The following is a 40,882-nucleotide window of genomic DNA, read 5'->3' as shown; positions in this document are numbered from 1 at the left end:
TGCCTGCGATGGCGTCAGCCCAAGCACTACTGAATCACTTTGGCACGCCGCAGATCGTCTATCCGCTGAACACTGAATCCCAACTCAGCCAGCACTTCATCGCTGTGAGCGCCCACCGCCGCGCCAATGTGCCTGGCCGCCGGCAAACCCTCGGAAAACTTCAGCGGGCAGGCCATTTGCGCCTGGCTGGAACCATCGCCCCGCGGTACCTGGCTGACCAACTCCCGGGCTTTCAACTGTGGGTGCTCGACAGCCTCGCTCAAACTCAACACCGGTTCGACACACGCATCAATCCCGGCAAACAATGCACACAGGTCATCAAAACTGCGTTTCTCGAACTCGACCTGCAATGCCAGCTTGAGGGCTTTCTGCTGCTCAGGCTTGGGCGACAACCCCTGCGCCGCCAACTCTGGGCGCCCAAGCGCTGTACACAACTGCTGCATAAAGGCCGGTTCCAGGCTGCCCACCGACAACCAGCGCCCCTCACGCGAGCGGTAATAGTCATAGAAGCTGCCGCCATTGAGCACCTGGTTCTCCCACGCCGGTTCCACACCGCAGGCCAGGTAACCCGCACCCGCCATGGCATTCAGGCTGAAGGCGCAATCGGTCATGCTCACGTCCAGGTACTGCCCCACTCCACTCTGCTGCCGGGCGATCACCGCCGCCAGCAAGCCGATCACCGCGTGCAACGAGCCGCCGCCCACGTCTGCCAACTGCACGCCAAGGGGCAACGGCCCGCTGTCCTGGCGCCCGGTGTAGCTGGCGATACCGGCCAGGGCCAGGTAGTTGATGTCATGGCCGGCGCGGTCCTTGTAGGGGCCGGTCTGGCCGTAGCCGGTGATGGAGACATAGATCAGCTTCGGGTTGATCGCCTTCAACGCCTCGTAGCCCAGGCCCAGGCGCTCCATGACCCCAGGGCGAAACTGCTCCAGGACGATGTCGTAGTCCGCCACCAGTTGCCGCACGATCGCCACGGCCTCGGCCTGCTTGAGGTCCAGGGCCAGGCTGCGCTTGTTGCGGCTGAGATAGGCATGGCTGGCCGACACGCCCTGGTCGTGTGGCGGCAATACCCGCAGCAGGTCCATGCGGGTGGGGGATTCGATGCGCAGCACCTCGGCGCCCATGTCGGCCAGCAGCAACGAGGCGAACGGCCCCGGCAGCAAGGTGGAGAAATCCAGTACTTTGAGGGACGCCAAGGGACCTGACATGAAGACTCCGATTCCGGTTCGATAGCTCACAGAGTAGGCAAACCTGAGCCCAAGCGGCAATCACATAAACCATCATCGGGAGTGACCGTTGTGGTTTTGCACAGGCATAAAAAAACCCATCCGAAGATGGGTTTTTCACAAACGGTGCAGCCTTACTTGACGGCGGTTGGGGTCGGGCCTTCGGCCACGCCCAGGTCGTCTTCTTCACGGGTCTCGGAGATACCGCGACCACCGGAAGCCAGTTCGACTTGCAGCTTGTCTTCGTCCAGTTCCTTCACCCACTTGGCCACAACCAGAGTGGCAACGGCGTTGCCGACCAGGTTGGTCAGTGCGCGGGCTTCGGACATGAAGCGGTCGATACCCAGGATCAGCGCCAGGCCGGCAACCGGCAGGTGGCCGACAGCCGACAGGGTCGCGGCCAGTACGATGAAGCCCGAACCGGTGACGCCAGCCGCGCCCTTGGAGGACAGCAGCAGAACCAGCAACAGGGTGATCTGGTGGGTGATGTCCATGTGGGTGTCAGTCGCCTGGGCGATGAACACGGCAGCCATGGTCAGGTAGATCGAAGTACCGTCCAGGTTGAAGGAGTAGCCAGTCGGGATAACCAGACCCACTACCGACTTCTTGGCGCCCAGGCGTTCCATCTTGATCAGCATGCGTGGCAGTGCGGATTCGGACGAGGAAGTACCCAGTACGATCAACAGTTCTTCACGGATGTAGCGGATCAGTTTCAGGACGCTGAAGCCGTGAGCGCGGCAGATGCCACCCAGCACGATCAACACGAACAGGATGCAGGTGATGTAGAAGCAGATCATCAGCTGACCCAGCTGCACCAGCGAACCTACGCCGTAGGCACCGATGGTGAACGCCATGGCGCCCAGGGCACCCAGTGGCGCGAGCTTCATGATCATGTTGATGATGTTGAACATCACGTGGGCGAAGCGATCGATGAAGTCCAGCACCGGCTTGCCGTAGGCACCCAGGCGATGCAGGGCGAAACCGAAGATCACCGAGAACATCAGCACTTGCAGGATGTCACCGGTGGCGAATGCGCCGACGATGGTGTTCGGGATCACGTTCAGCAGGAAGCCAACGATGCTCTGGTCGGCACCGGCAGTCACGTAGGCAGCGACTTTAGAGGCGTCCAGGGTAGCCACGTCGATGTGCATGCCGGCGCCCGGTTGCACAACGTTGACCACGACCAGGCCGATCAGCAGGGCGATGGTGGAAACGATTTCGAAGTACAGCAGCGCGTAGCCGCCGGTTTTGCCGACCGATTTCATGCTTTGCATGCCAGCGATGCCGCTGACAACGGTGCAGAAGATGATCGGGGCGATGACCATTTTGATCAGCTTGATAAAGCCGTCACCCAGTGGCTTGAGGGCCACGCCGGTCTGCGGGTAGAAGTGACCGAGCAAAATACCGATAACGATTGCAACGATCACCTGGAAATACAGGGATTTGTACAGTGGCTGACGAGTCGTCATTGCAAAGTTCCTCAATCGTCCCGTGTGGCAAATATCCGCCATTGCCCACGACACTTGAATTGCGAACCCTCCTGCACTGGAGGGATTTGTTTTTTGCGAGCTGCGCACGGCAGATCTGCGTCTCCTATCGCAAGCGTCGTGCCACTTTCCTTGAAAACCGCTGAAGGCCTTTAGACATCAGCGCTCGGGGTATTTTCAGCTTCAGGCTCCACCTGCAGGCAGTGGCGGATTTCCGCCTGGCTGCCCAATCCCGTCCTACAATTTGGCGGATATCCGCCTTGTTGCACTCGCCCGGTGTGGCTAACATCCGCCACTCAATGGACGAGGCCTCTATGCGTGAACGTACCATCGCCAGTCACTACGCCCGGGCCGCGCTCGGCGGTGCACGCCGGGCCGGCTATGACTATTCGGGCCTGCTGCAGCAAGTGGGCATTACCCCGGAACTACTGAGCGAACCCCGCGCCCGCATCGCCCCGGAGCAATTCACGCGTTTGCTGCAGATGCTGTGGCTGGCGCTGGATGACGAATACCTGGGTTTCGCCGAAGGCCCGAGCAAGCGCGGCACCTTCGCCATGATGTGCCACGCGCTGATCCATTGCCGCACCCTGGAGAAGGCTCTGGAACGCGGCTTATTATTTTATAGCCTATTCCCGCAGGGTCCGCGCTGGCGCCTGACGCGTGAAGGCGAAATGGCCCGCTTGAGCCTGGATGATTCGCAGCTCTGGGACCCGGATCACTTCCTCAGCGAATGCCTGCTGGTGATCTGGCATCGCCTCGGCAGTTGGCTGATTGGCCAGCGCATCCGCCTGGACCAGGCCACGTTCAGCTACCCGATGCCGCCCCATGCCACCGAATACGACCTGCTGTTCCCCTGCCCGCAGATATTTGCAGCGCCCACCAGCAGCCTGGTGTTTCCCAGCCGCTACCTGAGCCTGCCGCTGTTGCAGGACGAGCGCACCCTCAAGCACTTCCTTGAGCGTTCACCGGCCGACCTGCTGTCGCGGCCGGATGAAGGCGACAGCTTGAGCAGCCAATTGCGGCGTCTATTGAGCCGCGACCGCACGCCCTGGCCCGACCTGGAAGCTGTCGCCCAGCACCTGCATATCAGCCCGCAGACCTTGCGTCGGCACTTGCGGGAGGAAGGCACCAGCTTTCAGGCACTCAAGGATGAGTTGCGCCGGGACATTGCGATTTATCATTTGGGACGGGCGGATTTGTCGTTGCAGGAAATCGCCGAGCAGTTGGGGTTTTCCGAACCGTCGGCGTTTCATCGGGCGTTCAAGAAGTGGACCGGGCTGACGCCGGGGGCCTATAGAGCACAGGAAACCTGAAGGCGAATGCAAAATGTGTGGCGAGGGAGCTTGCTCCCGTTGGTCTGCGCAGCAGACCCAAAGCAGCCAACGGTGTATTCCTGTGAGAACTGGGTGGCAGGTTTGAGGGCCGCTTCGCGCCCCAACGGGAGCAAGCTCCCTCGCCACAGGAAGCTCACTGAGCCTGGATGCATTCAAGCAGCCGGAAAGTGAATCTTGAACGCCGCGCCACCCAAGGGTGAATCCCCAAGGGTCAGCCGTGCGCTGTAGCTTTCAATGATGTCCTTGACCACCGCCAGGCCAATCCCCTGCCCCGGATGCTGGCGGTCGAGCCGCTCGCCCCTTTGCAGGATTCGCGCACGCTGGTCCGGTGGCACGCCGGGGCCGTCGTCTTCGATGCACAGCTCGGTGCCTTCCAGGCTTTCCTGCAAGCTGATGCGCACTTCGCTCAGGCACAGGCGGTAGGCGTTTTCCAGCAGGTTGCCGAGCAGTTCCAGCAAAGCGCCCTTCTCGATCGGCACGTCGCACTCTTCCGGCAAATCAAAAGCCACCTTCACGCCTTTGTCGCGGTAGACCTTGTCCAGGGTGTCGCACAGGCTTTGCAGCACGGGCTCCAGCCGTACCTGGTGACGCACCAGGCCGCTTTTACGCAGGCTGGCACGTTGCAACTGGTAGCTGATCTGCTGGCTCATGCGCTCGATCTGCGATTGCAGCACCCAGGCCTGGTCCCGGTCTTCGGGGCGCTGGGCCATGTCTTCGCTCACGCCCTGCAGCACCGCCAACGGGGTTTTCAGGCTGTGGGCCAGGTCGTCCAGGGAATCGCGGTAACGGGTGCGTTGCTCACGCTCGCTGTGGAGCAAGCGGTTGAGGGAACCGGTCAGGCGCAGCAGTTCGCGGGGGTGTTGCTCGCTGAGGCTTTCCCGGGTGCCGCCTTCGATCTCATCCAGTTCCTGGCTCAGCCGGCGCAGCGCTTGCAGGCCCCAGGTCAGGCCCAGCCACAACAGGGTGAGCAACACCAGCAAGGCGGCGCCGAAACCCAGGTAGAGGTTTTCCCGCAGGCCTTCGAGGGTCAGTTGGTATTCGCGCACCGGTTGCAGGGCCACGATACTGAACGCCGCGCTCTTGCCGCCCAGCAGCTTGACCTCGACGTCATAGACAAAAAACTCCTGGCCGTTGGCCTCGCGAATCCGTGCGAACTCGTTGCCGCGCCCGTCATAGCGCGGCTTGTAGTTGATGTTTTCTTCCTGGGTGGCACGAGAACGCCAGACCAGATGGCCTTCGCGGTCATAGATGTAGCCCAGCAGGCGGCTGTCGGTGAGGTTGAAGCGCTCATCCGGCAGTTGTGCGGGCATCAGCAGGCGATTGTTTTCGACCCGGGCAGCCGAAATCAGCGTCGTGACATCCGACGCCAGGCGCTGCTCGATGGAGTCCTGCAGGGCCAGGCTGAAGGCGCCCTGCATGGCCGGCAACAAGGCCAGCATAAACAGCACGGCCAGGGTGGTGGCCGCGAGCATCAACCGTACACGTAACGAGCGAATCAACGGCAGCGCTCATTAAACAGGTAGCCCAGGCCACGCACGGTGTCGATCGGCTTGAACCCGGCCGGGCCTTCCAGCTTGCGGCGCAGGCGGCCCACCAGCACTTCGATGACGTTCGGATCACGCTCGTCGTCATCGGGGTAGAGCTGTTCCATCAGGCGGTCCTTGGCGACCACTTGCTGATGGTGACGCATCAGGTATTCGAGGATGCGGTATTCGTACGCCGTGAGCGCCAGAGGCTGTTCGTCGAGGGACGCCTGCTTGCGATTGAGGTCCAGCAGCAACGGCCCGGCGACGATGGTCGACTGGGTAAACCCGCTGGAGCGGCGCAGCAATGCGTTCATCCGCGCTTCCAGCTCTTCGAACTGGAACGGCTTGACCACGTAGTCGTCGGCACCGGCGGCCAGGCCTTCGACCTTGTCCTGCCAGTTGCCGCGGGCGGTCAGGATCAGGATCGGAAACGTTTTGGCCTGGGCGCGCAATTGGCGGATCAGGTCCAGGCCGCCCATGCCGGGCAGGCCGAGGTCGATGATCGCCAGGTCGTGGTTGAATTGCCCGGTCTGGTACAGCGCCTCTTCGGCGTTGGCAACGGCCTCGACCACGTGACCGCTGTCGGTAAGGCGGGTCAACAGGTGATGACGCAGCAACGCCTCATCTTCGACAACCAGCAATTTCATAAAGCTCTCCAAGGCAAATCAACTTTCCGACTGGGGTATATCATAGCGGCCTTGCAGGTCTTGCTGGCGCAGTTTACTGCCGTTGAAGTGACCTGACAGGTTTTGATTGCCCACGCGATAGTCCGAATGCGGGGTGTACTGGCCCAGGGACTGGCCCCAAGGCGCAGCCTGTTCGCCGGCATCTTCGAAGCTCACCCGCTGAAGCAGGCTGTAGGGCTTTTTGCTCTTCTCTTTGGAGAAACCCGCGAAGCTCGCGTCAGAGGCCTGCACGCCAGCAGTGGCACTGAGCATGGTTAACGCCAACATCAGCTTCTTGATCGCAGTCATGGTGCTACCTCACACGCTTTGGCTTTGGGTACAGGGCCAGACTACGCAGCCCCCCCTGAACTCCCCCTGAACACTCTCTGAACCTGGGCTGAACCGAGGCCGGCTACTGTGTAAAGAGTTATTTACGTATCCCCGGGCGCAGGCTATCCAGCGGCCCTCCAACTCGGCAAAATACCCGGCATGAACTCCCTACCCGCTTGCTGCACCCCACTTGATGCCCATTGGCCGCTACCCATTGCCCTCCCTGGTACGGTATTGCTGAGCACCCGGTTTGACCCGGCCCTGCTGGCCATCGGCGACTTCCAGCGCAGCGCCGTGCCGCCGCCCGCGAGCATCCAGCGTTCGGTGGCCAAGCGGCAGGCGGAGTTTCTTGCCGGTCGCGTGTGTGCCCGTGCCGCGCTGCATCAGCTCGACGGGCTGGATTGCGTGCCGGCGATTGGCGAGGACCGCGCGCCGGTCTGGCCGGCCCACATCAGTGGGTCGATCACCCACAGCACCGGCCATGCGGCGGCCATCGTCGCCCACAAAGCCCAATGGCGCGGGCTGGGCATGGACCTGGAAAACCTGCTGAGCCTGGAGCGGGCGGAGCGCCTGGCCGGGGAAATCCTGACACCGGATGAATTGCAGCGCATGGCCGCCGGGCCGCGGGAGCAGATTGCGCAGGTGGTGACGTTGACGTTTTCGGCGAAGGAGAGCCTGTTCAAGGCGCTTTACCCGATCGTGCAGAAGCGCTTTTATTTTGAACATGCCGAGTTGCTGGAATGGTCGGATACCGGCCATGCGCGGCTGCGGTTGCTGACGGACTTGTCCGCCGAGTGGTGCCATGGCAAGGAGCTGGAGGCGCAGTTTGCGGTGGATGGGGGGCAGTTATTGAGTTTGGTGGCCGTCAGCGCCTGATTTTGGGGCTGCTGCGCAGCCCAACGGGAGCAAGCTTCCTCGCCACAAAAAAGCATGTTTGACACGGGGCTTCAGGGTTTCTCCTGGTCTCGCGGCCAACTCAGGCTGAAACACGCGCCACCCAGGTTGTTGCTCTTGCTGATCAACGCCCGACCGCCGTGCCAATAGATGATCCGCCGCACAATCGACAATCCCAACCCATGCCCGCCCGACGCACGGGTGCGGCTGTCGTCCAGGCGCAGGAACGGTGTGAAGATCCGCTCCCAGGCACTTTCCGGCACGCCCGGCCCGTCGTCTTCCACGTCGATGCGGCAACGCACCTGGCCCACCTGGTAACTGATCAGCACCTGCCCCTGGGCATGGCGCATGGCGTTGCTCACCAGGTTTTGCAGGGCACGGTGCAGGTAGCGCGGCTCAGCGTCCACCCAGGCATCGTCCCAATGGGCCGATGACAGGCAGATGCCCCGCGCCACGTTGATCTCCGGGCGCAACGGCGACAGCTCGTCAATCACCTGATCGAGCAAGGCGCTAAGGTCGACCCGCTGAAAATTCAGCGCCGGCGAACCCTGCTCCAGCCGCGCGTAGGTGAGCATTTCGTCCACCAGCCCGTCGAGGTCCTGGATGTCACTGTCCATGCCTTCCATGTACTTGCGCCGTGCTTCAGGGGTGGCCGCGTCACCGATCATCTCCAGGCCGAACCGCAGGCGCGCCACCGGCGTGCGCAGCTCGTGGGACACCGCACGCACCAGTTCGCGCTGGATTGCCAGCAGGCGTTGCAGGTGTTCGGCCATGCCATTAAACGCTGCGGCCAGGCGGCCGACCGAATCGGCGCCCCGGGCCGGCACGCGCACTTCCAGGCTGCCTTTGGCGATGCGTGTGGCGGCGGCTTCCAGGCCGCTCAAGCGCCGCTCCAATTGGCGCACCAATAAATAGACGATCAAGCCAATCAGGGTCAGGCTGATCAGCGCGATCAGGATCAGCCATTGCGCCGGGTACGGGTTCATCTGGTACAGCGGGCCGATTTCCAGGACCCACGGCGTACCGACCATCCCGGCAAACACCCGGATCGAATCACCGCCCTTGCCCAGGGCCATCACCGTATCGCCCTCCGACACGCGCCGGCGCTGGTCGTCATCCATGTCCGCCTGATCGAGCATCATCAGGTGCATCTCGAAACCAAAGCCCTTGGCCTCTTTCAAGTCCGCGAGTTTTTGCGGTTGCTCGGCCACCGGGAAGCGCACCAGTTCATCGGCCAGCAGGTAAATAGTCGCACGGGCCAGTTGTTCGCTGATTTGCTGCACTTCGCCGGTGAGCAACAGTTGCTCCTGGTCGCTGACCAGCCGCAGCACCCTGGCCGCGTGAGGCCCGGTTTGCTCCACCAATACTTGCCCGCGTTGCAGGCGGGTGCGCTGGCTCAGGTCCAGGTGCGCCTCGGCCACCGTCTGCAATTCCAGCGGGATGCCCAGCAAGCGCTCCCACACCGCCAGGGCGCGGCGGCGCTCGATGGCGCTCATGGGTTGCAGGTTGTCGCCCATCAGCGCGAAAGTGCCGTGGGCCAGGCGCTCGCGGTACTGGCCGCTGCGCACTTCATTGAGCAGGTGCAAGGCCAGCACGCCGAGCAACGCCACCAGAATCAGCGCCGCGCACATGCCGCCGTAGATGCGCAGGAAGATCGAGTTCACGGGCGCAGGTCAGCGGCAGCTTCGGGGACGAACAGGTAGCCTTTGCTGCGAATGGTCTTGATCAGGCGCGGGTGGATCGGGTCGTCGCCGATTTTCGGGCGGATCCGCGAGATGCGCACGTCGATGGAGCGGTCCTGGCCGTCATAGCCAATGCCACGCAAGGCGGTAAAGATTTCTTCCCGGGACAGGATCCGCCCGGCATTCGCCACCAGCAGCCACAGCAGGTCGAACTCGGCGCTGGTCAGTTCGATGCCGCCTTCGTGCAGCCAGGCTTCACGCAGGGCGTTGTCCACCACCAGCGGGCCAAATTGCAGGCGCCGCTGTTTTTCGGGGGTGGCTGGTTCGACGCTTTCACTGCGCCGCAGCAGGGCCTGGATCCGCGCCAGCAACAGGCGTGGGCGCACGGGTTTGCACACGTAGTCGTCGGCGCCCATGTCCAGGCCGAGCACCTGGTCCATGTCGTCGGTGCGCGCGGTCAGCATCAGGATCACGCCATCGTAGCGCTCGCGCACCTTGCGGCAGATGCTCAGGCCGTCTTCGCCGGGCAGCATCAGGTCGAGGATCACCAGGTCCGGCTGTTCGGCGATGATCCGCGCTGCCGCGAGGGCGCCGTTGCCTTCCACCGACACCCGCAGGCCGTTGCCCTCCAGGTAGTCACGGGTCAACTCAGCCAGTCGTTCGTCGTCCTCGACAATCAAGACCTGCCAGGCTTCTTGCTCCATGCTTTACCTCGGTTCTCATTATTGTTGGCGTCCTTCGCGCGCAAGATCGCTCCTACAGTTGTCATGTGGAGTGAACAAGCTATCGCGTGACTAAGGGACGATTGTAGCCATGGGTCAGCCCTGTAGCACAAGCGCGCAAATGGGTTCGGAGATGGTGTTTTTTTGTGATAGGGTTCGCGCCCGCAAAAATTCAACCGGATGTTTTTACCTCGGAATATCCGGTGACAAACGGTGCAATGCAGCAGTACTGCGGCCTACACGCCTGTTCCACGTTTCATACACATTTTACCCACAGCGTTATCCACAGGTAGTGCGTTGCCATACCCCCCAAAACGCATTATCTTGTAGGTCGTCGCCAAAAAAACCCTACATGTAGGGTTTTCAGCGAAAAGACCAAACACAAATCAGACAAGAAACTCAAGTCCTTTCTTGCTCCTGTTTGGTTGAACTTAAGCCTTTTTCGCAAGACCAAACCGCGCACGCGGATGGCAGCCGTTTTCAGCCCCGATCAGGCGAAAACGGTACGGGTGTTGCAGTACGAAACTGTCACCCACCAGGAATACGGTAAAGAGCCCCCAGGCTTGTAACCGAAGACTTCGGCATGGAAGCGGCGCGAACAGCTCCCTTCCTCCTGTCCCGAAGTTGTTATGCCAGGCCCAGGCCTGTTGTAAGTGCTTCAGGACGGAACGGTGGGCACCGTGATGGTGCCCAAATAAATATAGAATGTGGAGACAACCCCCCATGCAAACCGACACAACTCGCGAGAACCCGCAAGGCTCCGTGCCGCAGGCCGCTGATTCGAACCTGGATCTGTCCGCCACCGCGCCCGGCCAACTGCGTGTGATCAAGCGTAACGGCACTGTCGTTCCTTACACCGATGACAAAATCACCGTCGCCATCACCAAAGCGTTTCTTGCAGTTGAAGGCGGCACCGCTGCTGCCTCGTCGCGCATCCACGACACTGTTGCGCGCCTGACCGAACAGGTCACCGCCACCTTCAAGCGTCGCATGCCATCGGGCGGCACCATCCACATCGAAGAAATCCAGGACCAGGTCGAACTGGCCCTGATGCGTGCCGGCGAGCAGAAAGTTGCCCGCGACTACGTGATCTACCGTGACTCGCGCGCCAAGGAACGTGCCGTACGCTCCCCGGCCGAAGAAGCCGCCGTACAAGCGCACCCGTCGATCCGCATCACCCTGGCCGACGGTACGTTTGCACCGCTGGACCTGGGCCGCCTGAACACCATCATCACCGAGGCCTGCGAAGGCCTGGAAGAAGTCGATGGTGACCTGATCCAGCGCGAAACCCTGAAGAACCTGTACGACGGCGTGGCCCTGACCGACGTCAACACCGCCCTGGTGATGACCGCCCGTACCCTGGTTGAACGTGAGCCGAACTACTCGTTCGTGACCGCGCGCCTGCTGATGGACACCCTGCGTGCCGAAGGCCTGGGCTTCCTGAACGTCGCCGACAGCGCCACTCACCACGAGATGGCCGACCTGTACGCCAAGGCCCTGCCGGCCTACATCGCCAAGGGTATCGAATTCGAATTGCTGAACCCGGTCCTGGCCACCTTCGACCTGGAAAAACTCGGCAAGGCGATCAACCACGAGCGCGACCAGCAGTTCACCTACCTGGGCCTGCAAACCCTGTACGACCGTTACTTCATCCACAAGGACGGTATCCGCTTCGAACTGCCGCAGGTGTTCTTCATGCGCGTGGCCATGGGCCTGGCGATCGAAGAGAAGCAGAAAGAAGACCGTGCCATCGAGTTCTACAACCTGTTGTCGTCCTTCGACTACATGTCGTCGACCCCGACCCTGTTCAACGCCGGTACCCTGCGTCCACAGCTGTCCAGCTGCTACCTGACCACCGTGCCGGATGACCTGTCGGGCATCTACCACGCGATCCACGACAACGCCATGTTGTCCAAATTCGCCGGCGGCCTGGGTAACGACTGGACGCCGGTGCGTGCACTGGGTTCGTACATCAAGGGCACCAACGGCAAGTCCCAGGGCGTTGTACCGTTCCTGAAAGTAGTGAACGACACCGCCGTTGCAGTTAACCAGGGTGGCAAGCGCAAAGGCGCTGTGTGTGCCTACCTGGAAACCTGGCACATGGACATTGAAGAGTTCATCGAGCTGCGCAAGAACACCGGTGATGACCGTCGTCGTACCCACGACATGAACACCGCCAACTGGATCCCTGACCTGTTCATGAAGCGTGTCTTCGATGACGGCCCGTGGACCCTGTTCTCGCCATCCGAAGTACCGGACCTGCACGACCTGACCGGCAAGGCCTTCGAAGAGCGTTACGAGTACTACGAAGCCCTGTCCCAGTACCCGGGCAAGATCAAGCTGTTCAAGACCATCCAGGCCAAAGACCTGTGGCGCAAAATGCTCTCCATGCTGTTTGAAACCGGCCACCCATGGCTGACCTTCAAAGACCCGTGCAACCTGCGCAGCCCGCAGCAGCACGTGGGCGTGGTCCACAGCTCGAACCTGTGCACCGAGATCACCTTGAACACCAACAAGGACGAGATCGCCGTTTGCAACCTGGGCTCGATCAACCTGCCGAACCACATCGTCAACGGCAAGCTGGACACCGTAAAGCTTGCACGCACCGTGAACACCGCCGTTCGCATGCTCGATAACGTTATCGACATCAACTACTACTCGGTGCCACAAGCGCAGAACTCCAACTTCAAGCACCGTCCGGTTGGCCTGGGCATCATGGGCTTCCAGGACGCTTTGTACCTGCAGCACATTCCTTACGGTTCGGACGCTGCGGTCGAGTTCGCCGACAAGTCCATGGAAGCGGTCAGCTACTACGCGATCCAGGCTTCCTGCGACCTGGCCGACGAGCGCGGTGCCTACGAGACGTTCCAGGGTTCGCTGTGGTCCAAAGGCATCCTGCCGCTGGATTCGCAACAGATCCTGATCGAGCAACGTGGCCAGAAGTACATCGACGTTGACCTGAACGAATCCCTGGACTGGGCGCCGGTACGTGCCCGTGTGCAGAAAGGCATTCGTAACTCCAACATCATGGCCATCGCACCGACCGCCACCATCGCCAACATCACCGGCGTGTCGCAGTCGATCGAACCGACCTACCAGAACCTGTATGTGAAATCGAACCTGTCGGGCGAATTCACCGTGATCAACCCGTACCTGGTTCGCGACCTGAAAGCCCGCGGCCTGTGGGACTCGGTCATGATCAACGACCTGAAGTACTACGACGGTTCGGTGCAGCAGATCGAGCGCATCCCGCAAGAACTCAAAGAGCTCTACGCGACGGCCTTCGAAGTGGACACCAAGTGGATCGTCGACGCCGCCAGCCGTCGCCAGAAGTGGATCGACCAGGCTCAGTCGCTGAACCTGTACATCGCCGGCGCATCGGGCAAGAAGCTGGACGTGACCTACCGCATGGCTTGGTACCGTGGCCTGAAAACCACTTACTACCTCCGTGCCCTGGCCGCCACCAGCACCGAGAAATCGACTATCAACACCGGTAAGCTGAACGCTGTTTCCAGCGGCGGCAACCACGGTGATGATTCGGTTCTCGCCGCACCTGCCGGTCCAGCGCCAGTGCCTAAAGCCTGCGCGATCGACGAGCCGGATTGCGAAGCTTGCCAGTAAGCTGAGCCCACCCTGGGCTTAACCACCCAGGGTTGAAAAACCCCCGATAGGCCCATGGCGTATCGGGGGTTTTCTTTTGCCTAGAACAATACGGTCGCCGTACCCGACTGAGGTACACCGCCGCGCTTGCCCCACAACTCGATCTGGCCATTGATCACGGCCATCGAATGGCCGTTGTATTCCACCGTCCCCACCTTGCTGCTTCTCAGCTCGGCATCGGTCGCTGGCCTGTAGCGCCCCTTCAGGCCCAAGCGGTCCAGGCCCTCGCGTGCGTATTCACCATCGTTGAGGCTGTTCATCGCCGCCTGGAAACTGCCCCCGGCTGTGCCATCGTTGTTTTCAATCTGCGCCCGCTTTGCGCTTGCCGCATACATAAAGTTGGCATCGGTCATCATGGCCGGATCATCACCCTTGAAACGAGCCTGCTTAGCGGCCTGCTGCAATTCGTTCTGCGACACGAACAGCTTGAATCCATCGCGCATGGTGACGTCGAAACCATTGCCGTTCTCCTTCACCTCCTTGAACACGTCTGTAGGCTTCTGGCCGTACTGCATCATGGCGGCCTTTATCGCTGATACCGTGATGCAATTGCCGTCCGGCCCCTGACTGAATCCGCTCCAGATATTGCCCGGCTGGTTTTTCTCGGTACTGGGCTTTTTCCCGGGATTGCTGTTGTCGGGCTTGTAGTTGAAATGGTTAGCCCCTTCGGTGGTGGGTTTGTTGCTCATCGACTCGCCGGGAGGAAAATCATTCCTGTCCACCCTGCCGCCGCCGCCGCCGCGACCGCCTGGCGATGGTGAAGGTGGCTGAGCAGGGGACGGCGGCGTGTCATCTGCGTCCGGGAACAACATCTTCAGCAGTTGCTTGAGAAACTCAAGCCACTGTCCGGAAGCCTCTTCAATCAGCTTATTGAGGATTTCCTTGAATTTCTCATCACCCATCTCCTTTCGCACTTCATTGAGCTTGTCTCGCAGGTCTTGAGCGGTCTGGCTCTTGGAAGTCTTCTCGGCGTCGTCCAGCTCCCTGAGCAGTTTTTTGACTGACTCTTCGTTAGATACACCATTATTTTTCAAATCGCCCGGCCGCTCCGACCGCGCCCCCAGACCTGAGTGACTCACCCCACCAATAGCACCGCTTGAAACCAACACTCGCGCCATGCCCTGCCCCCCCCATTGACGTCGCCCTTCTTGGCTTCGTGGGTGGCAAAAAAGGCGTAGGGCGTTCCACCAAAAACATGTGCTCCAGTGAAAGCCTGGCCAATCGACAGGCAAAAAAAAGCCCCTCGACGAGGGGCTCTTTCAGTATTGCGGGTTAAAGCGACAGCATCAGGTCATCTGGATGATGGTCTGCATGATGGTGCTTTGAGTGGAGATGGTCTTGGCGTTCGCCTGATAGTTGCTCTGGGCCTTGATCAGGTCCACCAGCTCGTTGGTCAGGTTGACGTTGGAGTTCTCCAGGGAGTTGGCCACGATCGAACCCAGGGTGCCGGATTGCGGGCTGTCAAAACCAGGCTGGCCCGAGGCGAAGGTTTCTTTCCAGGTGGTCCCGCCGTTTGGCTGCAGGCCCTGCTCGTTGTTGAAGCTGGCCAGGGAAATCTGGCCGATGGCCTTGCTCTGCTGGTTGCTGAAGGTGGCGAACAACACACCCGTACCGTCGATTTTCAGGCCGGTGATTTGACCGGTGGCGTAACCATCGGTAGTCGGCGGGTTGCGGTAGGTAGCGGAGTTGAATTGAGTGATGTTCGACATATTGACGGCAATACCGTCCGTATTGGCGGCGGCACCGTTAGGCGTCCACACACCATTCACCAGGCCGCCCGGCTTCCAGTCGGAAATGGTCAGGGTGGTATTGGAAGCAGTGGCCGGCGGGGTAACGATCCCCGAGAGTTTGCCGGAGCTGTCAAACGACAGTGTCGACGCCACAGGCGCCTTGACGTCAGGAGTGGTGCCGCTGATCGGCGAGCCGTCAGGGTTGCGTCCGTCGATCAGGGTGTAGGACTTCCAGGTGTTGGAGTCTGTTTTCACCAGGTACTGCACCATCGGATGCGCGTTGCCCTGCGTATCGTAGAGCGTGGTGGAATACTGAGTGGTGAAGCTGTCAGATTTGGTCGGATCAAACGGGTGCGCAGTCTGATCGATCGTCGTCTCGGAGGAGTTCAGGTTACTGGTGGAGTCCACCTTGCTCGACGCCTTCGGCGGCAGGTACGACAGGTTGAGCGCCAGGTCGGTCAAGCCACCCTTCTGGATGTTGCCATCGGCGTCCGCCGCGTAGCCTTGCAGGCGCGCGGTACCGGTGTTGTCGGTGATGAAACCGTCCTTGTCCGCACGGAAGGAACCGTTACGGGTGTACTCCAACGAACCGTCGCTGCCCTTCTGCACGAAGAAGCCGCCGCCCTGGATCGCCATGTCCAGGATACCGCCGCTGTTGTTGACGTCACCCTGAGTGAACTGCTGGGACACTGCCGCCAGGTTCACGCCGTTACCGACGCTGTTCTGGCCGGTGCCCAGCTTGGACGCCGCATAGATATCCGAGAATTCCGCACGGGACGACTTGAAACCGGTGGTCGCGACGTTGGCGATGTTGTTGCCGGTCACGTCCAGCTGTTTGTTGGCCGCATAGAGACCGCTAAGGCCGATATTAAAAGACATTGTTCTCTCCTTTTGCCGTATTAGCCGGCTCTATGTACCGATAGTCTGAATTTGCGACAGCTTGATACTGCCCATGCCGCCCGCCAGATTGAGCACCATTTCGGCGCCGTTCGTGCCCAGGGTCACGCTGGTCACCGTTGCCGGCAGCGAGGTGGCCAGGGCAACCGAGTCACCCGTGTCGCTCTTGGTGGTGGCATTGAAGGTGTAGGTACCGGCCGGTGCCGTCTCACCCGCATCGTTCTTGCCGTCCCAGACAAAGCTGGAATTGCCGGCGCTCTGGGCACCCATGTCGATGGTGCGAACGACGTTGCCATCCTTGTCGGTGATCTTGACGGAGACGTTGCCCGTCGCCGCCGTCACAGCCACGGAACCGGTCATGCTCTTGCTGGTGTCCACCATGGCCTTGTCGGTCTGGGTGATGACCGACCGCCCCACCAGCGACGAAGCCTGCAGCGCCTGTGAGGAGCTGAAGTTGCTGGAAATCGCATTCACCGAGTCATTCAGGTTGTTGATACCTTCCAGGCTGCTGAACTGCGCCAGTTGCGCCACAAACGCGCCGTTGTCCTGAGGCGACAGCGGGTCCTGGTTTTTAAGTTGGGTCACCAGCAATTGCAGGAACGCATCCTTGCCCATCGACTGGTCGCCCGACGCCGCCTTGGCCGCGTCGCCGAGGCTGGTGTTATCTGTCGACGTCTGGACCTTGGCGTTGAAAAGGTCCTGGACCGCCGTGTTGGTCGAACTGGTATCAACAATGGCCATTATTTGGCGCCCCTTATCACTGACCCAGGGTCAGGACTTTCTGCATCATGGTTTTGGCGGTGTTCATCATTTCCGCGTTGGTCTGGAACGAGCGGCTGGCGGAAATCATGTCTGCCATTTCCTCGACCACGTTGACGTTGGGGTAGTACACGTACCCTTTGGCGTCCGCGGCGGGGTGATTCGGCTCGTAACGGGCTTCAAGGTTGCTCTGGTCTTCGACTACACCGAGCACCTGCACACCCTGGCCTGCGGCATCCTGGTTCTGGAACAGCGAATCACCGCTGCCGCTCTGGCCGCCTTGGCCGCCCTGAAACATGGTGGCGAACACCGGGTGCCGGGCACGGTAGGTCTGGTCAATGCTCGAGGACACGGTCTCGGCGTTGGCGATGTTACTGGCGACGGTGTTGAGGCGCGTGGTCTGGGCGCTCATGCCACTACCGGCAATATTGAAAACACTGGCGAGGGACATGGCTTACTCTCCACGCAGGGCTGACATCAGCCCTTTGAATTTGCTGTTGAGCAGGGTGAAGCTGGCCTGGAAGTTCACCGAGTTCTCGGCGTAGGCCGATTGCTCCAGCTGGGCGTCCACGGTGTTCTGGTCGATCGACGGTTGCATCGGCGTGCGATACAGCAGTGACTCGTCACCATTGCCCAGGCCCTGCGCTTCGATATGACGGCTGTTGGTCATGTTCAAGGCGAAGGTGCCGTTCTTGGTCTTGTCTTGCTGGGCGGCGAGCACAGCAGAGAAGTCCAGGTCCCGAGCCTTGTAGTTCGGGGTGTCGGCGTTGGCAATGTTGTTGGCCAGGACTTCGGCACGCTGGGCGCGGAAGCCCAGGGCTTGTTCGTGGATACCGAGCGCTTTATCGAAGCTGATGCTCATGGCGGAAACCTTTAGGGGCTGACCTGCTTTTCGTAACAGGGTTATAGCAATCGGCATGCCAATTCTCTCGAGGCCCGTATTACAAGGGTTTGCGAGGAAATTGCCGGCGGCAATGCCAGAAAAGCGGCAAAGGGTTTCCGCGAAACGCCAGTAAAGCGGCAATGAAGGCTTGCCGCTTTGCGGCCATAAAAAAAGGGAGGCCTGTGCAGGCCTCCCTTTTTGCTCAAGCATTCATCACTTGGCCTGGTAGATGATCCCAGGGCTGCACTGCACCATCTGGTAATGATCCGGCAAACCGTTCAGTGCCTCGGAAGCGCCAAGGAACAGGTAACCGCCGCGCTTGAGGGTGCCATGGATGCGCAACAGAATGTCTTTCTTCACCTCGGCCGAGAAGTAGATCAGCACGTTGCGGCAAAACACCATGTCGAACTTGCCCAGGCTGGCGTAACTGTCCAGCAGGTTGAACGAGCGAAACTCCACCCGGCTCTTGATCGGCGCCTTCACCGCCCAACGCCCCGCACCCTTGGGATCGAAGAAGCGCTGCAAGCGCTCCTGGGACAACCCGCGCCCCAGTGCCAGGCTGTCGTATTCGCCGGTCTTGCAGTTGGTGAGCATGGTGCCGGACAGGTCCGTGGCCACGATTTGCGCCCCGGCCTTCAACTGGCCCATGTTGGTCCGCTCGAACTCGTCGATGGACATCGAAATCGAATACGGTTCCTGCCCCGACGAACAGGCCGCCGACCAGATACGCAGGCGCTGGCCCGGAGCGGCCTTGATCGCCTCCGGCAGTACCTTGTTCTTGAGCACTTCAAACGGATAGGTGTCACGAAACCATAAGGTTTCGTTGGTGGTCATGGCATCGACCACCATCTCCTTGAGCCCGCTGCGTGGCTGGCCCTGGATCCGCTGCACCAGTTCCCCGAGGGACTTGATGCCTTGCTGCTCCATCAGTTTGTTGAGACGGCTGGATACCAGGTACTGCTTGTTTTCACCGAGCAATATGCCACAGGCTTTTTCCAGGAAGACCCGGAACTGTTCGAAATCCAAATTACCCGTAGACAATGATACCGCCTCTTAAATCGTGTGACCGCCAGGGAAAAAGCCCCTAGCCGTGATCTGCTGCCTTGATCCGGTCGACTACCCGGGATGCCAGGTCATCAGGACGGAATTTGGCCAGGAAGTCATCGGCACCGACCTTCTTGACCATCGCCTGATTGAATACACCGGACAACGAAGTATGCAGGATGATATGTAGTTTTTGCATGCGTGGGTCGTTGCGTATCTCGGCCGTGAGGGTGTAGCCGTCCATTTCCGGCATCTCGATGTCGGAGATCATCATCAGGAATTCTTCTTCCGGCTTCTTGCCCTCATCCACCAGCTTGCGCAGGTAATCCAGGGCCTGGCGACCGTCATTGAGCGCCACCACTTCAACGCCGACCGTCTGCAGGCAACGGGACACCTGCTTGCGCGCCACCGAGGAGTCATCCACCGTCAGCACCCGCAGCGAGATCGCCTTGTGCGCGGTCTCGGCGTCTACTACGCCGACCGAAATCGCCTCCGAGGTCGGGGCCACTTCGGCGAGGATTTTCTCCACGTCGATGATTTCCACCAACTGGTTGTCGACCCGCGTCACGGCCGTGAGGTAGTGATCGCGGCCGGTGCCCTTGGGCGGCGGATGAATCTCTTCCCAGTTCATGTTGACGATGCGCTCTACCGAGCGCACCAGGAACCCCTGGGTCTTGGTGTTGTACTCGGTGATGATCACGAATGGACTTTCGCGGTCCTGCAAACCCGCCGAACCGGTGGCCATGGCCAGGTCAAGAATCGGGATGGTCGCGCCACGGATGTTGGCCACACCACATACCACGGGACTGGACTTGGGCATTATTGTCAGCTTGGGACACTGCAGCACTTCCCGAACCTTGAAGACGTTAATCCCGTAAAGCTGCTTGCCGTCCAGACGGAACAGCAGCAACTCCAGGCGATTCTGCCCTACCAGCTGTGTGCGCTGGTTTACTGAATCCATTACACCGGCCATGCCCAGACTCCTACGCTAAAACTTTAGGGGTACGACGCGTACCCAACACTAAACGGCACGAGCTTTGCTTTTTTATTGGCCATGGACATCAAAACGACAGTTTCCCGACGCCTCCGATCCCCACAGTACCGCAGATTGCTCTGCGTCTCGATGGCGTTGCTTGCCTTGGCGGCGGGCCAACCGGCCCGTGCCGATAACGTCACCTTGCCTGATCTGCTTATCGGCGTCACTCAAGGCTTTCTTGAGTTCACTGTAGAAGATTATCTGGCCACCACACAGACGCCCGGGCGCTATGAAATCCAGGTCAACCAACTGGATCCGCGCCTGCGCATGCCCATGTGCGACAGGGAATTGACGGCATCCCTGGAAAGCCCGGCCCAACCCATCGGGCGCGTGACCGTGAAGGTGCGCTGTGAAGGCGCCTCGCCCTGGACGGTGTATGTGCCGGCCCAGGTCAAACTGTTCCGCGACGTAGTCGTAGTTACCCGGCCACTGAAACGCACTGGAATCATTGGTTATGAGGACGTTGCGATGCGTGAACGGGACATCAGCCTGATCACCCAGAGCTACCTCACGTCCGTCGACCAGGCCATCGGGCAGAAACTTACCCGACCAATGGTCACCGATCAGGTGATTACCCTGGTCAATCTTGAACAGGCCGAAGTGGTGCGCAAAGGTGACCAGGTGGTGATTTCCGCCAGCAGCGGCGGCCTGAACGTAAAAATGCCGGGGGAAGCCTTGTCCAACGGCGGCATGAGTGAACAGATTCGCGTCAAGAACCTCAATTCCAACCGCGTGATCAAGGCCCGGGTGACTGCACCGGGGCAGGTTGAGGTGGCTTTATAGATCGCTGGCATAGGACGCCAGCTTTTCCTACACTGTGCCCACAGCAGCATCGTGCCTAGGTTTATTGTCAATCGAGCCTAAAGTTTGTCCGGGTATGGCCGAAAACATGGCAAGCGTCCAAATACCCAGAGGTTTTTTTAACATGGTCATCGATTTCAGTCGTTTGAATAACGCCCTGCCAACGCCCGGCTCTTCGCGCACCAGCGGTGCCAAAGACGGCGTTGAAGCCAAGTCCCAGCCTCTGCCTGCCAAGACAGAACAGGCCGGTGCCAGCCAAAGCGGGGAATCGGTACACCTGAGCAATGAGGCTCAACAGTTGCAGAAGGTCACTGACTCGCTGAGCGATCAGCCGGTTGTCAATAAAGCCCGCGTGGCCGAATTGAAGCAGGCGATTGCCGATGGCAGCTATAAGGTCGACAGCAACCGTGTAGCCAGCAAGCTGCTTAACTTCGAAGCCGAGCGCTAGGCAAAGGCCTGCGCCAGGCTTTTGGACGCTTAAACCCCAAGGCCAGCCATGCACGACGAAAACTTGCTACAACTGATCATTGAAGATTTGGCTCCCGCACAGCAGTTGCTGGAGTTACTTCGGGAAGAATCCCTGGCCCTGTTCGGCCGCGACATGCGCATGCTGGAAGAAATTCTGGCGCGCAAGCAATCGCTGATCGTCCTGCTGGAACAACACGGCAAGAAACGCAGCCAGATTCTCGTCAGCCTGGGCCTGCCTGCCGACCACAAAGGCCTGGAGCAACTCGCCAGCCACTCCACGGTCGGCGACCAGTTGCTGGCCCAGAGCAAAGAACTCAACCAGTTGCTGACCCTGTGCCAGGAGACCAATACCGTCAACGGCCAGGCGATCCAGCTTCAACAAGCCACGACCGCCAATCAGTTGCGTATCCTCCACGGCGGCGAGCCTCCGGCCCTCTACAACGCTCAAGGCTCCACCTCACGCCTGGCCAAGCCAAGCACCCGCAGCCAAGCCTGAAACCAGTTTGAGTGCGCCCTATCCAAGGCGCGCCACATGCTGGCAAAATGACAGCACTTGCGTGTAGTCGTATTTTGTCTGGAGATGGAAGAACCGTGTTCAACACCCTTAACGCGGAAGATGCTCCGCAGCCACCCAAGGTACTCACCACGCCGCTGGAAATCGCGGGCACCTTGCGGATGCTGCAAGAGAGCCACGACCCGCTGATCATCACCTTCCACGAACGCAACCAGCGCTTTCAAAGCTACCTGGTCGAGGTCGACCGGGACAGCAAGTCGCTGGCCCTGGACGAAATGATCCCGCGTGACGGCGAACGCTACCTTGAGAATGGCGAAGCTTTCCGTATCGAAGGTTTTCACGATGGCGTGCGGGTGGCCTGGGAAAGCAACGGCACCCTGACCCTTGACGAAGCCGGCGGCCACCGCATTTACCGCGGCAGCATGCCCGACGAAGTGATCTACCATCAGCGCCGCAATGCATTCCGCGCCGCCCTGAAGCTGGCTCAACTGGTAGGCGTCGAGCTGGGTGGCGATAAACTCAAGGCGCCCATCAGCGGCAAGCTGCTGGATATTTCCGCCACCGGCTGCAAATTGCGCTTCGAAGGGGATATTTCCGAGCGCCTGCAACTGGGCCAGGTCTACGACCGTTTCATCGCGGCGCTGCCGTTTGGCAGCATGACCACGTCGGTGGAACTGCGTTACCTGCACTTTGAAGAAAGGATCAACACCACGTTCGCCGGCGTGCGCTTTCACAACATGAGCGGTCTGGTGCAGCGTCAGGTCGAGCGGTTTGTTTACCAACTGCAGCGTGAAGCGCGCCGGTTTGACAAGGACGACGATCTTTAAGCAGTAAAGGTCGCGACAAAAAAACGGGCAGTTCCTCAAGGGAACTGCCCGTTTTTGCGTTCAGGGGCGCGCCCTGCTCAGGTCATGGGGGTGATCATCCGGGTCGGGATGCTCCGGCGGTTCGGTGACCGGTGCCGGCTCATCCTCCACCGGCTCGGGACCTGCCTCGGGCCCAGGGTCTGGAACGGCGGTCTGCATCTGCTCCTGCACCACCTGCTCGTCCACACGTGGGTCGAGGCACGCCACCAGCGGCGAGCTGGACATGCTGTCGGGCATCGCCACGTGATGCAGCGGTGCGTCGTCCACCTGATGCAGGTTGGTGACCGCCTTGGGCCGAATGCGCCAGACCAGGATCAACGCACACAGGCTGAAAAACGCGTACAGCATATGGCTGCCAAACAGCTTCATCACCACACCGGCCAACAGCGGGCCGATACTGGCGCCAACACCGTAAGTGACCAGCAGCATGGCCGTGAGCGACACCCGGCGATCACCCTCGACGTGGTCGTTGGAAAACGCCACGGCCAACGGATACAGGCAGAACTGCACCAGGGAACACAGAAAGCCGGCAACAAACAGCACTTCCAGCGGCACCTGGCTCATGATCGCCAACGGCAACGCGGCCACCGCCAGGCACAGGGCGAAGCAGCGAATCAACAGCGCGCGGTCATAGCGGTCAGACAACCAGCCCAGTGGCCACTGCACCAGCAGCCCGGCGAAAATGCAGCTACCCATGAACAGACCGACCTGCTCGGTGGTCAGCCCCTGCTGGGACGCGTAGAGCGGCGCCAGACCATAGAACGAACCCACGATCAGCCCGGCGCCCAACACGGTACTGAGGGACTGCGGCACCCGCTTGATAAAGAAGCGCGGCTCCATCGGCGCCGGATGCAAGGGCGCCGGGTGAATGCGACGAGTCATCGCCACCGGCACCAGGCACAGCGCAAAACACAGCGCGACCAGCATCAGCAACTCAAGCCCCAACTGCGGGTGCATCACAAGGATCAACTGGCCCAGCACCAGGCCCAGGTAGGAGGCGATCATATAACCGCTGAACACCACGCCCCGCTGCTTGGCGTCTGCCTGCTCGTTAAGCCAGCTCTCGATCACCATGTACTGGCACATCATGCCGAGGCCGACGATCATCCGCAGCACGATCCAGGCCGGCAGCCAATTGATCAGGCCATGCCCGAGCACGGCCGCGCCGACGATCCCGGCGCAGGTGGCATAGGCGCGGATATGCCCGACCCGGGCAATCAGGCGGTGACCGATCTTGCCCCCCAATACCAGGCCAAAATAGTTGGCAGCCATCAACGCACCGACCCACAGGCTGTCGACGTGGTCTGCCGCCAGGCGCAAGGCCAGGTAAGTACTGAGCAGGCCGGAGCCAATCAGCATCATCAGGGAAGCAAAATAAAGGGCTCGAAAAGATTTCCAGATCTGGCGCATCGGCGTTCCGAGCGGCTCCTTGCAGTGGGGGTTCAGGGCTACCGGAATGATAGTCCCGCGTCGTCAGGTCCGGACAGCCAAAACATGCGCTTGCCGGGGATTATTTTGCTCATGCCAATTGGCTACGTGTCAGACGCTCCGCAATGACCTGCGAGGTACACGATGCAGACGAATACTTGCGCCGCCCCGCTCTTGCCTCCCGTGTGAACCTGAAACGCCGGCAAGGTTCGGTTGGTGTTTGAAAAGACGGGTGCGCGCTGGGGCTCGGCCACAAAAAAGCCCCGCCAGATAAATCTGATCGGGGCTTTCTGACGTTTCGGCCGCGAGGCAGCAACGGTTATTTGGTGTCCCAGGGCCGGTTCGAACGGCCAACCTTCCCCTTAGGAGGGTCAAACAAAGCCCAATGAATACGGGCTGAAGCCCGCATATACTGGGGCTTATCGTGTGGTTGTGTATTCCAAAACTGGCTGGTACTGTGCATTCTGCTGGTAGCCTGCTGGTACTGACATGAAAGCCAAGATCACTCAGAAACTCATCAACAGTCTCCAGCCCCAGGAGAAGCATTATCGTGTCTTCGATACGGACCAGCCAGGCCTGTTTATCAGGGTGCAGCCGAGCGGGCACATGGCGTATATGGTTTCCTGGGCACGCAACCGCGAGCGGTCCCTGGGTCGCGTTGGCACTCTGACGCTCGCCCAGGCCAGAACAGAGGCCGCCCGCTACCTGGCAGACGCGCACGAACACGGCGAGCCCCTGGCGGTCACTCAGAACCGCCGCAACGCGAACACCCCTACCCTGCGTGAATTCCTCGACGACACCTATTTGCCGTGGTTCAAGGCCCACCACAAGGGCTACGACAAAACGCTGCACACCCTGGACAACAACTTTTCCTCGATCATGGCTCGCCGGCTCAACGAAATAACCGGGCGCGACCTCGAGCTGGTGCGCACGTCCTGGCTCACCGGCGGGAACAAGCCGGCGACCGCAAATCGCAAGATGGGGACCATCAGCGGCGTATTCAGTCGTGCCGCTGAGTGGGGGCTGATCAGCGAACACCCGCTGGAGCGGCTGAAACAACTCAAGGTCGATTCAAAGGGCCAGGTCCGGTATCTGTCGCCGGCTGAGGCTGAGCGCCTGCGCGGCGCCCTGGACGCTCGCCAGGAACAGATGCGCGCCGAGAGGGACAGCGCGAACAAGTGGCGCAAGGATCGCGATCGGCAGCCGCTGGAGGATCTGCGCGCAGTTACGTTCACCGATCACCTCAAGCCGATGATCCTGCTGGCGCTAAACACTGGCGTTCGCCGCGGGGAGCTGTTCAGTCTCAAGTGGTCGGACGTGAACTTCGCCACCAAGACGATCACCGTGGTGGGCGCCACCGCCAAGACCAGCGAAACGCGCCACATACCCACCAACAAAGAAGCCCTCACCACGCTGCAGGAATGGCAAAAACAGGGTGATGGCGTGGGTTACGTGTTCGCCGGACAGGGCGGCGGGCGTATGGAGGACGTGAAAAGCGCCTGGCTCAAGCTGCTTGAGCGCGCCGAGGTCCAGGGCTTTCGCTGGCACGATATGCGCCACGACTTCGCATCACGCCTTGTGATGGCCGGTGTGCCCCTGAACACCGTGCGCGACCTGCTGGGCCACTCAGACATCAAGATGACCCTTCGCTATGCGCACCTGGCCCCTGGCACGAAGGCGGCGGCCGTAGACCTGATCGGGTAGTTAAACCAGCATTATCTTTTCTGGGTAACTACCATGATCAAGTGCGTAATCAATCGCATCGTTTAGAGTTTGCCAGTTACGCCTAAGAGCCTTTAAATCAAGAGGCTGATGATATCTGCAATACTCTTTAGTCAGCTCGGAGAGCAATTCCTCGTGACCGATATTTAATGAAAAATAATTAGGGGCATCACCAAAAAGTTGCTCCTCATCATAGGCAAGATCAAGCAAGGCAATCTCGCGCTGCGTCAAGGTTCTCGGGAGTAGAACGGCTGTCCGCATCAGTCTTGTGGGCGCATCAATTGAATAAATTATCGCCATAAGTTCAGAAAAACAAACTTCCTCGAACCGGCCATTATTCTCTACCGTGCCTGTCCCCAAATAACTTACGTCCACCATTGTTCTGTCGAAAAGTTCCCCTAGCGCCTTCTCGACTTCGGTTGTCAAAGAGCGCTCTTCCAGCCGAGAAAGCAACTCCAAGCCTAACTTTAAGTTTGGCGATATGCGCAACGAAAGAGTTTCAGCTTTAGCTCTGTTGGGGGCTGGCTTTGCCATCAGGTTTCTCGGTGGTTAGGTATGGAGTTGAACGGAGGATGTCACAGCGTCAACATTTGTCAATGTGTCTCGCCACGTGTCGATACATGTAAGAAAAATATGGACACGAGATTTTCTAGTCAGTTATGGTGGCCACATCTGGCAATACACCATAGCCAGCAGGAGAGAAACGTGGACCAGAACGCGACCAAAACAGAAAACCCGCAAGCGCCAATCATGGTGGTTGGGCCCGATGAAGCGGCCAAGATGACAGCGCACAGCCGAAGCGCCATTTACAAGGCAATCGCCGCTGGTGATCTGCAGTCTTTCAAGACTGGCAAGCGGCGGCTAATCCTGATCCGCGAGCTCGAAATCTGGATTAACCGAGTAGCAAGGGAGAACGCGAGATGAGCAGATTAGCGTCACTGACGAGCAATCAGATAACAAGCGAACTGATGGAGGATGCCGCCGTGTTCATCACGACTGTATCCAGGTTAGTGGTAGATGACTTGGTGGAGCAGGAGGACGAGGCGGGGAAAAGAGCCCTGGATGGCTTTCGCATTGATGGGCTTATGCGGGGTCTGGCAATAGTGGCAGAAGAACTATCCAGACGAGGGGCGTGGCTGAAAAGCGAAGTGGAATTGGAAGGTGAAGCTCTGACGGCGTTGGCGCGCCGCCAGGGTAAAGCAACATTGGATGGCACCAACGTGAGGACACAATCGTGACAGATTCAAAATCCCGTGACAAGAAACACATCACGCCTCCATTCAGCGCCGAGGCCAGCGAGGCAGTCGATAACCTTCGGGTTGCGCTTGAATACACGGCCTGGTTCGGCGCCTTGGGTTGCGCTATCAGCAATTCGATAAAAACAGGCCATCAGCAGCGGGCGGAGCGCCTCGCCGGTCTAGCGCAGTACTTGGCAGACGATTACCTGTCGATGCTAGAGCACGACGTTAAGAGCCTGGATGACCGCCTGACCGCTCTCGAGGAAGGGGCATCTACATGAAAAATTGCCAGACTTGCCCGGCCCAGGCCACGGACGCACACACCTCGGGCGCCCAGGCGGAGCGTTTAGTAAGAGCCCTGCGCGTGGGCCCCATATCAACAATTGCTGCCACCCAGGAACTGGACATTGTCCACCCGCCCAGCACCGTACGATGGCTTAGAGATCGGGGCTACTCAATAAAAACGGAATGGATCTACAAGACCACTGAGCCAGGCCGCCGGCCGCATCGGGTTGGCCTGTACGTCCTGGCCAGCGAGCCGTCCTGATTTGAATAGTGCCAAGGGCTTCCACCGCTGGTGGAAGTCCCGCGGCCAGCCTGTGAGCTGAGTAATGGCCAGAGTCAAAAAACACAAGGTCGACTTCGGCGGCGGACGGGTGCTCGCCCTGCCCTACCGACTGCTTGTGCATCCAGCCTTCGACAACCTGTCGCCCAAAGCGATAGCCGTGCTCATCAAGTTGGGCAGGAACTACAACGGCCGGAACAACGGCGATCTGTCCTGCACAACGTCGACCCTGGCAAAGGGCAAGGGGATGGACGCCAAGACGCTCGCGTCAGCACTTGCTGAACTGATAGAGGCCGGTCTGATCGTTCGCACAAGGGAGAACCAGAAAGGGGGGCGCGAGCACGGAAGAGCGCGCTGCGCACTCTACGCGATCACCTGGGCAGCCATAGACGATTGCCCGGGGAAAGACCTCGAAGTCAGGCCAGGACCACCGACTTTCAAGTTCATCTGATTTCGAATTCTCCGGTGGGGTTTTTTCCGCTTGGTACTGGGAAAAAATCCCAGTCATCACCGGCCAAGCGTCCCGTTGCGTCCGGTTGTGATGGGCGCACCGAGGGGTACTGGGAAAAAATCCCACTATCACTCAATGAAACCGGGGCCTCCAGAGGGGGGGTGTAAACGGAAAAAATCCCACCCTTATTAAATTACCACCACCGGGGTTTATTACATGGCACCACAAACCTACAAACAGATGCGTTGCAGCCATGGTTATGCAGGCCAGTGTAAGCGTGCAGGGGGATACCACTTCCTCGTTGTTGAATGGCTTCCTTGGACATTGATCGGTATGTGCCGACCGTGTGCAGAAGAGGTTCGAAAGGATCTGATCTACGTAGCAGAGAGAGCGCCATTCAAGAGGGTTGAGAGTCAGCTTGAAGTGATGGCTGCGAGCAGCTCAGTTCTGAGCCAGGTACGGGGTGCAGATCCTGCGGGGGTGGATGCATCCAAAGCTGGATACATCCCGATGCTGGCGCCGGGTAACGGACAAGTAACGCTCGCACCGTTACTTCACTGTTAGTCCTCCGGTGCAGGTGTCCTCAGTTGTGAGGATACCCACCACTTACGCGACCAGATCGTAAAAGCCCGGGGTGTCGTGCCTGTAAACGATACCCCTCGGGACGTGGGTGATGGCGCAGATTTGCGCCATTGCTGGATTGACCCGCTATTGATCCCCGTACAAGCGCTTTTCGCTACAGGCCACGGGGCGTATGGCGTACAGGCCGGGTGAGGATCCACCAGCTGCGAGGACTAGAAGTTAGACAGGAATGCCGTTTGACCAGATCCCGATCAGACGGGCGTTAGATTCCAAGATTCACATATTCCGCTACAGGCCACGGGGTGCGGCGTCTGCACCCCGCATCCACAAATTGTGTTTATGGAGGTTTGAAACGATGAGAGACGACTACGCCAGACCTAAGCACGCGCCCTTCCCCGCTGCGCTGGCCGCCATGATTGCCCGCAAGGCTTCGATCATGGCGGCCAGGCTGGAGGACCAAGCGATACGAGCAATGGTTCGCGATGCCCAGCGCGCACTAGACCGAGGGCTGGCCGTGGCAGATATCGCCCGCGAGATGGAGTTACTGCCCGCCGGCGCCGCGAAAGCAAAAAACACCGAGAAAAATAGTTAAAAACACCCAAATGAGAGCGATTCGCGCTGTAAGGGAGGGGGCGGGCCGAAAGTCTGGGCCTTTCCGCTTCTAGACCGCGCCCGAGACGTTTTATCGCGCAGTCAGTTGGGGAAAACCGTTTTCCGCACCAGGAGATTTTATGAAAAGAGACATACCACAGCGTCGCGCTATGGAGCGCTACCTTCGATCAGCCGGCGTACCTCGATCCCTGTCCATGCAGTTCACCGGACTTGTTCCAGATCACGTAATTCGTCGCCTTCTGCCCTGGCGTCTCCGCTTTCGGCTTGCGCTCACCCGCTGGGCAGATAGAATTGGCTTGTCGGTAAGGCCCGTGGCCACCGACGCGACAACTTTGAAATCATCGACGGCGCGAGGCTGCGCGATGACTGATGAGGCCAGATCCGGAGTGAGTCCGGCGGGACGCGAAAGCAAGCAACAGCGCAAGAGTCACGCACCCAGCGTGGACAAAGCGCGTCCTCCATTCCGGAAATAAAGGTCATCATTATGATTAACGCTATGAGCAACAATGCCCGCCGCGAACTCCGCACCAAAGCCGGTGGGAGCAACGATCAAGCTGGCGAGCTCCTCCTCAAAGAGCTCCAGGACCGCGACGTTGAAATCAAGAATTTCAGCGAGAACGCCGTCAAAGAAATCACCGCCCTGAAAGACCGCCTGCAGGACCTGGAGCAGAAAGGCCAGCGCCGCGGCGGTGATGCCCCCGCGGGTGGCACTGACGCGGTGGGCAAGATGGCTGAGGAGTTCACCAAGTCCGGCCAGTTCGCCGCTTTGAAATCGGGCGGCCCCACCACCGGCCGAGTAACGGTAGACAGCATCAGCATCAAAGCCCTGACCAACGCAGGCCAGGGCATCACCGGCTCCACCAGCTACTCGGCTACGGCCCAGCGCCAACCCGGCCTGCACAACGATCCACGCCGGGACCTATCCCTGCTGGACTACCTGCCATCGCTCCCGGCAACCTCCAGCACCTTCGAGTACATGCAGCTCAAGGATTACACCAACAACGCGACGGAGCAGGAGGAGGAAGGCCAGCAGAAGGCACAGAGCAACATCGATGCTGAGCTGGAAACCGCCAACATCGCCACGGTTGCCCACTTCACTAGGGCTTCCAAGCAAGTGCTGGACGACACCCCGGCCCTGGGCCAGCAGATCGGCAACCTGCTGAACTATGGCCTGCTCGAAAAGCTGGAGGCTCGCTTGATCGCCGGCCCAGGCGGCAAAGGCAAGATCAAAGGTCTGATTGGCTACGCAGTACCCCACGCTGTCGTTGGCACCCTGCTACCGGTCGACGCAATTGGCCAGGCCGTGACGGCCATGAAGACCAGCGGCTGGCAAGCGCGCCTGATCATCATGAACCCTAACGACTGGTTCAACATCTCCAGCGAGAGAGATGCTGATGGCCAATATGTCCTTGGCTCCCCGCGTGATCCGGCGCCACCTGTGTTGTGGGGCGTTCCCCTGATCACCTCCGGCTCGATGCCGGCCGGCACCGTCCTCCTCCTGGACACCTCGCAGGTTGCAATGCTCGACCGCGAACAGCCTACGCTGATGCTCAGCCGCGAGGACGCCAACAACTTCACCAGCAACATGGTCACCCTGCTGGCCGAGCTGCGTGCCGGCCTGGCTGTGTTCTCCACCGGTGCTGTGCGGTCCGTGGATATCACGCCGCCGGCCGGCGGCTGATAGGTCCCGGAACACGGAAAGGCTCGCCCGAACGCTCGGAGCGGGCCTTTTTTACGATCGGGGAGGGGGCGGTACCAAAGTTTGGAGCTTTTCGCTTCTAGACCGCGCCCGAGCCGTTTTTTCGCACCGTCAAAATTAGATTTTGAAAATTGGAGTCGCATATGACCCATCAAGAAAGGTTCGTCGAGGCCTGCAGGGCCACTGATTTCGAAGACCATCCGGGCACTTTGGGCGGTTACAAAGTTTGGGGTGTCAGCGACATCGTGAAAGGCGGCCGGGAGATTTTTGACGGCCCCTATTTCACAGAAGACGAGGCAAGAATTTCCGCCGATCTTTGGAAGGCAACACCCGATCGCAAGTGCGCCCGTGCCGACGCTTCAATCCACTGTGCAGCCTGGAATCCCAACCCAGCTCGCGAGTTAGATATTCGAAGGGACGCGGTAGCCGCTCGCATCATCCTGGCCGAACTGATCGGCGCCGAACCTCCTAAACCCAACGCATTGAGGGCCTGACCATGGCAGCAACAGCAGCGCACTACTCGCCAATGACTCGGATCTACTTGTCCGGCTCTCTGGCGCGCAAATTCTTCCGCTTCAAGGATTACCACCTCGACAGCGGCTGTGCGGCGGAAGGCTTCAAGGCACTCAAAAACACGGTGGATGGCTTCGCCGAGGAAATCGCACGTCTCGGCAGGCTTGGCCTGCGATTTGCCATTTTCCGCAACAGGAAGAACACTGGCGAGGCCGATCTTGGATTGGGCGGCACCCGGGAAATCAGAATTGTCCCGGTGATCGCTGGCGCGAAGCGCGCTGGGGCTATGCAAACCATCCTCGGCGCCGTGCTTCTGGTCGCCTCGTATTGGTTTCCGGTGTTACGCCCCTTCGCAGTAGCTACCCTCGCCGGGGGTGTTGTTCAACTGCTCAGCCCTCAAGCTTCCGGGCTCAAACAAAGCGCCTCACCTGATAACGCGCCGTCCTATGCGTTCGGGAGTGCGAAGAACACCACTGCAAGTGGCAACCCGGTCCCGATCTGCATCGGCCGGCGCCGGTGGGGAGGCATGATTATCTCGGCTTCGATCTACGCTGAGGACAGGGCATAAGAAAAAGTAACCGATACCGATATGAAAATGATCACTCTAGCGGCGTGGGCTTCTTTGAATTTCGACCCGGTACCGAGTATGAACACGGTGAGGAAGTGGGCAAGGGATGGGCGGCTGGTCCCAGCGCCAATTAAGCACGGCCGTAGCTATTACATCGCCCCTGACGCTCGATACTCACCGGTTGATAAATGCCCTGTACCGCGTGGAGATCTCGTAGCAAGAATTCAGGCCGCGAGAGGCCTTTCTGATGGGAATGAATAGGGACACTAGTTTTTGGGGGCAGATTTGGGGGCATACAAAACAATCAAACCGCACAAACCCAATAAAATTAGGGCCAAGGATGGCCAGTTCGATTCTGTCTCTGATCCGCTTTATTACACAGTGGATCTGAAGGCCGCCTCAATGGGGTCAAATGATCCACTACTGCCCAGATGAACTCGCGGAGTTTTTAGAAGGGGCCGCAATATGCCTACGCAAGCGGGTCCAAAAAGTCGAGAATTTCATCTAGCGCACTCTCCACACCCATAGCGCTCCGTCTCGCGCCTTCGTACAAATTTTGCATCTTAGTGAAAGCCATATCCATCACATCTCGTAGGTCGGGGTCGGACACCACCTCGACAATTTCACCAACCTCATTAAGTATTTGCAAAAAATAATCAGGCTGAAAGTTGCTGCTGTTTTCTGGATAGATCCGAATGGAATATCTCGGAAAGGAAGCTTGGAATACTTCAGACTTTTCAGTCTGAGCCCACTGTAAAGTTCCAGCCTCTGTCTGTGACAACAATGTTTCAATCAGCCTAGCAATTTTTGGATAGCTCATGATTCGTCGCCCTTTGTAATCTCAGATTTTATCCTGACCAGAAGTTCCTGTATGGCCTCTGAATGCTTGGATACCAGGGAATTCATCCTGGCAGCAGACACTGCGCTGCTGGTCTCAAGCGCCTTTTCAATTGTTCTCTCAGACGCAGCAAACTGAACAATGGCATCTTGAATAGCCCTTTGGTCGACATCGTCTAGCAACGGATTAGATGATCGTATACTGATCAAAATTCTGCCCAGATGAGAATACCTATCCGGTAGTAAATGAAGAACGGAAGAACGATGCATACGCTTTATCTCATCCATGACAGCAATCGCGCTTGAAAAGTCAGCCACCGTGTCGCCTTTTCTAAGGTCCCCCCTCATGCTTTCCACTGCGGCAGAAGCGTGAGCAGCGGCTGCTCTCGTTTTAAGGGAGGTTCTAATGGTGAAGAAAAAACCGACAAAAGAAATCAGCAGCCCTAGCAGACCTGCATAGTCTCCAATGCGATTAGCTTCTAGAAAAAGATTAACTTGGGCAAAATCCATTAAGTCCCCGTCTTTTTTTCAAGCGCTTGAAGCGCTGACAAATTCGCTCTTTGAAGCAGGATGAGTCTGTGGGTGACGCCTAAAGCGACTGGCTGAATTCGCTATTGATTAATCGGATTTGAGGCAACCAGTAAACCTGACGCTGGTACGCTGCTGGTACAGCCAATCTTAGAAAACTCAAAATCCGTTGAAAGCTAGATAGAAATGGTGTCCCAGGGCCGGTTCGAACGGCCAACCTTCCCCTTAGGAGGGGGATGCTCTATCCAATTGAGCTACTGGGACTAATGACAGCCAACCGGCCATGGGCGCGGCGACGGACGGCGTGCATGTTAACGGCGCAGGTGAATTTTGTCATGTCGTCCGTGGGCTTTTTGAGTGTAGGCCTAAGCCCGTGACACCAGGTCGCATTTCACTCAATGATTGCGGGCAGTTCGCGACCATCGTGCAAAATGCACTCCCCCAAAATGCCATCATTGCAAATTGCAACATCGATGCAACTTGGACAGTATTTAACTATTTGATTTTAAAGGATTTATTATCAAATAAAGACTGGCACGACGCCTGCAATCCTTTATCCTACAAATACAGTCCGGCCCAGCCACCTGCGGAGAACATGCCCATGAACAGCGCACTTCTACTAGCCCTCAATACCGTTGCATTGGCTGCGCTGGTGATGTTCCATTTTCAATCCAGCACCTCTGATGACGCGGCGCAGGTCAGCCAGGCGATCCCCCATCACCTGCAGCAACGCCCGCAACTGGCAGTCATGAAGCCGAACATGCAATCACCGCTGCAACTGACCCAGGGCACCCAAGCTGCCCCTTCGACTGAACACTGGGTTTTCTGAACCGCTTACCGGAGTATTCCATGACCAAGTCTGCCTGGCTGTTTCTGACACTGGCCCTGGCCGCTGCCGGCCTCGGCCTGAACGTAGTGTCGCAAGACGCACAGACCGTCGCCTTCGTCGTCGCCGGCGTGTTTGGCAGCCTGTGGGTACTGGCAATCATCATTGGGCGCCGTATCAAATTCGATCCCGTACTGCGCTGAACCCCTCCGTTCGTCCCCCTCCCCAATAGCTGCCACAGCTTGGTTCACTCGCCTGAACAGCAGACCATATGTCGCTCCGACCTCGTAAATTGGCAATTAGCCACTAATCTTAAAGTTAAGGGCAAAAGGCCATATTGCTATAGGATGTGCGCCCGAAAAGCCTTTTGCGCCTAGGGCCCGCGGCCTTGACCCCCGTTTGGGTGCAACCGTGGAAAAGTTTTCCAACCAGTCCGCAAATTTTGAAATGAGTACTGGCATAAAGCCGGTAGCCGGTTCAATATTTGTCACAGAATTGACGCCAAGGAACTGGCAAATCTGAGGCATGATGCGGCCTCTTTGCAATTCAGGTTGAACATTTGGCAGCAAGTCTTGTCCTAACATGCATCTTGCGGCCAATTCCAAAAACCGCTCCCCTGAACTAACCGGTTAAATATATGCGCCCATTGAAACAGGCAATTTATTCCAGCCGTACGGCTGACAAGTTCGTCGTACGTCTGCCAGACGGAATGCGGGAACGCATTGCCGAGGTGGCTCGCAATCATCACCGCAGCATGAACTCCGAAATCATCGCACGCCTGGAACAAAGCCTGATTCAGGAAGGTGCGCTGGGCGACGAGCTGAGCATGCGCCTCGACAGCCCCGAGCTGTCACTGCACGAACGCGAACTGCTGCAGCGTTTTCGTCAGCTCTCCCACCGCCAGCAAAATGCTCTCGTCTCGCTTATCGCCCACGACGTTGAGGCAGCCGCAGAAGCCAACTGATTGGCAACCGAAAGCTGAAAGCCAGCCACGAGCTGGCTTTTTTTTGCCTGGGATTTGGGAAAGGGACATGGATCAAGGGGCTGACGCCCCTCGATCAGAGGAAAGGATCAAAGCAGGAAGATGGTTGCCAAGCCCAGGAAGATGAAGAAACCACCGCTGTCGGTCATCGCGGTGATCATCACGCTGGCACCCATGGCCGGGTCTCGCCCAAGGCGCACCAAGGTCATTGGAATCAGAACACCCATCAGGGCCGCCAGCAGCAGGTTAAGCGTCATGGCCGCGGTCATGACCACCCCGAGGGACCAGCTGCCATACAGCAGGTACGCCACGATACCAATGACGCCACCCCACACCAGGCCGTTGATCAGCGCGACCGCCAACTCCTTGCGCATCAAGCGCTTGCCATGCCCGGTACCCACCTGATCCAGCGCCATGGCGCGTACGATCATGGTGATGGTCTGGTTACCCGAGTTACCACCAATCCCCGCCACAATCGGCATCAGTGCAGCCAAGGCCACCAGCTTCTCGATGGAGCCTTCAAACAGCCCAATGACCCGTGATGCAATAAACGCGGTGATCAGATTGACCGCCAGCCAGGCCCAGCGGTTACGCAGGGACTTCCAGACCGACGCAAAGATATCCTCTTCTTCTCGCAGACCGGCCATGTTGAGGACTTCGCTTTCGCTCTCCTCACGAATCAGGTCGACCATTTCATCGATGGTCAGGCGACCGATCAGCTTGCCGTTCTTGTCGACCACCGGGGCCGAGATCAAGTCATAACGCTCGAACGCCTGGGCGGCGTCGTAGGCGTCTTCGTCGGGATGGAAACTCACCGGGTCACTGGCCATGACGTCCGCGACTTTCTTCTCCGGGTCATTGACCAGCAGGCGCTTGATCGGCAGCACGCCCTTGAGAATGCCTTCGTAATCCACCACGAACAGTTTGTCCGTATGGCCTGGCAGCTCCTTGAGGCGGCGCAGGTAACGCAAAACCACTTCCAGGCTGACGTCTTCGCGGATGGTGACCATCTCGAAGTCCATCAACGCACCGACCTGCTCCTCGTCGTAGGACAGCGCCGAGCGCACACGCTCACGCTGCTGGCCGTCGAGGGTTTCCATCAGCTCATGGACGACGTCACGCGGCAGCTCGGAAGCCAGGTCAGCGAGTTCGTCGGCATCCATGTCCTTGGCGGCAGCCAGGAGTTCATGATCGTCCATGTCGGCGATCAGGGTTTCACGGACCGAGTCGGATACTTCGAGGAGGATGTCGCCGTCGCGATCGGCCTTGACCAACTGCCACAGGGTCAGGCGGTCATCAAGCGGCAAGGCTTCGAGGATGTAGGCGACGTCGGCGGAGTGCAGGTCATCGAGCTTGCGTTGCAGCTCGACGAGATTTTGCCGGTGAACCAGGTTCTCGACCCGGTCACGGTTAGGGCCGTCCTGGCGGTGCGTCAGGTCTTCGACCACACGCTGGCGCTGCAGCAACTCGACGACTTGGGCCAGGCGATCCTGCAGGCTTTCTTGTGTTTTCTTTACTTCAACTTCGGTCATAGGCGAACTCCACTCCCAGCAGCGGGGCACGCCGGAAGGATCAATCAGTCAATTCATGATTGGTAGAACGGGGTACTGAGTAACTACTGGGTAAGTCCATGGAGGTGTTCCACAAGCCCCGGCGGGGCTGACGGGCGCAATGATACACCGGGCGGCCGCTTTTAACGTCAAAAAACTGGAAAGAACAAGCGCTTGCGACACAAAGCTGAGCATTGGCCGCACCTATGAACTGCGACGACGCAGCGCGAAAGGAAAACACATGGGCGAGAGAAAAAGTCGCCGCGGGAAATAAAAACCCCAGACGGCAAAAAGCCCGCACTAGGCGGGCTTTTTGTTGTTTGGTGCACTCGACAGGATTCGAACCTGTGACCGCTCGGTTCGTAGCCGAGTACTCTATCCAGCTGAGCTACGAGTGCAGATTGTGTTTTTAGACCAGATCACAACTGGTTGAAGCCAAGCTACCTGCATTGCTGCAACTAACTCTTAAATGGTGCACTCGACAGGATTCGAACCTGTGACCGCTCGGTTCGTAGCCGAGTACTCTATCCAGCTGAGCTACGAGTGCATTTGTTGCCGCGCATTATAGGCCGTTCAATCTCTATGTAAAGCTATTTTTTCGTTTAGTTTCAACAACTTAGCGAAAAAACCAGATTGCAACGTACTAAGCAAATAATGGCGGAGAACGGGGGATTCGAACCCCCGACACCCTTTTGAGGTGTACTCCCTTAGCAGGGGAGCGCCTTCGGCCACTCGGCCAGCTCTCCGCAACACGGGGCGTATATTAACCAGCTTCATCCCCGTTTGCAAACATAAAAAACGATAAAAATTAATGGCTTGGTTCTTCGTCCTTCTCTTTCTTGATCCGCAGGTAGATTTCCTCGCGGTGGACAGCCACCTCTTTCGGAGCGTTAACCCCGATACGCACTTGATTGCCTTTGACGCCGAGCACGGTCACGGTGATTTCGCCATCACCAATAATCAGGCTTTCTGCGCATCGACGAGTCAGAATCAGCATACCTTTCTCCTCACGCATTTCATTTCGGGAACAACAGTCTGCAAAAAAAAGGCATTCGACCTACAACCAAATGGCCGTAGCCCTACCCGCCTAAGTATTGTCGAGCACAGGTAAAAGAACAGGCCTTCACCACACGCCCGACAAAAAAATGAAAGGCGCGGATAACCGCGCCTTCCTGGCAACGCTTCACTCGCCCTGTCGGGCCGGAGCGTCCAGCTCAAAAGCGGTATGCAATGCGCGTACAGCCAGTTCCAGGTACTTCTCTTCGATCACCACCGACACCTTGATTTCCGAGGTGGAGATCATCTGGATGTTGATGCTTTCCTTGGCCAGGGCTTCGAACATGCGACTGGCAACGCCGGCATGGGAACGCATGCCCACGCCCACGATCGACACCTTGGCAATCTTGGTATCGCCTACCACTTCGCGGGCGCCAATCTCGCTCGCAGTGTTCAACAGCACCTTCTGCGCCGCATCGTACTCGTTGCGGTGCACGGTGAAGGTGAAATCGGTGGTGTTATCGTGCGCAACGTTCTGCACGATCATGTCGACTTCAATGTTTTCGCCGCTGATTGGCCCGAGAATCTTGAAGGCCACGCCCGGGGTGTCTGGCACGCCACGGATGGTCAGCTTGGCTTCATCGCGGTTAAAAGCGATGCCGGAAATGATCGGCTGTTCCATGGATTCCTCTTCATCAATAGTAATGAGGGTGCCCGGACCCTCCTTGAAGCTGTGCAGTACGCGCAGCGGAACGTTGTACTTGCCGGCGAACTCAACGGCACGGATCTGCAACACCTTGGAACCGAGGCTGGCCATTTCCAGCATCTCTTCGAAGGTGATCTTGTCCAGGCGCTGGGCCACGGACACAACCCGCGGGTCGGTGGTATAGACGCCGTCCACATCGGTGTAGATCTGGCATTCGTCAGCCTTCAGGGCTGCTGCCAGGGCCACGCCGGTGGTATCGGAACCGCCACGACCGAGGGTAGTGATGTTGCCGTGCTCGTCGACACCCTGGAAACCGGCGACAACCACCACACGACCAGCCTTCAGGTCAGCGCGAATCTTCTGATCATCAATCTGCAGGATGCGGGCTTTAGTGTGCGCGCTATCCGTCAGAATGCGGACCTGATTGCCAGTGTAGGACACCGCTGGCACACCACGCTTGTTCAGCGCCATGGCCAGCAATGCAATGGTCACCTGCTCACCGGTGGAAATGATCACGTCCAGCTCACGGGGAACCGGTTGTTGATCGCCACTGATTTGCTTGGCCAGATCGATCAGGCGATTGGTCTCGCCGCTCATGGCCGACAGCACCACCACCAGGTCATCGCCGGCATCGCGGAATTTCTTAACCTTGTCGGCGACCTGCTCGATTCTTTCGACAGAGCCGACCGAGGTGCCTCCAAATTTCTGTACGATCAAAGCCATTTCTAAGCCGCCTCAGCCCGTAAAGGGGCGCCTATTATTCAATCAACCAGCACTGACCGAGCCCGCGACTAGACCACGAGCTCATTAACAGCGTCTTAAATACCTGCCTCGACAAACGGCACGGTCAGGGCCAGGGCCGCGTCCAGGGCACCGGCGTCTACACCACCGCCTTGTGCCATGTCCGGACGACCACCGCCCTTCCCGCCCACTGCCGCGGCGGCTTGTTTCATCAAATCACCGGCCTTGAGTTGGCCAGTCAGGTCCTTGGTTACACCGGCAACCAGAACGACCTTATCCTCATGGACACTGCCGAGCAGGATCACTGCGCGGCCGAGCTTGTTCTTCAACTGATCGACCAAGGCCAACAGGGCCTTGCCATCCTGACCGTCCAGGCGCACGGCCAGGACCTTCACGCCCTTGACGTCCAACGCGGAAGCCGACAGATCGTCGCCCGCTGCGCTGGCCGCCTTGGCCTGCAACTGCTCCAGTTGTTTCTCCAACTGACGGTTGCGCTCCAGTACGCCGGAAAGCTTGTCGATCAGGTTGTCGCGGCTGCCCTTGACCAGGCTGGCCGCTTCCTTGAGTTGTTCTTCAGCTGCATTGAGGTAGGCCAGGGCCGCAGCACCGGTGACCGCCTCAATACGACGCACGCCGGAAGCCACACCGCCTTCGCTGATGATTTTCAGCAGGCCGATGTCGCCGGTACGGCTGGCGTGGATACCGCCACACAGCTCCACCGAGAAGCTGCCGCCCATGCTCAACACGCGAACTTCGTCACCGTACTTCTCGCCGAACAACGCCATGGCGCCTTTTTGCTTGGCGGTCTCGATGTCGGTTTCTTCGGTTTCCACCGGGGTGTTCTTGCGAATCTCGGCGTTGACGATGTCTTCCAGGGCCTTCAACTGCTCAGGCTTGATCGCCTCGAAATGACTGAAGTCAAAGCGCAGGCGCTGGCTGTCCACCAACGAACCCTTCTGCTGCACATGCTCACCCAATACCTGACGCAACGCAGCGTGCAGCAGGTGAGTGGCCGAATGATTCAAAGCAGTTGCATGCCGTACGTCGGCATCTACCTGAGTGTCCACCGGCGCGCCGACAGTCAGGTTGCCCAGTACCAGCACGCCGTGATGCAGGAAAGCACCGCCGGTCTTGGTGGTGTCGCGCACCTCAAAGCGACCGGACGTCGAGCTCAGGAAACCACAGTCGCCAACCTGGCCACCGGATTCGGCGTAGAACGGGGTCTGGTCGAGGACTACAACCGCCTCGTCACCTTCGTTCAGCACGTCGACCGACTTGCCGTCCTTATAGATAGCCACGATCTTGGCCGAGCCAACGGTGGCCTCATAACCAATGAACGAAGTCGCTACATCAACCTTTACCAGGGTGTTGTAGTCCAGGCCAAAGGAGCTGGCGGAACGGGCACGGACGCGCTGGGCTTCCATCTCACGCTCAAAGCCTGCTTCGTCGATGGTCAGCTCGCGTTCGCGGGCGATGTCGGCGGTCAGGTCCATCGGGAAACCGTAGGTGTCGTACAGCTTGAACACCACGTCGCCCGGCACCACGGTGCCTTTAAGCTCGGCCAGGTCCTGTTCCAGGATCTTCAGGCCGTGCTCCAGAGTCTTGGAGAACTGCTCTTCTTCCGCCTTGAGCACGCGCTCGATGTTGGCTTGCTGCTGCTTGAGTTCCGGGAAGGCATCGCCCATCTCGGCCACCAGCGCGGCAACGATCTTGTAGAAGAAGCTGCCGGTAGCGCCCAGCTTGTTACCGTGACGGCAGGCGCGACGGATGATGCGGCGCAGCACATAGCCACGGCCTTCGTTCGACGGCAGCAC

Annotated in this window: 43 protein-coding genes and 4 tRNA genes (1 of these 47 cut by a window edge); 21 read left to right on the top strand and 26 right to left on the bottom strand. The window is 58.9% G+C overall.

Annotated features, from left to right (window positions below; translation table 11 throughout):
- Window positions 1-26: 26 nt before the first annotated feature.
- Both HX875_RS09115 and HX875_RS09110 read right to left on the bottom strand, forming a co-directional pair.
- Window positions 27-1,208 carry a CaiB/BaiF CoA transferase family protein gene (locus HX875_RS09115; RefSeq protein WP_177042937.1) on the bottom strand — a complete coding sequence of 394 codons (1,182 nt, stop codon included), beginning with the start codon at window positions 1,206-1,208 and terminating at the stop codon, window positions 27-29.
- A 152-nt stretch (window positions 1,209-1,360) separates the two neighbouring features.
- The gene (locus HX875_RS09110) at window positions 1,361-2,695 is read right to left on the bottom strand and encodes a dicarboxylate/amino acid:cation symporter (protein ID WP_010165794.1); all 1,335 of its coding nucleotides are present in this window, start codon (window positions 2,693-2,695) and stop codon (window positions 1,361-1,363) included.
- A 332-nt stretch (window positions 2,696-3,027) separates the two neighbouring features.
- On the opposite strand from HX875_RS09110, the gene HX875_RS09105 reads away from it, so the two are divergent.
- Complete coding sequence (locus HX875_RS09105; RefSeq protein ID WP_177042936.1) at window positions 3,028-4,026, top strand: AraC family transcriptional regulator; 999 nt, start codon at window positions 3,028-3,030, stop codon at window positions 4,024-4,026.
- Between the two features lie 173 nt (window positions 4,027-4,199).
- Here HX875_RS09105 and HX875_RS09100 read toward each other — a convergent pair whose 3' ends face one another.
- Genes HX875_RS09100 through HX875_RS09090 form a run of 3 tightly spaced genes read right to left on the bottom strand, consistent with a single transcriptional unit; the run spans window position 4,200 to window position 6,547 of the window.
- Window positions 4,200-5,546, bottom strand: a complete 1,347-nt coding sequence (locus HX875_RS09100; RefSeq protein ID WP_177042935.1) for an ATP-binding protein — start codon at window positions 5,544-5,546, stop codon at window positions 4,200-4,202.
- Entirely contained in the window at window positions 5,543-6,220 is a 678-nt protein-coding gene (locus tag HX875_RS09095; RefSeq protein ID WP_003214228.1) for a response regulator transcription factor, read from the bottom strand. Before HX875_RS09095 ends, HX875_RS09100 begins: the two co-directional genes overlap by 4 nt.
- Before the next feature lie 18 nt (window positions 6,221-6,238).
- Entirely contained in the window at window positions 6,239-6,547 is a 309-nt protein-coding gene (locus tag HX875_RS09090; protein ID WP_177042934.1) for a hypothetical protein, read from the bottom strand.
- 180 nt (window positions 6,548-6,727) lie between these two features.
- On the opposite strand from HX875_RS09090, the gene HX875_RS09085 reads away from it, so the two are divergent.
- Window positions 6,728-7,444: a 4'-phosphopantetheinyl transferase family protein gene (locus tag HX875_RS09085; protein WP_177042933.1), complete on the top strand. Its 717-nt coding sequence runs from the start codon at window positions 6,728-6,730 to the stop codon at window positions 7,442-7,444.
- A gap of 71 nt (window positions 7,445-7,515) precedes the next feature.
- Here HX875_RS09085 and HX875_RS09080 read toward each other — a convergent pair whose 3' ends face one another.
- Together HX875_RS09080 and HX875_RS09075 are read right to left on the bottom strand one after the other, a co-directional pair.
- Window positions 7,516-9,126 (bottom strand): ATP-binding protein, encoded by a 1,611-nt coding sequence (locus HX875_RS09080; protein ID WP_177042932.1) that lies wholly within the window; start codon window positions 9,124-9,126, stop codon window positions 7,516-7,518.
- Window positions 9,123-9,848, bottom strand: coding sequence for a response regulator (locus tag HX875_RS09075; protein WP_177042931.1), 726 nt, complete (start codon window positions 9,846-9,848; stop codon window positions 9,123-9,125). The genes HX875_RS09080 and HX875_RS09075 overlap by 4 nt, the downstream gene beginning before the upstream one ends.
- Window positions 9,849-10,589: 741 nt before the next feature.
- Between HX875_RS09075 and HX875_RS09070 the strand changes: the two genes are divergently transcribed.
- Window positions 10,590-13,487 (top strand): ribonucleoside-diphosphate reductase subunit alpha, encoded by a 2,898-nt coding sequence (locus HX875_RS09070; protein ID WP_177042930.1) that lies wholly within the window; start codon window positions 10,590-10,592, stop codon window positions 13,485-13,487.
- Between the two features lie 80 nt (window positions 13,488-13,567).
- Here the strand turns inward: HX875_RS09070 and HX875_RS09065 are convergent, their stop codons facing one another.
- The 7 genes from HX875_RS09065 to HX875_RS09035 all read right to left on the bottom strand — a co-directional run bounded on the left by HX875_RS09065 (window position 13,568) and on the right by HX875_RS09035 (window position 19,812).
- Window positions 13,568-14,644, bottom strand: a complete 1,077-nt coding sequence (locus HX875_RS09065) for a hypothetical protein (RefSeq protein ID WP_177042929.1) — start codon at window positions 14,642-14,644, stop codon at window positions 13,568-13,570.
- 168 nt (window positions 14,645-14,812) lie between these two features.
- A complete protein-coding gene (flgE, locus tag HX875_RS09060; protein WP_177042928.1) occupies window positions 14,813-16,135 on the bottom strand; it encodes a flagellar hook protein FlgE in 1,323 nt (440 codons plus the stop codon).
- 30 nt (window positions 16,136-16,165) lie between these two features.
- On the bottom strand, window positions 16,166-16,894 hold the full coding sequence (gene flgD, locus HX875_RS09055) for a flagellar hook assembly protein FlgD (RefSeq protein ID WP_177042927.1): 729 nt from the start codon (window positions 16,892-16,894) through the stop codon (window positions 16,166-16,168).
- 16 nt (window positions 16,895-16,910) lie between these two features.
- A complete protein-coding gene (gene flgC, locus HX875_RS09050) occupies window positions 16,911-17,363 on the bottom strand; it encodes a flagellar basal body rod protein FlgC (protein ID WP_177042926.1) in 453 nt (150 codons plus the stop codon).
- 3 nt (window positions 17,364-17,366) lie between these two features.
- A complete protein-coding gene (flgB, locus tag HX875_RS09045) occupies window positions 17,367-17,774 on the bottom strand; it encodes a flagellar basal body rod protein FlgB (protein WP_003214246.1) in 408 nt (135 codons plus the stop codon).
- 234 nt (window positions 17,775-18,008) lie between these two features.
- A complete protein-coding gene (gene cheR, locus HX875_RS09040) occupies window positions 18,009-18,836 on the bottom strand; it encodes a protein-glutamate O-methyltransferase CheR (protein WP_177008427.1) in 828 nt (275 codons plus the stop codon).
- A 43-nt stretch (window positions 18,837-18,879) separates the two neighbouring features.
- Window positions 18,880-19,812: a chemotaxis protein CheV gene (locus tag HX875_RS09035; protein WP_003214250.1), complete on the bottom strand. Its 933-nt coding sequence runs from the start codon at window positions 19,810-19,812 to the stop codon at window positions 18,880-18,882.
- 81 nt (window positions 19,813-19,893) lie between these two features.
- Between HX875_RS09035 and flgA the strand changes: the two genes are divergently transcribed.
- From flgA to HX875_RS09015, 4 genes are all read left to right on the top strand, one after another.
- Complete coding sequence (gene flgA, locus HX875_RS09030) at window positions 19,894-20,658, top strand: flagellar basal body P-ring formation chaperone FlgA (RefSeq protein WP_177042925.1); 765 nt, start codon at window positions 19,894-19,896, stop codon at window positions 20,656-20,658.
- Window positions 20,659-20,800: 142 nt separating this feature from the next.
- Complete coding sequence (gene flgM, locus HX875_RS09025; protein WP_177042924.1) at window positions 20,801-21,124, top strand: flagellar biosynthesis anti-sigma factor FlgM; 324 nt, start codon at window positions 20,801-20,803, stop codon at window positions 21,122-21,124.
- Window positions 21,125-21,172: 48 nt separating this feature from the next.
- Complete coding sequence (locus HX875_RS09020) at window positions 21,173-21,640, top strand: flagella synthesis protein FlgN (protein WP_177042923.1); 468 nt, start codon at window positions 21,173-21,175, stop codon at window positions 21,638-21,640.
- Window positions 21,641-21,735: 95 nt separating this feature from the next.
- Complete coding sequence (locus HX875_RS09015) at window positions 21,736-22,485, top strand: flagellar brake protein (protein ID WP_177042922.1); 750 nt, start codon at window positions 21,736-21,738, stop codon at window positions 22,483-22,485.
- Window positions 22,486-22,545: 60 nt separating this feature from the next.
- Here the strand turns inward: HX875_RS09015 and HX875_RS09010 are convergent, their stop codons facing one another.
- Window positions 22,546-23,934: an MFS transporter gene (locus HX875_RS09010; protein ID WP_177042921.1), complete on the bottom strand. Its 1,389-nt coding sequence runs from the start codon at window positions 23,932-23,934 to the stop codon at window positions 22,546-22,548.
- 507 nt (window positions 23,935-24,441) lie between these two features.
- Between HX875_RS09010 and HX875_RS09005 the strand changes: the two genes are divergently transcribed.
- Window positions 24,442-25,656 (top strand): site-specific integrase, encoded by a 1,215-nt coding sequence (locus tag HX875_RS09005; RefSeq protein WP_177042920.1) that lies wholly within the window; start codon window positions 24,442-24,444, stop codon window positions 25,654-25,656.
- Here the strand turns inward: HX875_RS09005 and HX875_RS09000 are convergent, their stop codons facing one another.
- On the bottom strand, window positions 25,657-26,208 hold the full coding sequence (locus HX875_RS09000) for a hypothetical protein (protein WP_177042919.1): 552 nt from the start codon (window positions 26,206-26,208) through the stop codon (window positions 25,657-25,659).
- Between the two features lie 171 nt (window positions 26,209-26,379).
- Here HX875_RS09000 and HX875_RS08995 point away from each other — a divergent pair, with 171 nt between their 5' ends.
- The 10 genes from HX875_RS08995 to HX875_RS08950 all read left to right on the top strand — a co-directional run bounded on the left by HX875_RS08995 (window position 26,380) and on the right by HX875_RS08950 (window position 32,163).
- Window positions 26,380-26,598 carry a helix-turn-helix domain-containing protein gene (locus HX875_RS08995; RefSeq protein ID WP_371321475.1) on the top strand — a complete coding sequence of 73 codons (219 nt, stop codon included), beginning with the start codon at window positions 26,380-26,382 and terminating at the stop codon, window positions 26,596-26,598.
- Window positions 26,595-26,912 (top strand): hypothetical protein, encoded by a 318-nt coding sequence (locus HX875_RS08990; RefSeq protein ID WP_177042918.1) that lies wholly within the window; start codon window positions 26,595-26,597, stop codon window positions 26,910-26,912. The genes HX875_RS08995 and HX875_RS08990 overlap by 4 nt, the downstream gene beginning before the upstream one ends.
- Entirely contained in the window at window positions 26,909-27,193 is a 285-nt protein-coding gene (locus tag HX875_RS08985) for a hypothetical protein (protein WP_218171900.1), read from the top strand. The genes HX875_RS08990 and HX875_RS08985 overlap by 4 nt, the downstream gene beginning before the upstream one ends.
- Entirely contained in the window at window positions 27,190-27,459 is a 270-nt protein-coding gene (locus HX875_RS08980; protein WP_177042917.1) for a helix-turn-helix domain-containing protein, read from the top strand. Before HX875_RS08985 ends, HX875_RS08980 begins: the two co-directional genes overlap by 4 nt.
- A gap of 64 nt (window positions 27,460-27,523) precedes the next feature.
- Window positions 27,524-27,928: a helix-turn-helix domain-containing protein gene (locus HX875_RS08975; protein ID WP_177042916.1), complete on the top strand. Its 405-nt coding sequence runs from the start codon at window positions 27,524-27,526 to the stop codon at window positions 27,926-27,928.
- 937 nt (window positions 27,929-28,865) lie between these two features.
- Complete coding sequence (locus HX875_RS08970) at window positions 28,866-29,102, top strand: hypothetical protein (RefSeq protein WP_177042915.1); 237 nt, start codon at window positions 28,866-28,868, stop codon at window positions 29,100-29,102.
- Window positions 29,103-29,618: 516 nt separating this feature from the next.
- Window positions 29,619-30,803 (top strand): phage major capsid protein, encoded by a 1,185-nt coding sequence (locus tag HX875_RS08965; RefSeq protein WP_256348071.1) that lies wholly within the window; start codon window positions 29,619-29,621, stop codon window positions 30,801-30,803.
- Between the two features lie 161 nt (window positions 30,804-30,964).
- Complete coding sequence (locus tag HX875_RS08960; RefSeq protein ID WP_177042913.1) at window positions 30,965-31,315, top strand: hypothetical protein; 351 nt, start codon at window positions 30,965-30,967, stop codon at window positions 31,313-31,315.
- Between the two features lie 2 nt (window positions 31,316-31,317).
- Complete coding sequence (locus HX875_RS08955; protein ID WP_177042912.1) at window positions 31,318-31,902, top strand: tail assembly protein; 585 nt, start codon at window positions 31,318-31,320, stop codon at window positions 31,900-31,902.
- A 21-nt stretch (window positions 31,903-31,923) separates the two neighbouring features.
- On the top strand, window positions 31,924-32,163 hold the full coding sequence (locus HX875_RS08950) for an excisionase (RefSeq protein ID WP_177042911.1): 240 nt from the start codon (window positions 31,924-31,926) through the stop codon (window positions 32,161-32,163).
- Window positions 32,164-32,371: 208 nt separating this feature from the next.
- Here HX875_RS08950 and HX875_RS08945 read toward each other — a convergent pair whose 3' ends face one another.
- From HX875_RS08945 to HX875_RS08935, 3 genes are all read right to left on the bottom strand, one after another.
- Window positions 32,372-32,722 (bottom strand): hypothetical protein, encoded by a 351-nt coding sequence (locus HX875_RS08945; protein WP_177042910.1) that lies wholly within the window; start codon window positions 32,720-32,722, stop codon window positions 32,372-32,374.
- Window positions 32,719-33,249 carry a hypothetical protein gene (locus tag HX875_RS08940; protein WP_177042909.1) on the bottom strand — a complete coding sequence of 177 codons (531 nt, stop codon included), beginning with the start codon at window positions 33,247-33,249 and terminating at the stop codon, window positions 32,719-32,721. Before HX875_RS08940 ends, HX875_RS08945 begins: the two co-directional genes overlap by 4 nt.
- A gap of 205 nt (window positions 33,250-33,454) precedes the next feature.
- Window positions 33,455-33,531 (bottom strand) — tRNA-Arg (locus tag HX875_RS08935).
- 337 nt (window positions 33,532-33,868) lie between these two features.
- Here HX875_RS08935 and HX875_RS08930 point away from each other — a divergent pair.
- From HX875_RS08930 to HX875_RS08920, 3 genes are all read left to right on the top strand, one after another.
- Window positions 33,869-34,096 carry a hypothetical protein gene (locus tag HX875_RS08930; RefSeq protein ID WP_177043106.1) on the top strand — a complete coding sequence of 76 codons (228 nt, stop codon included), beginning with the start codon at window positions 33,869-33,871 and terminating at the stop codon, window positions 34,094-34,096.
- Between the two features lie 20 nt (window positions 34,097-34,116).
- Window positions 34,117-34,296 carry a PA3371 family protein gene (locus HX875_RS08925; RefSeq protein ID WP_177042908.1) on the top strand — a complete coding sequence of 60 codons (180 nt, stop codon included), beginning with the start codon at window positions 34,117-34,119 and terminating at the stop codon, window positions 34,294-34,296.
- 434 nt (window positions 34,297-34,730) lie between these two features.
- The gene (locus HX875_RS08920) at window positions 34,731-35,057 is read left to right on the top strand and encodes an Arc family DNA-binding protein (protein WP_003175643.1); all 327 of its coding nucleotides are present in this window, start codon (window positions 34,731-34,733) and stop codon (window positions 35,055-35,057) included.
- Window positions 35,058-35,164: 107 nt separating this feature from the next.
- Here HX875_RS08920 and mgtE read toward each other — a convergent pair whose 3' ends face one another.
- The 7 genes from mgtE to alaS all read right to left on the bottom strand — a co-directional run.
- Window positions 35,165-36,607, bottom strand: coding sequence for a magnesium transporter (mgtE, locus tag HX875_RS08915; protein WP_177042907.1), 1,443 nt, complete (start codon window positions 36,605-36,607; stop codon window positions 35,165-35,167).
- A 339-nt stretch (window positions 36,608-36,946) separates the two neighbouring features.
- Window positions 36,947-37,023 (bottom strand) — tRNA-Arg (locus HX875_RS08910).
- Between the two features lie 72 nt (window positions 37,024-37,095).
- Window positions 37,096-37,172 (bottom strand) — tRNA-Arg (locus HX875_RS08905).
- A 108-nt stretch (window positions 37,173-37,280) separates the two neighbouring features.
- Window positions 37,281-37,371: transfer RNA gene (locus HX875_RS08900), tRNA-Ser, on the bottom strand.
- A 62-nt stretch (window positions 37,372-37,433) separates the two neighbouring features.
- Complete coding sequence (csrA, locus tag HX875_RS08895; RefSeq protein ID WP_002554426.1) at window positions 37,434-37,622, bottom strand: carbon storage regulator CsrA; 189 nt, start codon at window positions 37,620-37,622, stop codon at window positions 37,434-37,436.
- 186 nt (window positions 37,623-37,808) lie between these two features.
- A complete protein-coding gene (locus tag HX875_RS08890) occupies window positions 37,809-39,050 on the bottom strand; it encodes an aspartate kinase (RefSeq protein ID WP_010165647.1) in 1,242 nt (413 codons plus the stop codon).
- Window positions 39,051-39,145: 95 nt separating this feature from the next.
- Window positions 39,146-40,882 carry the 3' portion of an alanine--tRNA ligase gene (gene alaS, locus HX875_RS08885; RefSeq protein ID WP_177042906.1) on the bottom strand. Its footprint extends 882 nt past the window's final position, so the window shows 1,737 of its 2,619 coding nt (coding positions 883-2,619); its start codon lies off the right edge, out of view — the gene reads right to left on this strand; the stop codon is at window positions 39,146-39,148.

The sequence above is a fragment of the Pseudomonas yamanorum genome (assembly GCF_013386765.1).
Taxonomy (GTDB): Bacteria; Pseudomonadota; Gammaproteobacteria; order Pseudomonadales; family Pseudomonadaceae; genus Aquipseudomonas; species Aquipseudomonas yamanorum_A.
Note: the sequence above shows the minus strand (reverse complement) of the source record. Positions and strands in the feature narration are given on the sequence as shown.

Excerpts from the sequence above, each read along its gene's own strand:
- HX875_RS09090 (WP_177042934.1), bottom strand. The coding sequence starts at position 6,547 with ATGACTGCGATCAAGAAGCTGATGTTGGCGTTAACCATGCTCAGTGCC.
- flgB (WP_003214246.1), bottom strand. The coding sequence starts at position 17,774 with ATGAGCATCAGCTTCGATAAAGCGCTCGGTATCCACGAACAAGCCCTG.
- HX875_RS08920 (WP_003175643.1), top strand. The coding sequence starts at position 34,731 with ATGCGCCCATTGAAACAGGCAATTTATTCCAGCCGTACGGCTGACAAG.
- HX875_RS08940 (WP_177042909.1), bottom strand. The coding sequence starts at position 33,249 with ATGGATTTTGCCCAAGTTAATCTTTTTCTAGAAGCTAATCGCATTGGA.
- csrA (WP_002554426.1), bottom strand. The coding sequence starts at position 37,622 with ATGCTGATTCTGACTCGTCGATGCGCAGAAAGCCTGATTATTGGTGAT.
- HX875_RS09085 (WP_177042933.1), top strand. The coding sequence starts at position 6,728 with ATGAACTCCCTACCCGCTTGCTGCACCCCACTTGATGCCCATTGGCCG.
- HX875_RS09005 (WP_177042920.1), top strand. The coding sequence starts at position 24,442 with ATGAAAGCCAAGATCACTCAGAAACTCATCAACAGTCTCCAGCCCCAG.
- HX875_RS08980 (WP_177042917.1), top strand. The coding sequence starts at position 27,190 with ATGAAAAATTGCCAGACTTGCCCGGCCCAGGCCACGGACGCACACACC.
- mgtE (WP_177042907.1), bottom strand. The coding sequence starts at position 36,607 with ATGACCGAAGTTGAAGTAAAGAAAACACAAGAAAGCCTGCAGGATCGC.
- HX875_RS08955 (WP_177042912.1), top strand. The coding sequence starts at position 31,318 with ATGGCAGCAACAGCAGCGCACTACTCGCCAATGACTCGGATCTACTTG.
- flgC (WP_177042926.1), bottom strand. The coding sequence starts at position 17,363 with ATGTCCCTCGCCAGTGTTTTCAATATTGCCGGTAGTGGCATGAGCGCC.
- HX875_RS09020 (WP_177042923.1), top strand. The coding sequence starts at position 21,173 with ATGCACGACGAAAACTTGCTACAACTGATCATTGAAGATTTGGCTCCC.
- HX875_RS09110 (WP_010165794.1), bottom strand. The coding sequence starts at position 2,695 with ATGACGACTCGTCAGCCACTGTACAAATCCCTGTATTTCCAGGTGATC.
- HX875_RS08990 (WP_177042918.1), top strand. The coding sequence starts at position 26,595 with ATGAGCAGATTAGCGTCACTGACGAGCAATCAGATAACAAGCGAACTG.
- HX875_RS08965 (WP_256348071.1), top strand. The coding sequence starts at position 29,619 with ATGAGCAACAATGCCCGCCGCGAACTCCGCACCAAAGCCGGTGGGAGC.
- HX875_RS08950 (WP_177042911.1), top strand. The coding sequence starts at position 31,924 with ATGAAAATGATCACTCTAGCGGCGTGGGCTTCTTTGAATTTCGACCCG.
- HX875_RS08930 (WP_177043106.1), top strand. The coding sequence starts at position 33,869 with ATGAACAGCGCACTTCTACTAGCCCTCAATACCGTTGCATTGGCTGCG.
- HX875_RS09105 (WP_177042936.1), top strand. The coding sequence starts at position 3,028 with ATGCGTGAACGTACCATCGCCAGTCACTACGCCCGGGCCGCGCTCGGC.
- HX875_RS09075 (WP_177042931.1), bottom strand. The coding sequence starts at position 9,848 with ATGGAGCAAGAAGCCTGGCAGGTCTTGATTGTCGAGGACGACGAACGA.
- HX875_RS08975 (WP_177042916.1), top strand. The coding sequence starts at position 27,524 with ATGGCCAGAGTCAAAAAACACAAGGTCGACTTCGGCGGCGGACGGGTG.
- flgM (WP_177042924.1), top strand. The coding sequence starts at position 20,801 with ATGGTCATCGATTTCAGTCGTTTGAATAACGCCCTGCCAACGCCCGGC.
- HX875_RS08925 (WP_177042908.1), top strand. The coding sequence starts at position 34,117 with ATGACCAAGTCTGCCTGGCTGTTTCTGACACTGGCCCTGGCCGCTGCC.
- flgA (WP_177042925.1), top strand. The coding sequence starts at position 19,894 with ATGGACATCAAAACGACAGTTTCCCGACGCCTCCGATCCCCACAGTAC.
- HX875_RS09010 (WP_177042921.1), bottom strand. The coding sequence starts at position 23,934 with ATGCGCCAGATCTGGAAATCTTTTCGAGCCCTTTATTTTGCTTCCCTG.
- flgD (WP_177042927.1), bottom strand. The coding sequence starts at position 16,894 with ATGGCCATTGTTGATACCAGTTCGACCAACACGGCGGTCCAGGACCTT.
- HX875_RS09000 (WP_177042919.1), bottom strand. The coding sequence starts at position 26,208 with ATGGCAAAGCCAGCCCCCAACAGAGCTAAAGCTGAAACTCTTTCGTTG.
- HX875_RS08890 (WP_010165647.1), bottom strand. The coding sequence starts at position 39,050 with ATGGCTTTGATCGTACAGAAATTTGGAGGCACCTCGGTCGGCTCTGTC.
- HX875_RS09035 (WP_003214250.1), bottom strand. The coding sequence starts at position 19,812 with ATGGCCGGTGTAATGGATTCAGTAAACCAGCGCACACAGCTGGTAGGG.
- HX875_RS09065 (WP_177042929.1), bottom strand. The coding sequence starts at position 14,644 with ATGGCGCGAGTGTTGGTTTCAAGCGGTGCTATTGGTGGGGTGAGTCAC.
- HX875_RS08970 (WP_177042915.1), top strand. The coding sequence starts at position 28,866 with ATGAGAGACGACTACGCCAGACCTAAGCACGCGCCCTTCCCCGCTGCG.
- HX875_RS09115 (WP_177042937.1), bottom strand. The coding sequence starts at position 1,208 with ATGTCAGGTCCCTTGGCGTCCCTCAAAGTACTGGATTTCTCCACCTTG.
- flgE (WP_177042928.1), bottom strand. The coding sequence starts at position 16,135 with ATGTCTTTTAATATCGGCCTTAGCGGTCTCTATGCGGCCAACAAACAG.
- HX875_RS08945 (WP_177042910.1), bottom strand. The coding sequence starts at position 32,722 with ATGAGCTATCCAAAAATTGCTAGGCTGATTGAAACATTGTTGTCACAG.
- HX875_RS08960 (WP_177042913.1), top strand. The coding sequence starts at position 30,965 with ATGACCCATCAAGAAAGGTTCGTCGAGGCCTGCAGGGCCACTGATTTC.
- HX875_RS09095 (WP_003214228.1), bottom strand. The coding sequence starts at position 6,220 with ATGAAATTGCTGGTTGTCGAAGATGAGGCGTTGCTGCGTCATCACCTG.
- HX875_RS09070 (WP_177042930.1), top strand. The coding sequence starts at position 10,590 with ATGCAAACCGACACAACTCGCGAGAACCCGCAAGGCTCCGTGCCGCAG.